Source organism: Emergencia sp., from assembly GCF_048465375.1.
In the GTDB taxonomy this organism is placed as follows: Bacteria; Bacillota; Clostridia; order Peptostreptococcales; family Anaerovoracaceae; genus Senimuribacter.
Genome location: NZ_DBFWLQ010000001.1, coordinates 1 through 56,712 on the forward strand (window position 1 = coordinate 1; position 56,712 = coordinate 56,712).

59 protein-coding genes, 1 tRNA gene, 1 other RNA gene and 2 pseudogenes (1 of these 63 only partly in view) are annotated in these 56,712 nt (G+C 43.1%); 43 read left to right on the plus strand and 20 right to left on the minus strand.

What is annotated here, in order from left to right; genetic code table 11:
- Both ACMQ5W_RS00005 and ACMQ5W_RS00010 read left to right on the plus strand, forming a co-directional pair.
- Positions 1-1,221: Na+/H+ antiporter NhaC family protein (locus ACMQ5W_RS00005; RefSeq protein ID WP_419022338.1), on the plus strand; the 1,221-nt coding region annotated here is incomplete at its 5' end.
- A gap of 128 nt (positions 1,222-1,349) precedes the next feature.
- Positions 1,350-2,273, plus strand: a complete 924-nt coding sequence (locus tag ACMQ5W_RS00010; RefSeq protein ID WP_419022340.1) for a response regulator transcription factor — start codon at positions 1,350-1,352, stop codon at positions 2,271-2,273.
- 105 nt (positions 2,274-2,378) lie between these two features.
- Here ACMQ5W_RS00010 and fba read toward each other — a convergent pair whose 3' ends face one another.
- Positions 2,379-3,308, minus strand: coding sequence for a class II fructose-1,6-bisphosphate aldolase (gene fba, locus ACMQ5W_RS00015; RefSeq protein ID WP_419022342.1), 930 nt, complete (start codon positions 3,306-3,308; stop codon positions 2,379-2,381).
- A gap of 43 nt (positions 3,309-3,351) precedes the next feature.
- The gene (locus ACMQ5W_RS00020) at positions 3,352-3,573 is read right to left on the minus strand and encodes a hypothetical protein (protein WP_067532666.1); all 222 of its coding nucleotides are present in this window, start codon (positions 3,571-3,573) and stop codon (positions 3,352-3,354) included.
- Between the two features lie 179 nt (positions 3,574-3,752).
- Between ACMQ5W_RS00020 and ACMQ5W_RS00025 the strand changes: the two genes are divergently transcribed.
- A complete protein-coding gene (locus tag ACMQ5W_RS00025; RefSeq protein WP_067532663.1) occupies positions 3,753-4,016 on the plus strand; it encodes a hypothetical protein in 264 nt (87 codons plus the stop codon).
- Between the two features lie 54 nt (positions 4,017-4,070).
- On the opposite strand, the gene ACMQ5W_RS00030 is transcribed toward ACMQ5W_RS00025, so the two are convergent.
- Positions 4,071-4,505 (minus strand): hypothetical protein, encoded by a 435-nt coding sequence (locus tag ACMQ5W_RS00030; RefSeq protein ID WP_148494661.1) that lies wholly within the window; start codon positions 4,503-4,505, stop codon positions 4,071-4,073.
- Between the two features lie 109 nt (positions 4,506-4,614).
- On the opposite strand from ACMQ5W_RS00030, the gene ACMQ5W_RS00035 reads away from it, so the two are divergent.
- From ACMQ5W_RS00035 to ssrA, 7 genes are all read left to right on the plus strand, one after another.
- Positions 4,615-5,586: an RluA family pseudouridine synthase gene (locus ACMQ5W_RS00035; protein ID WP_419022344.1), complete on the plus strand. Its 972-nt coding sequence runs from the start codon at positions 4,615-4,617 to the stop codon at positions 5,584-5,586.
- 18 nt (positions 5,587-5,604) lie between these two features.
- Entirely contained in the window at positions 5,605-6,132 is a 528-nt protein-coding gene (gene lepB, locus ACMQ5W_RS00040; protein ID WP_148494657.1) for a signal peptidase I, read from the plus strand.
- 21 nt (positions 6,133-6,153) lie between these two features.
- The gene (gene lepB / locus ACMQ5W_RS00045; protein WP_148494655.1) at positions 6,154-6,690 is read left to right on the plus strand and encodes a signal peptidase I; all 537 of its coding nucleotides are present in this window, start codon (positions 6,154-6,156) and stop codon (positions 6,688-6,690) included.
- A complete protein-coding gene (gene lepB / locus ACMQ5W_RS00050) occupies positions 6,691-7,182 on the plus strand; it encodes a signal peptidase I (protein ID WP_148494653.1) in 492 nt (163 codons plus the stop codon).
- Complete coding sequence (gene smpB, locus ACMQ5W_RS00055) at positions 7,176-7,640, plus strand: SsrA-binding protein SmpB (RefSeq protein WP_148494651.1); 465 nt, start codon at positions 7,176-7,178, stop codon at positions 7,638-7,640. Before lepB (ACMQ5W_RS00050) ends, smpB begins: the two co-directional genes overlap by 7 nt.
- A 20-nt stretch (positions 7,641-7,660) precedes the next feature.
- Positions 7,661-7,891 (plus strand): hypothetical protein, encoded by a 231-nt coding sequence (locus tag ACMQ5W_RS00060; protein ID WP_419022346.1) that lies wholly within the window; start codon positions 7,661-7,663, stop codon positions 7,889-7,891.
- Positions 7,892-8,428: 537 nt separating this feature from the next.
- Positions 8,429-8,800, plus strand: a transfer-messenger RNA (tmRNA) gene (ssrA, locus tag ACMQ5W_RS00065).
- A 39-nt stretch (positions 8,801-8,839) separates the two neighbouring features.
- Here the strand turns inward: ssrA and ACMQ5W_RS00070 are convergent.
- Entirely contained in the window at positions 8,840-9,667 is an 828-nt protein-coding gene (locus tag ACMQ5W_RS00070) for a site-specific integrase (protein ID WP_419022348.1), read from the minus strand.
- Between the two features lie 34 nt (positions 9,668-9,701).
- Between ACMQ5W_RS00070 and ACMQ5W_RS00075 the strand changes: the two are divergent.
- From ACMQ5W_RS00075 to ACMQ5W_RS00120, 10 genes and pseudogenes are all read left to right on the plus strand, one after another.
- A pseudogene (locus tag ACMQ5W_RS00075) lies at positions 9,702-11,243 on the plus strand (VirB4-like conjugal transfer ATPase, CD1110 family); the annotation flags it as partial.
- A 715-nt stretch (positions 11,244-11,958) separates the two neighbouring features.
- Positions 11,959-12,372 (plus strand): annotated as a pseudogene (locus ACMQ5W_RS00080) (CHAP domain-containing protein); the annotation flags it as partial.
- 69 nt (positions 12,373-12,441) lie between these two features.
- Positions 12,442-12,795 carry a helix-turn-helix domain-containing protein gene (locus ACMQ5W_RS00085; RefSeq protein WP_419022350.1) on the plus strand — a complete coding sequence of 118 codons (354 nt, stop codon included), beginning with the start codon at positions 12,442-12,444 and terminating at the stop codon, positions 12,793-12,795.
- A 213-nt stretch (positions 12,796-13,008) separates the two neighbouring features.
- Positions 13,009-13,530: a sigma-70 family RNA polymerase sigma factor gene (locus ACMQ5W_RS00090; RefSeq protein ID WP_148493597.1), complete on the plus strand. Its 522-nt coding sequence runs from the start codon at positions 13,009-13,011 to the stop codon at positions 13,528-13,530.
- The gene (locus tag ACMQ5W_RS00095; RefSeq protein ID WP_419022352.1) at positions 13,527-14,258 is read left to right on the plus strand and encodes a DUF4367 domain-containing protein; all 732 of its coding nucleotides are present in this window, start codon (positions 13,527-13,529) and stop codon (positions 14,256-14,258) included. The genes ACMQ5W_RS00090 and ACMQ5W_RS00095 overlap by 4 nt, the downstream gene beginning before the upstream one ends.
- A gap of 156 nt (positions 14,259-14,414) precedes the next feature.
- Positions 14,415-14,852, plus strand: coding sequence for a hypothetical protein (locus ACMQ5W_RS00100; RefSeq protein ID WP_148493599.1), 438 nt, complete (start codon positions 14,415-14,417; stop codon positions 14,850-14,852).
- A gap of 935 nt (positions 14,853-15,787) precedes the next feature.
- On the plus strand, positions 15,788-16,177 hold the full coding sequence (locus ACMQ5W_RS00105; protein ID WP_419022354.1) for a hypothetical protein: 390 nt from the start codon (positions 15,788-15,790) through the stop codon (positions 16,175-16,177).
- Between the two features lie 110 nt (positions 16,178-16,287).
- Positions 16,288-17,523, plus strand: a complete 1,236-nt coding sequence (locus ACMQ5W_RS00110) for a hypothetical protein (protein ID WP_148493601.1) — start codon at positions 16,288-16,290, stop codon at positions 17,521-17,523.
- Positions 17,516-18,115, plus strand: a complete 600-nt coding sequence (locus ACMQ5W_RS00115) for a VanZ family protein (protein WP_148493602.1) — start codon at positions 17,516-17,518, stop codon at positions 18,113-18,115. Before ACMQ5W_RS00110 ends, ACMQ5W_RS00115 begins: the two co-directional genes overlap by 8 nt.
- Positions 18,116-18,355: 240 nt before the next feature.
- Positions 18,356-19,558 carry a hypothetical protein gene (locus ACMQ5W_RS00120; protein WP_419022356.1) on the plus strand — a complete coding sequence of 401 codons (1,203 nt, stop codon included), beginning with the start codon at positions 18,356-18,358 and terminating at the stop codon, positions 19,556-19,558.
- Between the two features lie 222 nt (positions 19,559-19,780).
- Here ACMQ5W_RS00120 and ACMQ5W_RS00125 read toward each other — a convergent pair whose 3' ends face one another.
- From ACMQ5W_RS00125 to ACMQ5W_RS00140, 4 genes are all read right to left on the minus strand, one after another.
- Positions 19,781-20,212 (minus strand): transposase, encoded by a 432-nt coding sequence (locus ACMQ5W_RS00125; RefSeq protein ID WP_419022358.1) that lies wholly within the window; start codon positions 20,210-20,212, stop codon positions 19,781-19,783.
- Positions 20,209-20,958 (minus strand): transposase, encoded by a 750-nt coding sequence (locus ACMQ5W_RS00130; RefSeq protein ID WP_148493605.1) that lies wholly within the window; start codon positions 20,956-20,958, stop codon positions 20,209-20,211. Before ACMQ5W_RS00130 ends, ACMQ5W_RS00125 begins: the two co-directional genes overlap by 4 nt.
- Positions 20,959-21,563: 605 nt before the next feature.
- Positions 21,564-21,698 carry a hypothetical protein gene (locus tag ACMQ5W_RS00135; RefSeq protein ID WP_419022360.1) on the minus strand — a complete coding sequence of 45 codons (135 nt, stop codon included), beginning with the start codon at positions 21,696-21,698 and terminating at the stop codon, positions 21,564-21,566.
- Between the two features lie 259 nt (positions 21,699-21,957).
- The gene (locus ACMQ5W_RS00140; protein WP_419022362.1) at positions 21,958-22,089 is read right to left on the minus strand and encodes a hypothetical protein; all 132 of its coding nucleotides are present in this window, start codon (positions 22,087-22,089) and stop codon (positions 21,958-21,960) included.
- Between the two features lie 292 nt (positions 22,090-22,381).
- Between ACMQ5W_RS00140 and ACMQ5W_RS00145 the strand changes: the two genes are divergently transcribed.
- From ACMQ5W_RS00145 to ACMQ5W_RS00155, 3 genes are all read left to right on the plus strand, one after another.
- Positions 22,382-22,561, plus strand: a complete 180-nt coding sequence (locus ACMQ5W_RS00145) for a hypothetical protein (protein WP_148493606.1) — start codon at positions 22,382-22,384, stop codon at positions 22,559-22,561.
- A gap of 54 nt (positions 22,562-22,615) precedes the next feature.
- On the plus strand, positions 22,616-23,560 hold the full coding sequence (locus tag ACMQ5W_RS00150; protein WP_419022364.1) for a site-specific integrase: 945 nt from the start codon (positions 22,616-22,618) through the stop codon (positions 23,558-23,560).
- 381 nt (positions 23,561-23,941) lie between these two features.
- A complete protein-coding gene (locus ACMQ5W_RS00155; protein ID WP_148493608.1) occupies positions 23,942-24,502 on the plus strand; it encodes a GrpB family protein in 561 nt (186 codons plus the stop codon).
- Positions 24,503-24,613: 111 nt separating this feature from the next.
- Here ACMQ5W_RS00155 and ACMQ5W_RS00160 read toward each other — a convergent pair whose 3' ends face one another.
- Both ACMQ5W_RS00160 and ACMQ5W_RS00165 read right to left on the minus strand, forming a co-directional pair.
- A complete protein-coding gene (locus ACMQ5W_RS00160) occupies positions 24,614-25,849 on the minus strand; it encodes a hypothetical protein (RefSeq protein WP_419022366.1) in 1,236 nt (411 codons plus the stop codon).
- Between the two features lie 53 nt (positions 25,850-25,902).
- Positions 25,903-27,090, minus strand: coding sequence for a M20 metallopeptidase family protein (locus ACMQ5W_RS00165; protein WP_419022368.1), 1,188 nt, complete (start codon positions 27,088-27,090; stop codon positions 25,903-25,905).
- 173 nt (positions 27,091-27,263) lie between these two features.
- Between ACMQ5W_RS00165 and ACMQ5W_RS00170 the strand changes: the two genes are divergently transcribed.
- From ACMQ5W_RS00170 to ACMQ5W_RS00215, 10 genes are all read left to right on the plus strand, one after another.
- A complete protein-coding gene (locus tag ACMQ5W_RS00170; RefSeq protein ID WP_148493611.1) occupies positions 27,264-28,202 on the plus strand; it encodes a LysR family transcriptional regulator in 939 nt (312 codons plus the stop codon).
- Positions 28,203-28,296: 94 nt separating this feature from the next.
- Positions 28,297-28,860, plus strand: a complete 564-nt coding sequence (locus ACMQ5W_RS00175) for a CHAP domain-containing protein (RefSeq protein ID WP_419022370.1) — start codon at positions 28,297-28,299, stop codon at positions 28,858-28,860.
- Positions 28,861-29,004: 144 nt separating this feature from the next.
- Entirely contained in the window at positions 29,005-29,388 is a 384-nt protein-coding gene (locus ACMQ5W_RS00180; RefSeq protein ID WP_419022372.1) for a nucleotidyltransferase domain-containing protein, read from the plus strand.
- A gap of 255 nt (positions 29,389-29,643) precedes the next feature.
- Positions 29,644-30,024, plus strand: coding sequence for a hypothetical protein (locus ACMQ5W_RS00185; protein ID WP_419022374.1), 381 nt, complete (start codon positions 29,644-29,646; stop codon positions 30,022-30,024).
- Entirely contained in the window at positions 29,943-30,359 is a 417-nt protein-coding gene (locus tag ACMQ5W_RS00190) for an amidohydrolase family protein (protein WP_419022502.1), read from the plus strand. The genes ACMQ5W_RS00185 and ACMQ5W_RS00190 overlap by 82 nt, the downstream gene beginning before the upstream one ends.
- Before the next feature lie 263 nt (positions 30,360-30,622).
- Positions 30,623-32,149, plus strand: a complete 1,527-nt coding sequence (locus ACMQ5W_RS00195; RefSeq protein WP_419022376.1) for a diguanylate cyclase domain-containing protein — start codon at positions 30,623-30,625, stop codon at positions 32,147-32,149.
- Between the two features lie 247 nt (positions 32,150-32,396).
- Positions 32,397-33,665 carry a M18 family aminopeptidase gene (locus ACMQ5W_RS00200; RefSeq protein WP_419022378.1) on the plus strand — a complete coding sequence of 423 codons (1,269 nt, stop codon included), beginning with the start codon at positions 32,397-32,399 and terminating at the stop codon, positions 33,663-33,665.
- Between the two features lie 78 nt (positions 33,666-33,743).
- Positions 33,744-34,268, plus strand: a complete 525-nt coding sequence (locus ACMQ5W_RS00205) for a hypothetical protein (RefSeq protein WP_419022380.1) — start codon at positions 33,744-33,746, stop codon at positions 34,266-34,268.
- A 142-nt stretch (positions 34,269-34,410) separates the two neighbouring features.
- Positions 34,411-34,486: transfer RNA gene (locus ACMQ5W_RS00210), tRNA-Ala, on the plus strand.
- 326 nt (positions 34,487-34,812) lie between these two features.
- The gene (locus ACMQ5W_RS00215) at positions 34,813-36,774 is read left to right on the plus strand and encodes a leucine-rich repeat domain-containing protein (protein ID WP_419022382.1); all 1,962 of its coding nucleotides are present in this window, start codon (positions 34,813-34,815) and stop codon (positions 36,772-36,774) included.
- A 147-nt stretch (positions 36,775-36,921) separates the two neighbouring features.
- On the opposite strand, the gene ACMQ5W_RS00220 is transcribed toward ACMQ5W_RS00215, so the two are convergent.
- The 4 genes from ACMQ5W_RS00220 to ACMQ5W_RS00235 form a co-directional block, all read right to left on the minus strand.
- Positions 36,922-38,256 carry an oligosaccharide flippase family protein gene (locus tag ACMQ5W_RS00220; RefSeq protein ID WP_419022384.1) on the minus strand — a complete coding sequence of 445 codons (1,335 nt, stop codon included), beginning with the start codon at positions 38,254-38,256 and terminating at the stop codon, positions 36,922-36,924.
- A gap of 71 nt (positions 38,257-38,327) precedes the next feature.
- On the minus strand, positions 38,328-39,263 hold the full coding sequence (gene cysK, locus ACMQ5W_RS00225; protein WP_419022386.1) for a cysteine synthase A: 936 nt from the start codon (positions 39,261-39,263) through the stop codon (positions 38,328-38,330).
- A gap of 18 nt (positions 39,264-39,281) precedes the next feature.
- Positions 39,282-40,571, minus strand: a complete 1,290-nt coding sequence (locus ACMQ5W_RS00230) for an O-acetylhomoserine aminocarboxypropyltransferase/cysteine synthase family protein (protein WP_419022388.1) — start codon at positions 40,569-40,571, stop codon at positions 39,282-39,284.
- Between the two features lie 142 nt (positions 40,572-40,713).
- The gene (locus ACMQ5W_RS00235; protein ID WP_419022390.1) at positions 40,714-41,148 is read right to left on the minus strand and encodes an RrF2 family transcriptional regulator; all 435 of its coding nucleotides are present in this window, start codon (positions 41,146-41,148) and stop codon (positions 40,714-40,716) included.
- Positions 41,149-42,155: 1,007 nt separating this feature from the next.
- Here ACMQ5W_RS00235 and ACMQ5W_RS00240 point away from each other — a divergent pair.
- The 6 genes from ACMQ5W_RS00240 (at position 42,156) to ACMQ5W_RS00265 (ending at position 46,962) form a co-directional block, all read left to right on the plus strand.
- Positions 42,156-43,388 (plus strand): dynamin family protein, encoded by a 1,233-nt coding sequence (locus ACMQ5W_RS00240; RefSeq protein ID WP_419022392.1) that lies wholly within the window; start codon positions 42,156-42,158, stop codon positions 43,386-43,388.
- A 637-nt stretch (positions 43,389-44,025) separates the two neighbouring features.
- Complete coding sequence (locus ACMQ5W_RS00245) at positions 44,026-44,661, plus strand: hypothetical protein (RefSeq protein ID WP_419022394.1); 636 nt, start codon at positions 44,026-44,028, stop codon at positions 44,659-44,661.
- A gap of 269 nt (positions 44,662-44,930) precedes the next feature.
- Positions 44,931-45,119, plus strand: a complete 189-nt coding sequence (locus ACMQ5W_RS00250) for a hypothetical protein (protein ID WP_419022396.1) — start codon at positions 44,931-44,933, stop codon at positions 45,117-45,119.
- Positions 45,120-45,261: 142 nt separating this feature from the next.
- Positions 45,262-45,786 carry an RNA polymerase sigma factor gene (locus ACMQ5W_RS00255; protein ID WP_419022398.1) on the plus strand — a complete coding sequence of 175 codons (525 nt, stop codon included), beginning with the start codon at positions 45,262-45,264 and terminating at the stop codon, positions 45,784-45,786.
- Between the two features lies 1 nt (position 45,787).
- Positions 45,788-46,456, plus strand: coding sequence for a DUF4367 domain-containing protein (locus ACMQ5W_RS00260; RefSeq protein ID WP_419022400.1), 669 nt, complete (start codon positions 45,788-45,790; stop codon positions 46,454-46,456).
- A gap of 101 nt (positions 46,457-46,557) precedes the next feature.
- Positions 46,558-46,962, plus strand: coding sequence for a hypothetical protein (locus ACMQ5W_RS00265; protein ID WP_419022402.1), 405 nt, complete (start codon positions 46,558-46,560; stop codon positions 46,960-46,962).
- A 478-nt stretch (positions 46,963-47,440) separates the two neighbouring features.
- Here the strand turns inward: ACMQ5W_RS00265 and ACMQ5W_RS00270 are convergent, their stop codons facing one another.
- The 4 genes from ACMQ5W_RS00270 to ACMQ5W_RS00285 all read right to left on the minus strand — a co-directional run bounded on the left by ACMQ5W_RS00270 (position 47,441) and on the right by ACMQ5W_RS00285 (position 52,279).
- Entirely contained in the window at positions 47,441-48,820 is a 1,380-nt protein-coding gene (locus ACMQ5W_RS00270; RefSeq protein ID WP_419022404.1) for a branched-chain amino acid transport system II carrier protein, read from the minus strand.
- A gap of 6 nt (positions 48,821-48,826) precedes the next feature.
- A complete protein-coding gene (locus ACMQ5W_RS00275; RefSeq protein ID WP_419022406.1) occupies positions 48,827-50,434 on the minus strand; it encodes an amidohydrolase in 1,608 nt (535 codons plus the stop codon).
- 222 nt (positions 50,435-50,656) lie between these two features.
- Positions 50,657-51,553: a PfkB family carbohydrate kinase gene (locus ACMQ5W_RS00280; RefSeq protein WP_419022408.1), complete on the minus strand. Its 897-nt coding sequence runs from the start codon at positions 51,551-51,553 to the stop codon at positions 50,657-50,659.
- Between the two features lie 33 nt (positions 51,554-51,586).
- On the minus strand, positions 51,587-52,279 hold the full coding sequence (locus tag ACMQ5W_RS00285; protein WP_419022409.1) for an ATP-binding protein: 693 nt from the start codon (positions 52,277-52,279) through the stop codon (positions 51,587-51,589).
- A 93-nt stretch (positions 52,280-52,372) separates the two neighbouring features.
- On the opposite strand from ACMQ5W_RS00285, the gene ACMQ5W_RS00290 reads away from it, so the two are divergent.
- The 3 genes from ACMQ5W_RS00290 (at position 52,373) to ACMQ5W_RS00300 (ending at position 54,813) form a co-directional block, all read left to right on the plus strand.
- Complete coding sequence (locus ACMQ5W_RS00290; RefSeq protein ID WP_148493631.1) at positions 52,373-53,035, plus strand: Crp/Fnr family transcriptional regulator; 663 nt, start codon at positions 52,373-52,375, stop codon at positions 53,033-53,035.
- Positions 53,036-53,060: 25 nt separating this feature from the next.
- A complete protein-coding gene (locus ACMQ5W_RS00295) occupies positions 53,061-53,615 on the plus strand; it encodes a TetR-like C-terminal domain-containing protein (protein ID WP_148493632.1) in 555 nt (184 codons plus the stop codon).
- Between the two features lie 142 nt (positions 53,616-53,757).
- Complete coding sequence (locus ACMQ5W_RS00300) at positions 53,758-54,813, plus strand: radical SAM protein (RefSeq protein WP_419022411.1); 1,056 nt, start codon at positions 53,758-53,760, stop codon at positions 54,811-54,813.
- A gap of 103 nt (positions 54,814-54,916) precedes the next feature.
- On the opposite strand, the gene ACMQ5W_RS00305 is transcribed toward ACMQ5W_RS00300, so the two are convergent.
- On the minus strand, positions 54,917-55,330 hold the full coding sequence (locus ACMQ5W_RS00305; RefSeq protein ID WP_419022413.1) for a C-GCAxxG-C-C family protein: 414 nt from the start codon (positions 55,328-55,330) through the stop codon (positions 54,917-54,919).
- 11 nt (positions 55,331-55,341) lie between these two features.
- Positions 55,342-56,220: a hypothetical protein gene (locus tag ACMQ5W_RS00310; protein ID WP_419022415.1), complete on the minus strand. Its 879-nt coding sequence runs from the start codon at positions 56,218-56,220 to the stop codon at positions 55,342-55,344.
- 118 nt (positions 56,221-56,338) lie between these two features.
- Between ACMQ5W_RS00310 and ACMQ5W_RS00315 the strand changes: the two genes are divergently transcribed.
- Positions 56,339-56,712: the beginning of a HutD family protein gene (locus ACMQ5W_RS00315; RefSeq protein ID WP_419022416.1), read on the plus strand. The gene runs 727 nt beyond the window's last position; 374 of the gene's 1,101 nt are visible here — the first part of the coding sequence; the start codon lies at positions 56,339-56,341; the stop codon falls past the right edge of the window.

Sequence of the window (56,712 nt, forward strand, 5' to 3'; positions counted from 1 at the left end):
ATGATGTATTTCGGCATCAAGGTCATCAGCCCGAAGGTATTCCTGGTTACAGCTTGTATCCTGTGCTCCATCGTATCCCTGGCGACAGGTTCTTCCTGGTCCACGGCAGGATCCATGGGCGTGGCCCTGATCGGCGTAGGAACGGCTCTGGGGTTCCCGGTCTACATGACGGCGGGTGCAGTCGTATCCGGTGCATACTTCGGAGACAAGATGTCACCGTTATCCGATACCACCAACCTGGCACCTGCCATGGCGGGCTCCCAGTTATTTGATCACATCAAGCACATGGTCTACACGACTGGGGTATCCCTGATCATCGCTTTGGTTGCATACACCGTCATGGGCTTCATGCATTCCTCATCCAACGAGGTGGACCTGACGACGCTCAATGACATCACGGCATTCATCGAAAGCGCATCCAAGATCAGCGTCCTGGCCCTGCTGCCGCCGGTATTCGTCATCGTGGCAGTTGTCTTGAAATTCCCGGCACTGCCTGCATTGCTGGGCGGCGTGTTCATCGGCGTGCCGTTCATGTTCTGGAACAAACCTTATATCGAAGCTGTTCTCAATGATGGCAATGGGGATCACCTGATCAACAACATCTTCAACATCATGAACAACGGCATCACCATGGGCAAGATCCCTGAGGGTGCATCCGAAGTGATCCAGGAGCTGGGCAGCCTGCTCAGCAATGAAGGTATGCAGCACATGTTCTGGACCATCTCCATCATCCTCTGTGCGATGTGCTTCGGCGGCATCGTGGACTGCACGGGCATCATGGGCACCTTCGCAAGCCTGCTGCTGAAGATAGCAAAGGGCAGGGGCGGCCTGGTGCTGGCGACAGAATTCAGCTGCATCTTCGTAAATGCCATCTGCTGCGACCAGTACTTAGCAATCGTACTGCCGGGCAGAATGTTCAAGGAGGCATTCGAGGATATGAGGCTGGAGCCGAAGAACCTGTCCAGATGTCTGGAGGACTCAGGTACGCTGACCTCCAATTTCTTCCCATGGAACACCTGCGGCGCGACCATGAGGCAGTTCCTAGGTGTAAACAGCGCCTACATACCGTATGCAATCCTCAACTGGGTCAACCCAGTCGTCTCCATCATCTTCGGTTATACGGGGATCACCATGACCAAGATGAGCGACGAGGACTACGAGAAGATTCTGGAAGAGAGAGAAAAAGAAAAAGCGGAAGCCCTTGCGGCGTTGGAGGCTTAATCAAATTTTGTGTTCATCCATCCGTTCTTCAAAATAAAGTCGAAAGGCCAGGTAAATTTACCTGGTCTTTCGATTTGATTCGTAGTAAAATGAATAGGGAATAAATTATTGAAAGGACGAATGGGTGGATGAAGCATGTAATTGTGTTTTGTTATATTTTCACAATTCTCATTGGTGTGTCGGCGCTGACGATTCAATGGCTGGCTAGCAAAGGCGATAAGGGGAAAGAATACAGTGTTATGAAACCTTTTATTTTGATGCTTGTCATGATGAACTTGTACGATTTTTTTATCTACTACAGCGACAATATCATAAATCATTCCAGCGGCAATATCCTTCTCAGCATCGGCGATTGCCTGATTGCGGTTTTGGTGCTGCTGTGGCTGCGCGTAGAGACGCATATCTGTCAAAGTGATGATTGTAACTGGGTTGCTAATATAGCGAAAAGATACATCATATTCTATTTCTGCGTCTGGATGGTTTCCGTCATCTTTTTTGTCGAACTCAAGTGGATCAGACTGATTATCGACATACCACTCTTGTGCTTGCTGATTATCGGCAGCATCGCCTGCATCATCAGTGGCCTGAAAAATGGGGACTCACGCAAGCTGATTGCATATAAGAGTGTGATAACTCTATTTATGATGGTAAACTATGTGACCTACTTTGTCAGTGAATCAGGCGTAGTGAAAGAGTCCAATGAAGAGATTATGGATTTGACCATATTCTACTGGCTGGTCATCAATGTTGCCAATATGGTTCTTCTATATAAGCGGGATTTTTCCGAATCTTATTTAGAAGATGCACCAGTTGTCATGGATCTCAGCGAAGCTTTAGATTTGGTGAAGCAGAAATACGATTTGACAAAACGAGAAATAGAAATATTGAAGGAAATATACGAAGGAAAGACGAACACGCAGATTGCCGAGGAACTATTTATTTCGGAAAGCACCGTGAAAGCGCACATTTATAATACTTTCCGAAAAATGAACGTCAAGAATCGAGTTGAAGCAGTCTGTATCGTCAGAGAAGAAAAAGAGAGAGAACAGTAAAAAGTGATATGTTCTAGGTTGTAAAAACAAAAATCCGATTTCACAGGGGGTTCCCCAGGCAAATCGGATTTTTTGATGTAAGTTTTTTGTTATGATACGCCGTGATTATTTTGTACCTGAAGCGTTAAGCATATCTCTGATTTTATGTTGTACCATTCTGGTGATGGCATCTCTGCCAGGTCCCAGATATTTTCTTGGATCGAATTCTTCTGGATGTTCAGCCAGAACTCTTCTGATTTCTGCAGTCATGGCAAGTCTCAGATCAGTATCTACGTTTACTTTGCAGATTCCATATTTTACGGCCTCATGGATCATGTCTTCCGGTACGCCTTGAGCACCTGGGATTTCACCGCCGAATTCGTTGCATCTGTCAACAAATTCTTTGAGTACAGAGGATGCACCGTGAAGTACAAGCGGTGTGTCAGGAATCAACTCATGGATTTTTTTCAGTCTTTCAAAATCGAGATAAGGCTCGCCCTTGAACTTATACGCACCATGGCTTGTGCCGATGGCAATGGCCAAAGAATCGACACCCGTTCTCTCTACAAATTCTGCCGCTTCATCAGGATCCGTAAAGGTGGCAGATCTGGCATCGACCTTGACATTGTCCTCCACACCGGCCAATTTTCCAAGTTCAGCCTCAACAGAGACCCCGTGGGCATGAGCATATTCCACTACTTGTTTTGTCAGGGCGATATTTTCCTCAAACGGATGTTTGGAGCCGTCAATCATGACAGAGGTGAATCCATCATCCACGCATTTCTTGCAGATATCAAAATCTTCACCGTGATCCAGGTGCAGTGCGACGTCTACCCCGGTATCCTCGATTGCTGCCTCGACCAGCTTAAGTAAATAGATCGGTTTTGCGTATTTCCTCGCACCAGCAGAAACCTGCAGAATTAAAGGTGCATTTTCTATCTGAGCTGCTTCAACGATACCCTGGATGATTTCCATGTTATTGACGTTGAATGCACCGATTGCATAATCACTCTTGATTGCTTTCGCGAACATTTCTTTCGTTGTAACTAGAGCCATATCATACCTCCTATAGTTAAAAATTATCTACATTCATTATACACTAAAGAGGTAAATTATCAACGATTTCCATCATTTTTTTCATATCAGGAAGATTTGAAAGTCCGCCTCCCTGGGTAAATCCGTTTATTTTATCTATGGTGTTCAGAACAGTCCGGGCGTTATCAAGGAAAGACTCTAATTCCAAGGTGTTAATCACCGGCGGCTGAATATTGCTCTTGTTTTTCAGAACGAATAAAACAAGAATAATCGGGATTGGATTCATAACGATATGTCACCTCCATAATTTCTATATATATATTATGAAATACTGGACAATTTCGTGCATATATTATTATAGTTCCAGAATCTTACGGCTTCGTCGCAAGGCAGGAACTATTGAATCATGAATTTCAATTCTATTTTCAGAAGAATATTCATGATATAGTGAAAAGGAGTGATGTAATGAGTTTAGATGATAAGACAATCATGGATCTGGCCAGCCAGCTAGGTATTTCTGCAGATAAGAAATCGACTATGGCTAAGGCCAAATCTTTCGAAAAGAAAAGTGATGCTGAATTGGTATCCGAGATTATGAAACTGAAAGAAAAGCTCAACCAGAGCAATATACCTTACGAAAAACAGATGGCAGCAGTGAAGAGCTTGATGCCGATGATGAATGCAGAACAAAGAGCGCGACTGGAAAAAATAATCGCGCTCCTGAGATAAAAACCTTTTCTATAACATAGGAAATATCGTCCAAAGGACGTATTTCCACATTCTTTATTTGGTAACTTGTTTTGCAATGTCTGTCTGGGTACATCCTGCCTCAAAGGTAAATGTTGTAGCTTTGATATCCTCCGGGGCGTACCCTGCAGCTTTGCAGACCTTGGTGAATTCGTCATAGGATGCGAACAGCCCAGCATCGACCAGGCTCTGTACTGCTGCAGTTGCGGAACCGCCAGCCACCTTTACGGTCATCTCTTTAGATAAGAGGCCGTCTGACCAAAGTCCTGCGTTTTTGCCTTTACTGTCGTCCTCACTTGGAACTGCAGTCTCATCGGTCGTATCTGTCGTGCCTGTCTCCTGGGCCAGCGTCTGAGGATATTCCATGATGACGTCCATACGCCAGACTATGAGCAGCGCCGCTAAAATCAAAATCACCAAAGCGATGATAATATCGTTTTTATCGTAAATAAAATCTTTTAGACCTTTCATTTTTTCTCCCCTTTTCCTTTTGTTTGCTATATATAATAATTTAACATACTTTTGCCTGCCTCGCAAATAAATTTTGCTTTGCGTCCTCTGATGATGTATAATAGAAGCTATGATTAGAGTAGAAATTGGGAAGAATGAACAGAATCAGCGATTGGACAAGTTCCTTAGGAAGTATTTGGAAAATGCGCCTCTCAGCTATATATATAAAGCGATTCGCAAAGATGTGAAGGTTAATGGAAAGCGGTGCAAGGAAGACACAGTGCTAACCTTAGGCGATGAGGTAACTTTATATATGCAGGACGAGGATCTCCGCAAATTTCAACGCAAACAGAGAACTTCCAGAGCAAAACGCCAGTTCAAGGTGGCCTACGAGGATGATAATATCATCGCCGTGGAGAAACCTTTTGGTCTGCTGACCCACGGTGACAGTACAGAGAAAAAAAATCATCTTGCGAACCAGGTGACAGACTATTTAATCGAAAAAGGAGATTACAATCCGCGCCTTGAGAAGACGTTTACCCCGGCGCCGGTCAATCGCCTGGATCGGAATACCACGGGGCTCGTTCTCTTTGGTAAAACCAATGGGGCCTTGCAGAACCTGAATCAGATGATTCGTGATAAAGATAAAATCAGCAAGTATTATATGACCATCGTCAGCGGTCAGTTAAAAAAGGAACTGCACTTAAGAGACAAAATGGTAAAAGATAGAAGCCTGAACAAAGTAACCGTGCTGCCTATGGACCAAGAAGGGCGGGATATGGAGACTGTCGTGCGCCCACTTGCCCACAGTGCAAAATATACTTTGGTCGAGGTGGAGATTATAACCGGCAGAACCCATCAGATCAGAGCACATCTGGCCCAGGCTGGTCATCCCGTAATTGGAGATGTAAAGTACGGTGACAGAAAAGTGAATCATATCGTCAGAGAGCGGTTCAACCTGAACACGCAGCTTCTTCACGCATATAAGCTGAGTTTCAGCAACTGCAGCGGTGAACTGGCCTATCTCAATGAACTTGTTATTACAGCGGAACTTCCGGAAGACTTTATGAGAATAAAAAAGCAAATTTTTGAACAGTATTAATAGGGGGACAAAAGGATCATGAAAGAGTGGATTAAGGATATCATTATTGCAGTTGTCATCGCATTGGTAGTAGTGCAGTTTATCAAGCCGACCATTGTCAAGCAGAGTTCCATGGAGCCGAACTTCTATGAAAATGACTATCTGTTTGTCAGCAAGCAGTCATATACCTTCAGCGAGCCGAAGCGCGGAGATGTGGTAGTTGTACATTCTTCACTGCTTCGAGAGAATGGCGACGAGAAGCTTTTGATTAAAAGGATCATTGGACTACCTGGCGATAAGATTGATATTTCCGACGGCAAAGTTTACATAAATGGGGAAGAGCTGGTTGAGGACTATACGAAAGAAGGCTATACCACGGGGGATGTAGACGGTCTCGTCGTACCTGAAGATGAGGTCTTTTGCATGGGTGACAATCGCAGAGTGAGCATCGACAGCCGCGCACCTGAGGTGGGCTGCATTGATATGGACGAGGTCGTAGGGAAGGTATTCTTAAGACTGTATCCATTCAACAAGATTGGATTCATTAAGAATCCATATGCTGAATAAAATATTGGGGTGTTAATAGAGATGAAAGAGAATACAAAAGAGTGGCTGAAAGCGATTGTAACTGGAATTGTGGTAGCAATCATCGTCATTCAGTTCATCATGCCGACCATGGTCGAAGGGATATCTATGGAACCAAACTTTGAAAGCGGAGACTATCTTTTGGTCAGCAAGCAAGCCTATGCCAACGGAAAGGTTCCAAAGAGAGGGGATGTTGTCGTATTTGTATCCCATCAAAAAGATGAGGACGGAAAGTACAAGAAGTTAATCAAACGGGTTATCGCGATACCCGGTGATATGGTCTGCGTCGAAGGCGGCAGAGTTTACATAAACGGGAAAGAAATAAGTGACGAATATACGAAAGACGGCATTACCAATGGAGAAGTAGCTCCAGTGACAGTGCCGGAGGGAAGTGTATTCTGCCTGGGAGATAATCGATTACACAGTACAGACAGCCGCTTTTTAGAAATCGGTTTTGTAAGAGAAGAAACAATAGAAGGAAAGGCTTTTTTCAGAGTATACCCGTTTAGTAAATTTGGAAAAATCGGGAGATTACAGTAGATGAAAAAATTCATTGCTTTTCTGATCGCCGCGTGTTTAGGCGTGGGTGCAGGAGTAGCCGTATCCGTTTCCTTTCAGGTTACCAGCGTGACAGACAATTCCATGCTGCCATCGTATTCTGAGGGAGAAACTGTTTTAGTGAATAGAATTGCCTTTCGGGACAGTGAGCCGAAGGGGGGCGACGTGATATTGCTTCCCAATGAAGTTTATGCCGTCACCGGTGAAGGGAAAGTGATGATGAAGAGGGTGATTGCCGTGCCTGGAGACACGGTTTTGATCACTGCCGGAAGAGTCTATGTGAATAATAAGCCTTTGACAGAAGAATATATTTTTACAGAAGGAACCAGCGGAGAGATGGACCAGGTCAAAGTGGACGAGGGACATGTCTTTGTTTTAGGTGATAATCGCGCCGCCAGCACCGACAGCAGAGATGAGTCGGTCGGACTGGTCAGCACAGATGATATATTAGGTAAGGTGATTTATAAATGGTAAAAAGAGAAAAGAAGATGGTCGCCAACAACAAAAAGGCACGCCATGATTATTTTATAGAGGAGATTTATGAAGCGGGAATCGTGCTCACAGGCACGGAGATTAAATCAGTCCGTGCAGGAAAGGTCAGTATCAAAGAGAGCTACGCGAAAATTGAAAATGGCGAGATGATTGTCTACGGAATGAACATCAGCCCTTATGAGCAGGGAAATCGCTTCAATGTGGATCCTTTGCGGCCGCGGAAGCTTTTGCTACATAAGCAGGAAATCAGAAAGCTGATCGGCTATACGACGATCAAAGGCTTGACTTTGATCCCGCTGAACATGTATATCAATGAGGACGGACGCGCCAAAATGCAGCTTGCTGTAGCACGCGGCAAAAAGAATTATGACAAACGTGACGATATGGCGAAGAAAGACGCAGCCAGGAAGATAGACCAGGCCATGAAACAGAGATGGTAATTTTCATCTCGGAGGTATAAATGATGAAGGAAGATTTGAAAAAAATACTCAGACAGACCACGATTACCATGACCATTTCAATCTGCGCTTTGGTTATGGGCGTGATCTTGATCTTCGTCAGTTGGCAGCAGGAAAAGAAGATATCTATTGTTGGAATCATCATTGTGATCGCCATGGTAATCAACATCATCCCAGCAGTCAAGCGGCGCCGAGAGGTCAAAGAGGAAATTGCCCGGAATCCAAGGCTATAGCACAAAATGGATTGATGGCATCTGGATCGCGCCTTAAGTTTGAATTGCGCCTTGCGCTTGGATCACAAGACAAATCTGCCTTAAAAGGCCAAAAAAGAGGATATTATGGCAGATTTTATAGAGTTAGATGGCAGTTGATGAAAAAATACAGTATAATTTGGGAAAAATTAGACGAAAAATAGAGCGCTTTGTTATGTAATGAAAATGTTATACATTGTCATGGCTTACACTCTTGTTAATTTTTGTAAAATAATAGGATATTATGTCATGAAAATCGTAAAAATGAGTTGATTGCACCTGGATTGCAAGACAAATCTGCCTTAAATGACCAAAAAAGAGGATATTATGGCATTTTTACAGATTCGTAACGCCCTAATACCCTACCGGGGTATTAGATGGAAATATTTATATTAAGAAATGTAGTTGACAAATCTCAAAAAGTGAATAATATAATATATAGAGGTTGTTGGCTCCGCCGATGAGCATCGGATGACTGAGCAGCAACGCAGTAATTTCACAAATTAACTAGCATGATATGGGGGTGTAAAGGTTTCGACGGGGGTGTAGAAGCAAGGTAAGCGAGCCGTAGTCGCCAAGTCTACGTTAAAAGTGGCCGTTTAAATATAAACGCTAAAGAAAAAACAAACTTCGCACCAATGGCAATCGCTGCGTAAGCAGCATTAGCTGTGCGTGTCAGCTCCGGTTCACCTGTAGGCCGGAAATCTGGCATCGATTATACAGGAAAACTTTGCGCGAGTTCTCGGTAGCGTAAGGGAACAACGAGATAGCTGATCTGATAGCCTGCTGATGGGCGATCGGAGAAGCGAAATAACAAATCATTAGCTGCGCTCGGAGAAAGTCTTGTGGAAATGCTTTCGGACGCGAGTTCGACTCTCGCCATCTCCACCAAAATAACATTGAAAAACCAACGTTTCTAGACGTTGGTTTTTATTTGGCTACATTTTGACTACAATTTTTGATTTTTGAGTAATAATTATTTAGTTCGTTTGAAATTTGATCATCGACATTGTTGAACAGATATTCATAGGTTTCTGCCGTAATCCGTGTGTTGGCGTGTCCTAATCGCTTGGATATGTCTATAATTTTTGTCCCCCTATCTGATAACATGGCAGCATGGGTATGACGAAGGTCATGTATCGTGGCTTTTTTAAGTCCATGTTTAGCCTGAAAATAAGTGAACCATTTATACAGATTACGTGGGTGTTGCGGACTGCCAGTGACCGTTACAGCGATATAACCACTTTCTTGATATTCCTGCCCCATCTTTTCTTTCAAATCGTCTTGAAAGTCTCGTAAATCATTTAGCATTTCCATAACAAACACAGGCACAGAAATCTTCCTGATGGAGTTCTCGCTTTTTGGTGTATCTGTTACAATCCCAACGGTGGATACGTACAACCGTTCTCGCTGAATGCTGATTGTATTATTGACGAAATCAACATCACTCCATTTAAGCCCCATTATTTCCCCATTGCGCATCCCTGTAAAAAGAACAAGATGTAGAAGTGTGGCGTGTGTAATTGACCTAGGTTTTTTTAATTCGGCTAACAAAAGTGACAGCAGATGCTTCACTTCCTCACGGTTATAGTATTTATCTGCTGTTGTGGTATTTAGCGCAACAGCCTCTAAATTTCCATCATCTCCGATTTCGTATTCGTTGGGTTTCACAGCAATTCTTGTGCATGGATTTTTGTTGGTAATTTCCAAATCGTAAATGGCATATGTGTATACAGTGCTTAACAACGATACTGCCATTGATTTTGTCACAAAGATCATGGACCGCAAGCAGAACAGGATGCTTTCTATTGATATCATCCCCGTTTCCATGGGAGAGGCTCTTCGTGATGTGGAAAAACGCCTGCTTGGCGTGGATACCAATATCACGCAGTGGCAGAGACGGCAGAACGCCAATAACAATTTTACGGCAGAGGTTCCATATGATATGGAATTACAGAGAAAGCAGCTCCGCGAGTTTCTGGATGACCTGCAGACCCGCGACCAGAGGATGATGCTCGCGACACTTACGATTGTGCATACAGCGGATACGTTGGAAGAACTAAATCGGAACACGAAAGCGATACAGGCGGTAGGGCAGGAAAGCCTGTGCCAGATTGGAATTTTAAAAATCCAGCAGGTGGACGGGCTTAATACGGTTTTACCGGTCGGAGATAAAAAGCTGTGCTTGTCCCGAACTCTGACAACAGAAGCCTTGTCAGCATTCGTACCTTTTCGAGTGCAGGATGTAAAGCATACGCACGGTATCTATTATGGACAGAATGTGGAGTGCCGAAATATGATCATTGCAGACAGGAGAAACCTACTCAATGGGAATTCCTTTGTTCTGGGTGTATCTGGTTCTGGAAAGTCTTTTGCAGCGAAGAGTGAAATTACAAATTTAATGCTGTCAAGTGATGCGGACATCATCATTCTTGACCCGGAGCGGGAGTATACGCCATTAGTACGGTGGTGGAGATTTCAGCGGCGAGCGATGCCCATATCAATGCCATGGACATGCACAGGGACTATGGGGAAGTCAATCCCGTTATAGAAAAATCCCAGTTCCTGCAATCCTTATGCGAGCGATTATTGCAGGGCATCATTTTGGCAAGGGGCAGCAGTCCATCATTGACCGTGCACGGAAAATGTGTACCGGTACTATCTGCAGGGAAATTACCAGGGAGTGCCGCCGACGTTACAGGATTTTCGTGATGAGCTTCTGCAGCAGCCTGAACCTGAGGCGCAGTCCCTTGCTCTGGAACTGGAACTGTTTACTACAGGCAGTTTGAACACCTTTGCAAAACAGACGAATGTAGATACGCAGAACCGTCTTTTGTGCTATGACATATTGGAGCTCGGAGATCAGCTGAAAGCGGTGGGGATGCTTGTCATCCTGGATAATATATTAAACCGCATCACGAAAAACCGCATGGCGGGAAAGCAGACATTCATCTATATTGATGAAATTTATCTTCTCTTCCTGTATGAGTATGCTGCCCAGTTTCTGTTCAAACTTTGGAAGCGCGTCCGCAAATACGGTGCATTTTGTACAGGCATCACCCAGGACGTGGAAGATCTGCTGCAGTCTCACACAGCGAGGGCAATGCTGTCAAATTCGGAATTCGTCATCATGCTGAATCAGGCTGCCATCAATCGGGCAGAACTGGCGAAGCTGCTCAATATTTCGGACAACCAGCTATCCTATATTACCAACGTGGAGGCAGGCAGGGGATTGATCAAAGTGGGGAATACACTGGTTCCATTTGAAAACAGTTTCCCTAAAAATACAGAATTGCACAGGCTGATGACGACCAAAATGGGCGAAGGGGTATAACCATGGCAGAGATCAAGACCAGGGAAAAAAGCTGGAAAACGCTAAACCTTTGAAATCAAAGCGTGTTCAAATAAAGACGAGAAAGCAGATGAAGCTTCGATGGATACAGACGAGAAAGACTGCGCAGAGAAATTTGAAGGATATGACGAAAGTTACAGGAAGTGATGAGCGCTGCAATTATGCCGGGCCGGAGTCTTACGCAGAAAATACGGTGCAGTCCGCATCGAAAAGAGTTATAAATCAAGGCAGAGGCCTTTTGATGGAGCAGGGCAGAAAGAGGAAACAGGAGAAACACAAGGTAACGAAAGAAAACCTTGTACATGCCAATGAGGCAGGAACATATTCTGATAAGGCAGGGGCGGATTTGACGTCCCCGCCTTACCAGAGGGAACGCCAGCTGAAAGCAAAAAAATCTTTTTTTCGCAGACGAGCGATGAGGAATCGATATGTCCAAAAGCTGAAGCGTGAGAGTGGCTTTCAGGAGGGGGCTACATACGGGCCATTCGGCACGCCTGAAAGTCATGCGCCCTCTTTCCTTAACCCCCCATCGACATCTTCGCCTAAAAGGCATCATTTGAAAGTAAAAGTCCCTCCTGCAGCTTATGGGTGGATACTGTCTGCCGGCGGGTTGTTCGCCCTGGTCCTTATCGTCATCATCATGCTCGCTTCGGTCATGGCTCTGCATGGCGATGAAGAAGGCGGAAACATTCCTGAGAATGAAACCATTGTGGAAGTGGCAGAATCGCAGATCGGCAATCAAGGCGGCAGGCCTTACTGGAGCTGGTACGGTTTTACGGAGCATGTAGACTGGTGCGCCTGTTTTGTCAGCTGGTGCGCCGATCAGTGCGGGTATATTGACGAGGGGAAAGCACCGAAGTTTTCGTACTGCCAGGATGGCGTCAGTTGGTTCATATCGAAAAAAAGCTGGTATCGCAGCAGCATATCCCCGCGGCCTGGCATGATTATATTCTTTGACTGGGACGGCAATGGGACAAGCGACCATGTAGGCATTGTGAAGGACTGCAGGGATGGAATCGTATATACCATAGAGGGGAACAGCGGAGACCAGTGTAGAGAGATGTGGTATACAGTCGGGAGTAGTGCGATATACGGGTATGGAGGGATATAAAGAGTACTATAGTAGTTATATAAAGATTGATTGGTGGATAATTTTGCTATTTTCAGATAAAATATTATCATGAAGAATAGCGAAGAAATGACGGATTTTTACAAAGAAGTTGGCACCAGGATACGACAATTAAGGGATCAAAGAAAGATAACGCAAGAAGAATTAGCAGCTGCAATGGAATTGACTCCGATGACGATTCATAGCATTGAGGCGGGTAAAACCAAAACAAGTGCTTATAACTTCATCCAAATAGCAGGATCCTTAGATGTATCAGTGCTAGATTTGTTGTATGATGATTTTGGAGAGACGGATGAACATTTACGTGAATGCTTCCTAAAGGCAGCGTCTCTAGACAATGCAAAGAAAAGGGCGATTTCTGCAACAATTGAAACCTTGATTAACACGTTGGAAGATATGGAATAAAAATTGAGGAGACTTAAAAAAGTCTCTTTTTTTGTGTAACGAATTGCAAAATCTGCTGTATTAGTATTATGTAAAAAGTCATTTCTTCTTATAGAGTAAAATGAAGGTTTTGAGATTATTGTAATTATGTTATGATAATATAGTAACAATTACAGGTAATCTTAAAATCAATTTTGAAGTGCGAAAATCGAAAATTAAGGAGATAGAGTAAATATGAAAAAATACTCAACGCTAGAAGAAATGTATTTGGATATGTATAAATTGATTTATACATATATCAGTGACTTTACAAAGGATACGATAGCGGCACAAGATATTGCATCTATCATATGGGGAAAGGTTGCAGAAAATCCGTCAAAATTTTTGGATATGGAGATCAACCATTTACGGAATTATATGCGCAAGATGGTAAAAACAGCTGTCTCTGACTATTTTAAGATAGAAAAGAAGCAGGAAAGCATTTTAAAATCAGAAGAACTATTGGAGGCTGAAAAATCAGTAGAGGAAGAATGCTTAGGAAAGGAAGACATGATTTACTTAGAAAGAGCAAAGAAAATATTAAATGAAGATGAGCTGCAGCTTCTTTATTTGCGCTTTGAAGCAGGGTTGAGTGCGCGTAAAGTAGGAGATGCCTTTGGGATCAGCGAGGGCGCAGCCAGAGTGAAGCAGTACAGGATTCTTAAAAAGCTTAAAGATGAAATAATTCGATTACAACAACAGGGGGGAATATTATGAGGAAGTTATGGAAAAAAAAGTATTCTTCAGATGAGGTACTTAAAAAAGTTGCAGAACTATCAAAACAGGAAATTCATGATAAGGATAATGAATATGTTAAGAAAATGGAATCCATCGATGAGATCTTTCCTATTGAACCTGATCAAAATTTTTTGGAATTTGCACGAGACTTTGACGCAAAGAAGAAAAAAAGAGATAGAGCACGAAGAATGAAAAGGTTCTCTCAAGTTGCAGCAGTTTTTCTTGTCTGTGTTGTGGTAACGTGTTCAGTTGCCTTAGAAGCATCTGATGCATTTCGTGTTTATTTTTATAGCCTGTTCTCGAACGATTCAAATGGCTCAGTAGTGCTGTCGGAACATGAATTAGACTTGATTGGGGATTGGGAAGATTATTGGTATCCTGGATTCATGCCAGAAGGATTCAACCTGGTAGATGCAGGAGATGATGGCGGACAAAAAATTTTGTTGTTTGAGTCAAGTGATGGAAAGAAAGAATTACGCATCATAGAAATACCACTTGATGCATCGATTGGTGTCGATACAGGTACGAATTCTATAGAAGAAATCAAGATTGGGTACTATAAAGGATATTTGTTTGATAATAAAAAACAAGATTGTATAAACGTATTTTGGCAAACTGATGACCGGCAAATTGCGATAATGGCATCAAGAAGTATTGGTATGGAAACAGTAATGCAGATATCGGAACGTCTCAAATATTATGAGTGAGAAATAGCCAAGGTGAATTCCATTGCCAGGTTTGCCACCCAATTTCCAGCGGAAGGTGGGATTTCGGATGGCAAATGAAGAAATTTTAAAATAGGTGTAACGGAACCTCTATATTTACGTATACGTTATATGTAAAAAAATATGGAGGTTTTTCTTATGAAAAAAGTTATTGGAATTTTCACAATTGTTCTTATGGTAATGATATCTACCTTGAATTGTTTTGCTGCAACCGTTTCAACGAATCAAATAAGTGACCAAAGGTCAACTGACTATGTTGTGACTCAGAATCACATAACTACGTTTACTATTAAGAGTGATGGCACAGCAAACATGCGAGGGGCATTGACGCCTCAGAATAAGAGTTTAATTGATAATGTTAAGGTCTCTTTTGTAATCAAAGATATAAGCGGGAACGTAGTATATAATAAGACCCACACCGCCGTGTGGAGCAGTTTATATGGACAGTATATAGCAGATAAGAATCACAATCTGAGTAAAAAGGGAACGTATACGCTCAGAGCAAAATATATGTGCTATAAAAATGGGTCTTTAATTGAGACTATTTATAGCACAGGAATTGTAAAAACATATTGATTGGTACTTTGCAAACTGGTAATTTACGTAAAGCTAGAACCGTTTTGTGACATTGATGACAGGAAAGAAACTCTTCATGAAGTTTAGGAAGAAGTTGTACTACCGTGAACTTTCAATAGACTCTGCTTGTCACCTTTGATTTCTCTCTTTTTCACACGGTCTTAAAGTGAGTGGAGATAGGGGAAAGATAGTTATCATTATTAGTACAGAATGTGGAAAGTTAAAAATTGTAAATGGTAAAATCTGGAGGGATGTGTATGCGGATGTTATAAACTGCTTAAGGCAGGAACAAATGAATTCAATTTTAAGTGAAAGGAGTTACAAATGAAGAAAACAATTTAAAGAACAACTGCGTAATAAATCGTCTCAATACGCGAACTCAACAAATCAAACACGTGCATCAATTACCCTAAAAACACCATTTGGAAAAGTTGTACAGATATCGATGTATCAAGTTGACAGATCAGAATATCCTGCAGAGGTAGTAACAGAGTTTACACCAGATTATAAAAGACGGTTTCCGAATGCGACAGTTTTACGAAACGCAACAAATGTGTATAATTGTCATTCCTGGGCATGGTATAAACAAAGTTTACCTAACATAGTGTGGCTAAAATACTGTGATACCTATCACCTTGATGTGAATTCCTATGAAATTGTAATTATATCGTAGATCGGTAAAATTTATTATATATCACCAAATGGTCATGCAGGAATAGTGACCGTGGCAGACTCTACTGCGTCTTCCTCTACAATTAAGTCCAAATGGGGACAGGGTTCTTTGATGAAGCATAAAACACTATATGGTTCCGCTGAGTAGTCAGCGGGAACAACGCTTTATCGACTAAAAATAAGAAGATAAGGATGTAAAACTAAACTGAAATTTTAATGCACAAGTTTAGACTTGACTATTAAAAGTTGAAAGGAACGAAAAGATGAAAGATTTAAAAAGAAAGCTCGCTATTTTTTCAATTTGCCTATCCATGATTTTAGGAGGATGCATGACGGTAAATGCTAATTCGTCATTAGACGGGCATGCATCTACAGTTGCAGTTGCCAAAGGAACAATAACTGCGTCTGATCATTGGATCTTACCTATTATAGATGATCGCCCAGGAAATCAATACTTTTATTCTGGTGCAGCAGGCTATACGACCAGTTCAACATACCATAGAACTTCAGTTGAATATTTGGTATGTTGGAATACCGAAAAAGTTGTTAGAAAATGGGGAACGGGTAAGGTTCAAACAACCACCGGGTATGTTAAGCCTCCATATGCTAATTTGTTAAATGCATTTAGATCTGCAGTATATTATGAATTTTAAAAGGTGAAATTATGAAAAGTTGTCTGAGAAAAAGCATTCGTCCGCTTCTGTTAATGGTAGGTATGATACTTATTGTTATCAGTTCATCCTTCCTTTATTATGGGAATCTGATGATAACAGGTTTATCTGATAAACCGGAAATTGAAGAAGAACTTTCTTTACCAAAATATGGTGTACCGTTATCGGATACCTATGGCATGGGTAATAAAAGTTTAGATCAATTCTTGACTAGGAAGCACGTTCTAGATGAGTTGGTTGAAATCAATGAGAAATTAAACCAATCAGAGAATTTCACATATTACCAGTTGACGGAACCTTCTATCTACTATATTGGTGAGTATAAGGGCAGAGCAACTACCATTGTAGGAGGAGAAGAATATAGAAATCAGAAAGATATAGAAACTGGCGAATGGATTACATCTATAAATTCTTTGGAAATACCTGAAAATATGGTAGATCAGATTCGAAATCAATTGGAAGAAGGACAATCATTTTCAAAAGGCGACTTTTCATTAACATATAGAGATCAGATGCCGGTAGTCTTAGGATATGAATTTAAAAAACACTTTGCTATCGGTGATACGCTAAAACTTAGATACTATTTGCAATTCATTGACATCAAAGTAATTGGATTTTTAGAAAAAGGGGCAACAATAAATTTACCAAACATATCGTGGGATATAAGTAGCTATATTATTTTACCGGATATAAAGATACCAAAAGAACAAACTTCCGTTAGAACACAGAAAAATAACATTATTATGATGTTGGAAAAAAGTGAGGGCTATCTTGGCGTAAACCAGATTGAACAATTTCCCTCTGTGATTGAAGAGTTGGAGGAGATTAATCAACACTATGATTTTGCATTTAATATTGATGCAATACAAAAGTCCTTTACAAACTTTGAAGAAAAAGCTAGAAGGCAGTATGAAAAGCCAAGTGAGCCCTTGAGTCAGGAAGAGAATACTATTAATATTCATAATAAACTATCGCAAAGAGAAAACACTCTGTTAAGAAGTTTAACTGTTGGAGGGATTATCCTCATTTTATTATACTTATGGCTATGGATAAAGAATATGAAGACTTGTTCAACTAACGAACGTAGCGTAGTTTATAAAACGAGGAATGTCGTTAAGCTTTCTCTAAATGTAGTAATCTGTTACTCCATTGCTTATATTCTTTGCAAAGAGGTACTTTTGCAGGTGGACAATAACTTTAATAGTGAGTTTATTATGTATCCTCAGAGTTTGATTCGACTCGGAATACTTGCAGTTATTATTGTTGGTGGCATATTAACTTGTAAAAAAATAGATACTGCACAAGGAGGGAGCAAAACTAATGATTGATATGATTATGATGACAGTCCTTCAGGCGTATCCAATGTATATCTGTGCGATACCAGTCATACTGGGTGGTGTAATGATTAGAACTAGAAGAAGAAAAAAAACTGGAGAGAAGAAAATATACCTTGAAACTTTGGCATTTGTTTTACTCTGCTTGTCAATTTTATTGATACTTGCAGCTACTTGCTATTCCAATGAGTTTTTTGAACTTTTTAATTTATCCAATTTATCCAATTTAAAGGAGGTACATTTTGACCCTTCGGGGTTTCTTCAAAATATTTTGTTAATTAGCCTTGCAGGAAGTTTTCATGCAACAATAAATTGGGTGGGCAATATGGTATTGTTTGTACCTATCGGTTTTTTTTCGATGTGGATCAGCAGAATAAATACGCATATAAAAATGAAGATTGTAATAAGTTGTATGATTTTCTCTATAGTGATTGAACTAACTCAGCTTTGCTACGGTCGACTGGCTGATGTAATGGATGTTGTGCTGAACACAACAGGGGGCTTCATTGGATGTGAGTTATTTACATATATTATGAGTTTAACAGAGAATTTGAAAGGCCGTTATAAGCAAGTAAACAAAGTATGAAATAATCGCAAAAGAGAACAGAAAGGGAGATGAATTATAGTAAATTTAGAGTTTTAAAAAATTGTAACGATACATTGGTAGTCAAGTATTAGTAATATGAGTAGGCAGAGAAGATTTTAAAGAAGGTGATGCATTATATAGGCGTAGTTTTTTACAGCTATATTATAATCAGAGATGAAAATGGTATTTTATATTAAATAATTTTAACTCAAGTAGTTTATAAAAAGAAAGGAGTTACAAATGAAAAAAGTAATCTTAACAGTTGGTGTGATTTTTGCCCTTTTGACAAGTGTAGTATTTTCTTATGGGGCAGACTCTGTTACTAGCGGAGGAAGTGAATTCCCTAAAATCGAAGCAATGACACAGTCGGAAGACTGGTTTGATCCAAGCAACGGGAAATACATGTTTCCAATCACTCCAGATTCTCCAGAGTGGAAAAATTTCCAAACACATAATGAGATGGTGGAGGCCTGTACGATTCCGGAAGATCTTTTAAAATCTATCTCAACGAAAGATCTGATTCAGTTAGTGCTGGACTATCCCTTATTAAATGAGTTTAGATGTTTTAATTCGTATGAAGAAGGTTTGGAGGTGTTAAAAACTAACTTTAATGGACTCCAAGAATTGTTACGTCGAAAAGACGGTGCAACAGGGTTAGTTAATGCATATTGTTCAATTCCAGTTACAAAAGCCAGTACTATACCCCAAGAAGTTGCAAATGAAGTAAATGCAGCTGAATTCTCTGATAAAAAGTTCACTTTAATATTAAATCAATTGAAAGAAACAAATCGCGCAGAATATAATTCCTTTTATAAAGGGATTGCAGATGTGAATAAAACACAGTTTATTGAGTTATTATTGTCGAGTGAAGCAATATCCCTATCTTCTAGTGAGCTCAAAACGTATGAGAATAATTTCAACTTAAAAGAGAAACTGCGCAGCAAAACATCTTTGTACAAGAACTCGGCAAATCAAACACGTGCAACAATTACCCTAAAAACTCCATCTGGAAAAGTTGTACCAACATCATTATATGCAGTTGACAACCCGGAATTTTCTTCAGCTCAAATAGCACAAATTACAGCAGATTATAAAAGAACTTATCCTAATGCAACAGTTTTGAGAAATGCATCAAATGTATATAATTGCCATTCTTATGCATGGTATAAACAAAGTTTACCTAACAGAGTATGGTTGAATGACTGTGGTACCTATCGCTTTGATACAAATTCCTATAAAGTCGTAACTGTTCCCAAGGGTGGCGATAAAATTTTTTATGCGGCATCATTAGGCGGTCATTCAGGAATAGTGGCTACCGCAGGTTCGACTGCAGCGACCTCTACAATTAAGTCTAAATGGGGTCAAGGTCCTTTGATGCAGCATAAAACGTTATATGTACCATCTAATTACACAGCAGGAACAACACTTTTTCGACTGAGATAATAGCGATAATCCAGCCTATCATGTGAGCAGTAAATCTGAAATTGGAGCATCTCAAGCTGAAATGACAGCATGAGATGCTCTTTACTTGGGTATTCTAAACGGTACTCTAAATTATCGTGTGGGTTAAAGAAAACGACCTCTAAACTATCGTGTGGGTGCTGAATAAAAAAAGGGAGCATTTTCAGCTGTCATTTCAGCCTCAAATGCTCCCTTTTGGTTGGGTTAATCTCTTGATTTGTTGTAAGGTCCACGCTTTTTTCTGTCTCTCTTTTCGCTTGCCAGCATCGGAGTCAGCGCATAGTAGATGTCCGGGGACAAAGCGAAGATAACACGCTTCCTGAATCTTTGAAAGTTGCTAATGCCGTTGGATACTGCCAGATAAGTTTTTATTCTGCCGTTGATGTTTTTAGTGAATGAATTAGAAAGCTTTCTATCGCCGTAAGGGCGTATGAAGGAGTTAAGGATTTCATTGCGCCAGGTGCAGGGAATGGCTGTGAATTCATCAAACTGTCTGATTTCTGCCTTTTTAAACTTATCGATAAGGGCATTTATCCTGACAGCAGCTTCATCATAAGTGCTGTCTCTGTTGAATTTGCGGTATTCTTCCTTCAATCCGTATGCCAGTTCAAGAACCGGGAAGGTTTCCATAATCATATTGAAAATATCCCTGCGGTTAAGGGCCATGCCAAATCTGTGGTTGTATACCTTGGCGTTACGTCATCCTTCATCAGAAGCCAGTGCCATCTCTTCAGCAGATAGCATGCGTTGGAACCGTATTCGCACTGATTCATCAAATCAATTCTGAGCTGTGAGAAATCCTGTGTCAGATGCTTTACAACGTGGAACGGGTCAACGGCAACGATAGCATTAGGCAGATAGGTCCTGGTAACATCTTTGTAGGGCTGCCACATGTCAATGGTGACATATTTGACACGACACCGTTCCTCTCTGGGAACCTTTGAAAAATACAGGGATAAATCATGTTTGGCCCTGGAATTAAGGATATCGTAAATATGCCTTTCTTCATTATCGACAAGTACACAGAGATAACTGGAATTCCTCTTGGAAAGATATTCGTTGTGGATTTCATCGATACCGAGGCATTCCGGAAGGCGCCTTGGAGGGATGGTGACATAGGAGTCCAGGTATCTGCAGAGCTGTGTCGGTGATATGCTGAGTTCTCCAGAAATCATTTGAAGTGTGTAATTCAGGTTTCCAAGGAGTCTCATTGCACTTTGCAGCAGAAAGAATGATGAATTGAAGCCGTTAAAAGCAAAAGGGTTCTTTTCAAAAGCTGTCTTCTTACAGTCTTTACAGATATACTGGTTGGCGTTGTAATGAATGATGCCATTTTGATTCCTAAGGGCGGGGTGATTGATGACCCTTGGCTTATTGTCCATGACCTATCATCGGGCCTCTGCATACAGGACAGGACATCGGTTTTCTTACCAGAGTAATTTCATAACGGACAGCATCTTCTTCCATTCTGATATCGCATTTTGCGATATCAGAGGTAGTGACATTTAGCAGCGTTGTGATAAAATCAATATTAGGAATAACTCATTCCTCCCTTCATGTGACATTGAATTATTGACAAGATAATCATAATACATGGAGGGTATCTTTTTCTACCCACACGATAATTTAGAGCGCCATTTTCTCCAGTGGTGTTTTTATGCGGCAGGCAGATACTGCTGATGTTTTTCCATAGGTGTCAGAACCCCACCTTTCTCTGGCATCGCTTGTTGATTGAATAGTATATATACTATTCAATCATTGTAATGACTGTTTCTCTGTTCTGAAATTTATGTTTATAGTAGTGTTCCCTTTTCAGGATTGCCCAAACCCTTCTATAGGACTGCTGTCGATGCATTTACCTATCATGCATGGACATGCTTTGTGTCATCTGTTGTTTCAGAAGCTTCTCCTGAAATTGATTGCCCGTGTACTGGCATCCCCTGTCCGAATGAAAGACAGGATGGGCGTCCGATTCCAGCTCCACCGCTTAGTCAAAAGTATCGAATACGAGTTCACCGATCACATAAGCGACAATCCTCCTGTCATACAAATCCAGTAGCGCACCCAGGTATATCTTTTTCTTCGCTAATCCTATGTAGTATTTGAACCCGGTCACATCCATTCGCCATTTTTCATTGGGCTTTTCAGACTTGAAATCCCGGTTAAGTATATTTGCTGCAACATGCTGAGGGTTCCTGTCGCTGACTGTGCAGCCTTCATTCCTGTATTTGACTGCTGATTTGATTCAGCAACCTGCAGAGATGAAGGATCTGGTTTTCACTGAGGCCAATATCATAGTCCCTGTATATATCATTCCTTGATTCTGCGACAGCCTTTATCCGGGCAGTTTCATGGATGGCTTTTACTATCAGCACCAGCTTTTAGTTGAGCTTTTCATCATCAGGAATCAGTCTGTGACATAATTTGTAATAAGATGATCCTGAAATTCCTGCAACTGTATAGAACTCCGCAATGCTTGCAGCTTCCGATTCGTTAAGTTCTTTTATTGCCATATATGTGTATCCATGCCTTACACGTCCTAGTACCGTCCCCTCTCTATCCCGTCCCATTTTTTCAAGTAGAGATTCTCCAATTCCTTTCGTTTCAGCTGAGCTTTTAAGATCCTGTTTTCAGCTCAAAGCCTTTCAATATCACTCATTTCCGCAATGGGTTTACTCCGGTTCTGTTTATCGATAAGGTCAGCGGATTATGGGCGTTTAAAAATTGTTGAAGCACATGCATTGATAGATTTTTTCTCCCAGAAACATACAAAAGAGAATGAACGTTATTGGAGGTAAGGAGTAAATGGCGAAAAAAATGAGAAGGAGAGAAAGGGGAACGGGTTCATTTAGAGTTAAGGATAACGGAAAACTAGAATATCGATTTCCTTATCGTAATGAATATGGGGAAATTAAAATAAAATCTGTAACTGGTGGCAATGAAGAAATGTGTATGGAAAAGGCTGCTGCGTTTTTAGAAATTTAGGAAAAAAAGAATAGAGGAATTGACATAGATTCGACAATCCCTGACATTATCAAAATGAAATACAAATCTGATTTAGAAAAAAATTATGTAAATGAACAGGGATATTCTAGAAATATGGCGAATTTAGGAATTATAGAACGCAGTCTGATTGGAGATATCCCAATTATAGAAGTAACTGAAAGGCAACTTGAGTTTTTTCTATGCAGTATAACAAATTATTCAAACAGCGTAATTGGAAAGGTATACCAACAACTTCGAGTTGCCTTTATGATTGCAGCAGATAAGCGAATTGTTTCAAACAATTTAATGCTGTCAAGAAATTTACGTTGTCCAAAATCAGATAAAAAAGTAAGTGCATTTACAGAGGAAGAACAAAATAAACTAATAAGAGGCTTGAAGGAATATAAGGTTCCAAAGAATAGGAATAATTACAAACTACAACTTCTTATTGAATTGTACAGTGGGATGCGTATGGGAGAAATCAATGCGCTCAAACCAGAAAACATAGATTTAAAACACAAAATAATTCATGTTAAGTCAACTGTTTCCAGAGGTATAGAGTATAGAGAATTTATTAAAGACGGAACTAAGACTTATGCAGGAATTAGAGACATTCCGATTAGTAAGCAACTTGAACCTGTTTTGATTGAGGCCCTTAATCAAAGAAAAGATAATCCAGAGGGATTGTTGTTTTATGATTATAATAAGAAAGGCATTATTGCGACCTACCAAGTGAATTGCTTTTTTAGAAGATTATGCGAAAAATGCGGATTAGAATATTATGGACAACATTGTTTGCGCCATACTTTTGCAACAAGATGCATTGAGGCAGGCATACCACCTGTTGTTTTAAAAAACTGGATGGGACATAAGAATATCCATATTACATTAGACACATATGCAAATGTGTTTAATCGTATGAATTTTGATGCGGTAGAAAAGTTCGAAAAGCACATTGACAAACTGGAAAAGAAAATAGGAAAAGCGAATGAGAGGTAATTGAAAAGTCCATAAGGGATTGATAAGGGGATGACAATAAAAGGAGAATAAAGAAAGCTATAAATTTCAACAAGTATAGACTGTATTGCACTTGGGCATCTCCACCAAGAACAAAAAAGTCCTGCCCAGGAAGGGTAGGGCTTTTCTGTTCCTATGCGGTGCATAGCCCAGTCAACTGGAAGGGGAGGCGTTGGACGGCAGACTGAGAAGCGGGATGCGGACTGAGCCCTCTCCATCATTGACAGCAGATGGGCAGGGCATTTCACTTCACCTATGAAACAGAAATAACGGTGTTGACATTAAATGTAAAAAATGGTATCTTGAATTGCAATGAACAATTACTTTCATTGCAATTGAATTTTACGTTACAAGAGGTGTGCTGTGAGCAAAAAACTATCAGAAATGAGTTTGGAAGAATTGTGGCAGTTGTTTCCTATCTTTTTGACAGAACATCAAGATTACTGGAAAGATTGGTACGCTGAGGAAAAAACTTTATTAAAGCCACTATTACCTCAAACAGCGAAGTTGAACCATATAGGGAGTACAGCCATAAAGACTATTTGGGCAAAGCCCATTATTGATATTCTTGTCGAAGTGCAAAGAGAATGTAATTTATCTGATTTCAAAGATATATTAGTGAATAATGGCTACATTTGTATGACGGAGAGTACCGAAAGGATTTCTTTTAATAAAGGATATACTGAATGTGGATTCGCTGAAAGAGTATTTCACTTACATTTGAGATATATTGGAGACAATGATGAGTTGTATTTCAGAGATTATCTCAATGAATTTCCTGATGTAGCCAGACAATATGAGAAAATGAAACGAAAGCTTTGGAGAGAGTATGAGCATGACCGAGACGGTTACACAAATGCTAAATCCGATTTTATCAAGAAAAAAACGGATGATGCTAAATTAATATATAAAAATAGATATTAACAAATCCAGTTTCTCTATGTTTGCAAAGACTACAAAACCCGCCCAAAGGCGGGTTTTGTACGTTATTCTCTTAACGGCCAGCAAGTCATCAGCAAAATGCTGCCCATAATTCTAAAATATAACGCCTCCTGCTCCGCCTAATAATTTAGCAAAGTAACCGGCGAAAATGACGGATGTGATTGTTACGGTGACGAATCCGCCTACTACCATGGACGGGAACATTTTGCTCATCAAGTATCCCCGCTCGTCAGCATCACTTGTAAGAGAATTGCAGGTGCTTTCGGTGATAATCGCATCACAAGGGAAACCATATAAAGCGGTAAGCCCATTGGCAAAGGCTAATTGGAAATCCATATGGAATATTTTTGCGATGACGAAGGCGGCTAAACCCATACCGGCAACGCCGATGATGATCATGATCAGCATTGGGACAATCAAAGTTTTAAGCATACTCGGCGTACAATCTGCAAGTCCAGAGAATACGCTTAACATAGCGGCGAACATGAAGACCGTATAGGTGTTTGCTCTCGAAAGGGAGCTTGTATCGAGAATGCCGATCCGTGTCAGGATTACAGAAACGATAAGGCACCAAACGATGGTCGGGATTTGAGGGAACAGCTGACCCAGTATGGAAGAAATCCAGACGCTGCCGGCAACTTTCACGATGATAAAGACAGGGGTATTGAACTGTTCTGGGACTGGAGGAAGCAATTTTTTCAATCCGCTGTCATCTGCGATTGTCGAGAGGCCGATAGTCTTCATTTCATCAATTTCAGACTGGGTAAGATTTAACTCACCAGAACGCCATTCTTTTAAGAGTTTTTTGCCCTCCGAGTGCAGACACAGTGCCGTAATAGGATACCCGGCAAGCCCCTGCACGCTGTACATTGCAATGGCAAACACGGCGGCTTCCTTTAAGCCAGCGGCTTCAGCAGCGCCTTGCATTGTAAGTGCTGCGACAATACCGCCTGTAAGCGGCGGCAGTCCAGAGATTACCAAGGCTTTGTCCATAATGAGTGGACAGATGAACCAGCAAAGGGCGACCATGCCGACCAGGCCTACCAGACAGACGACGACGGTTTTCCATTGTTCGATCAACTGTTTGAGGCTGATTACGGTTCCGATATGGGTGATGAACATCAAAACGCCAATGGTACTGGCGAAAGGAGCGAGTCCCGAGTCAGCCGCCACTGTCTTTGGTATCACTGTCCAGAAACCGATGAGGAAGATAATTGCTGTCACTAACACAGAAGGCACCCATGCATGGGTCAGTGTTGATACCCATTCACCGATTACATAGGCGATACCGACGATGATTACAGCTAAAAATGCATTATAAAGTATCATAATAATTCCTTTCTCATATTCATTGAATATATAAATAACAATAACGAATTACATCATTTTTTCAGTAGAGCAAGAACGCTGTGTGTCATCGCAGCAACTCCATTTTTCATCGCATCTTCGTCAAAGGTGCAGTCAGGGCTATGTAATGTAGAAACTTCCATTCCCAAAGCATGGCCCGCATTGAGAAACATCAGTACAGATGGCTTTTCCGTGATTGTTCCAAAAAAGCTATAATCTTCGCTGAAGCCCAAAGGCTCCTTCATGATATAATAGCTTTCTGGGCCGAGAGTCTCTTCAAAAGCAGCTGTCAGCAAATCAACAATTTTGTCATCATTGATGCAGGCATCGTAGCCTTTTATTACTTTTGCATCGATGGTGCACCCAGATACTTTTTCGACACCGGCACAGATATCATAAATCTTTTCTGTAGCAATCCTGCGAGTCTCTTCTGTATAAGCACGCATCGCGCCTGCCATTTTACATTCTCCGGCTATGATATTCGTCGCTACGCCGCCGTGAAAAGAGTTAATGGAGAAAATACAGGTATCCAGTGGATTGACATTCCTCGCCTGAATTTGCTGTAAGAGAATATTGATTTGTGATGCAGCTAGTATGGCATCCTTTGCCTCCTGCGGCTGTGAACCGTGCCCGCTTTTGCCATAAATGGTGATGTAAACCTCATCTGCTGAAGTAGTTACGGAGCCTTTTTTAAACCCGATTTTGCCCAGCGCATCTTCGCTTGGGAGAACGTGCATTGACAGGAACACATCGACGTCGTCTACTGTGCCAGAATCGATGATTGCGCGAGCACCGCCAGGCTGTTTTTCCTCGCTTGCCTCGAAAATCAACTTAACCGTTCCAGCAAATTCGTCTCTCATGTCACAAAGAATCTTTGCGTTGCCAAGCATCATCGCAGTGTGCAGATCGTGGCCGCATGCGTGCATGACTCCGTTATTTTCACTGGAAAAGGGAAGACCTGTAGCCTCTAAGACAGGAAGCGCATCCATATCGCACCTGATGCCGATACAGCTGCCTGCACCCCTTCGTCCTTTCACAACGCCGATGACAGATGTACCGCCTGGAGCAAGTATTTCGTCAACTCCATATTTTACTAGTTGTTCTTTGATTAGCGCAGATGTGCGGGTCTCTTCTTGCCCCAGCTCAGGGTGGCGATGGATTTCGCGTCTGATTTCGACAATCTCTTCAAAGAGCGTTTCAGCCTTTGCTAAAATGGTATCCAAATTGTTCTGCCTCCTTTTAAAGTTTACAGACAACTTTGAGTTATCTATATTTTTTGATAATTGGATTATAGCATTCGAGTTGATTAAATGGAAATTAAAGGTTATAATTGTAAGCATTAGTGACAGTAATCATACGTTTTTAGTTTGAAGACAGGAATGGGAAGGGAGAGATCATGGAGATAAGACAAATATATTATGTGCTTGAGGTGGCAAAGTATAAAAACTTCACGAAAGCAGCACAGTCTTTGTACATAACACAATCCAATATATCCCAGCAAATCAGTTCTCTGGAGGCAGAACTGAAAACGACGCTTTTTATCAGAAACCATCATAATGTCAGTTTGACCAAAGATGGAGAGAGATTCTGTCAATGTGCAAAAGGAGTCGTTGAGGCAATCGACGTCCTCATGAAAGAATTTAACGAGAATACAGAAGCTGAAAAGGCAATCATCAATGTAGGTGCCTTTCCATTTTCCTGGACAGTTGGCGTTTCATCAATCCTCAAAAACTTCTACAAAACGAATACCAATGTTTTGGGAACGATTCGAATAACCGATAATTATGGGGCCTACGAGGGGCTGAAGAGCGGAAATTTAGATTTTGCCATTGTGAAGCTGAGGCCGGAGGATCGATTAGAGCAGCTGGAGTATATCCCGCTGATTGAAGAGGATTTGCTGGTGATAATTAATCGAAATAATCCGATTGCGTCTCACCAAGCGATTACGGCGGAAGATTTGACTGCTTTGCCCGTATTGGTAGGAGAGAAAACTACGAACTTATGGACTGACTTTCAAAAGATATACAAAGACAGAAATGCTGACTTTCACGTGGTGCTGGAAAACTCATTTGACAGAGACCTGATCGTGGAGATGATTGCAAATGACGATGGAATTACCTTTGCGACAGAGTCTACAGCAGCAGGCATCATCTGCGATAAAATCACGGCGCTGCCTCTGGAAGAACCAGTTGAATACAATACCTATCTGACCTATCCGCGGGCGAAAGAGCCAGAGGGGATATACAAAGCCTTCGTCGAGTACGTGATAAGCGGAATCAATGATTTGAAGGAAACGAGGGAGTTGAAAGTAGAAAATAATAAAATTTTATATTAGACAGGTCTGTAGGAGCATATTCTGATAGGAGGCAAGTACGCAATGGCATGATTTTATCAGAAAGGGAAAAATGCGAGCAAAGGGGATCTATAGATTGCACAAAATACATAGGAGAAGGCCGCATAGGCAGCGCCGTAGTAGGAGAAGGACTTGGCCTATCCTCTTTGCCTGCGGTGTGGCAGCCTTCAGCCTGTTATTTCTGTTACTCATCTTATATGGCGGCGATGAGACGTACATCCCGGAAAACGGTACGATTGTTGAAGTCGCTGAATCTCAGATTGGAAACGACGGAGGCACTTACTGGAGCTGGTATGGTTTTGATGCGCCTGTGGACTGGTGCGCTTGTTTTGTCAGTTGGTGCGCGGATCGGTGCGGATACATCAAAGGCGGAAAAGCGCCCAAATTCTCTGATTGCAGGGAAGGTGCAAGGTGGTTTATTGAAAATAGACGATGGATAAAAGAGTCTGTGGCACCAAAGGCAGGCATGATCGTCTTCTTTGACTGGGACGCTAACGGCGACGCTGACCATGCAGGCATCGTCAAAGGGTGCAAAGACGGTGTGATTTACACCATCGAAGGGAACAGCGGGGGAAGATGCCGCGAGAGGAAGTATCCAGCCGGAAGCGACGAGATTTATGGGTATGGGGTCCTCAAATGAAGATAAATTGAAATGGTCAAATAACCGAAAAAAGTACGCTTATTGACATGCGGTAAAACAGGCTGAAAGTTAAGTATTCGTGGTGCGATTTGTATATTGTTATTTTATCTGCTTTAACATATAATAAGGATAAGAGCGGGATATATGGACGAATCAATCGTTACAGTCATTGATTGTGAAGGGGCACGGTGTATGATGGAGAAAAGGATAAAGAAGATTGCCACTATTTTTGCAGAAGAAGCAAAACAAATTTATGGAGAAAAACTCAGTGAAGTGATTCTCTACGGCTCTTGTGCAAGAGGGGATAATGCTTCCGACAGCGATATAGATATTTTACTGTTGCTTGCTGTTGACCCACAAGAGATAGGTGCAGAAAGAAATAAAATTTTTGATGTTTCGAATAGGCTGGATTTGGAGTACGATGTTGTTCTTGCCCCTGTGTTGCAAAGTACAGAGGTATACGAGAAATATCTTTCTGTATCAGCATTTTATCAAAATGTACTGAGAGAAGGTGTGAAGATTGCGTGAATACAAACAAACACAGCTAGATTATTCTAAATATCGATATTAAGAATACCGTTAGAACGAGGAAATTCCTGGTTTTAACGGTTTTTTATTGTCATTCATATTTTCTTTCACTTTCTCACGGCTTCATATCATTAACATTCTAATGACAGGTGAAAACGGTTTATTAACGAGGACGGAGACTGTAATGAGGTAAAATACAGAAAATACAAGAGTTTGCGAAATAGATGATGACGTTCAACTGAAAGGAGAATTCAAATGAAATACGATTTTGAGACGATGTTTAAGGAAATCACCCCACCCCTATACGATCTTGAAAGCATGTTCTGGATTGTTGTCGCCAAAAACCTCGTTGAGAAGTATGGCGTGCAAGGGGAAAAGGCTTCCCGAGCATGGATTCGGCGGCATGCAAACTGGAGAGGCATGCAGATCAGAAAGGGAAACCAGGCACTGGACGTACCAATTAATGTTGAGAATTTGTTCGCATATACGGACAATCCTGTGAACAATGCGTTCATACATCTATGGAAAAAAGACTTTAACTGGACCCCTTGGAAGTGGAAAGCTATTTCGACAATCTGGGGCAAGAAAGAACAAAAAAGTGCTATCCAATCAAAGAGTGGATTGAAGCAGGCGTGAGATTTTGCTTCTCTACAGATGCGCCTGCAACTTCGTGGGCGAGTCCATTTGCACCTTTTATCAACCTTAAAGCTGCGGTTCTTCGGAAGGCATGGAATGGTGTAGATACTGGCCAGCAGCACCAAGTGAATATAGAGACCGCTATCAAACTCTACACAAAAGAGTCTGCAGAAATGTTGGGATTAACCGATGTTGGAATGATAAAGAAGGGCTATGCAGCGGATTTTTTAGTTTTGGATAGGGACATTTTGAAGGTTCCACCTGATGAAATGGAGCAGGTCAAGGTTTTGGCAACGTTTATAAAGGGAGAAAAAGTATATGATGCGGAATTTTAACTGCCTTGTCAAGTTGTGGCTGAGAGGAACAGGTGGATATAGATGGAGAAGCGCTCGTCATACCTCCTGATGGATAATCTGAAAGAATAAATCTTCCCTTACCGATGGAATTTAGTACAGTTCTGTGATATTATAGTAATTAACTAAAGATTCGGATATTTGCATTCGTAGGGAAGGGAGTACATAATATGTATCTCGGCAATTTAAAAATTAAGATATTCAGCCAAAACCTTGATTTAGAGACACTTTTAAGAAGGGCAGATTTGCCAGAGCATTTGAACTGTCAGATTGAGACCTATACTGACGCCAGAGAAGGAATCCATTCCGCCGGGGACATCGTCTTTTTGGACAATCCTTCAGCGGGGCAGATTTCTGCTTTCAAAGATGGAAGTTACATACAATTTATATTGGTGGCGTGTGCAGATCTCGATCAGATTGAGACACTGGGGAACGAGCTGCTGGGGGCAGATGAGGTATGGGAGAAACCCTATAACGACAGGTTACTCACACTGCGCTTTCTCAAGCTCCTGGAAATGGCACAATCCCGTAAGAACAGCCGAATCCAGGAAATTTGTCTGGACACTTTACTTGAATGCATGCCGGATATGGTCTGGTTTAAAGACGTAAAGGGCAGCCATGTAAAGGTAAACAGTGTATTTTGTCAGACAGTGGGAAAACCAAAAGAAGTCGTCACGGGCAAGGATCACTGTTTCATTTGGGATATATCAAAAGAGGAATTCGAAAAGGGACAGTTTGTCTGCAAAGAAACAGATGAATTTGTGATGACAAAACGGCAAAAATGTTTTTCTACTGAAAAGGTCAGCAGTCAGCACGGAATGCGCCAATTTAACACCTACAAGGCGCCGGTTATCGATGACCAGGGGAACCTGCTTGGTACTGTCGGGATTGGCCACGATATTACGGCATTGGAAAATATGAGTGCCGAATTGGAACTGATATTGCGAAGCATGCCTTTTGCTATTTTGGTGTGGAACGAAGAGGGTACGATTATCAACAGCAACGAGAAGTTCGAGGAATACTTTGGTATCAGCAAAAGTGAAATCATCGGACAAAAATCCACGGCATGGAGCAAAGAGATATTAAAAGATTTCAAAGAGATGAATGATGTCGGATATACAGAGGCCAAAGTCTATTACGACGCGCCGGATATGGGACCGCGCATTCTGGAAATCAACGAAGTGCCAATACATGACGTCTTTCACAATGAGGCGGGCAGACTGTGCATTTATAGAGATATCACCAAGGAGAGAGAACTGGAAGAAAAGATTATCAAAAGTTCAAACTCTGATTTTCTAACGGGCTTAAACAATCGCCGGAGCTTTTATCAGTATATCCGTGAAAACAGACGCTATCAGGAACTAGGACTGTTATACGTCGATTTGGATCGATTTAAATATATAAATGATACCTATGGACATAAAGTAGGAGATGAAGCGCTGGTAATAACGGCCGAACTGCTCAAAGAATGCTTTCCAAAGGACTTCATCGCCCGCATTGGAGGCGACGAGTTTTTGATTACAAAGCTTGGCGCATTTACAGAAACAAAACTGGCGGAAGAGGCCTCTCATTTTCTTGAAAGAATGGGACAAACCTTTTCTAATTCAGTTTGTTTTCAGATGCTCTCGGCTAGTATTGGGATTTCCAGTACCAAGGGGGCAGATCTGGATATTGACGAGCTGATCCGGCAGAGTGATGCTGCGCTTTATGAAGCAAAGCAAGCCGGACGAGCAAGATACTGCTTCTACTCGAAGCATTCGTGCGATAAATAAGGGAACGATGCATAAGAAAATTGCTGGATAAGGCACAGACTGGGAGATCTGTACTTTATCCGGTTTTTTGATGTAAAAAGAAAATACACAAAGAATTTGACTGGGGAGAGGTACAGACTTGGGTGAATGCCCACTCACAGACAATACGCGTTGCATGAAACTTTCATTTCCGTGTAGAATATTACATGACAGAACTTGCATTTTCAGATTAAGAATGATAACCTTGGTTTAGTAAAAAGGAGGCAATATGAGACATACGGAAGAACTGCTTGATTTTTTATATAAGAGTCCGTCCTGCTTTCACGCAGTGGACGAAATAAGAAGCTGCCTAGCAGAGGCTGGATATAAACAGTTAGAAGAAAATGAAAAATGGGAGATCAAAGCTGGCGGCAGATATTTTGTCATGCGGAATCACTCCTCTATCATTGCACTGGATTTGCCAGTGAAACCAGAAAAGGGCTATCGCATCATGGCCAGTCACAGCGATTCACCTTGTTTTAAGATTAAAGAAAACCCGGAGATCGTAGTGGAAGACAAGTATGTGAAACTAAATGTAGAAAACTATGGCGGCATGATTTACAGTTCCTGGTATGACAGACCACTGTCTGTTGCAGGCCGAATTGTCTGCCAAGATGACTGCGGCAGCCTTACGGAGCGACTGGTCAACATTGATAGAGATCTTTTAATCATACCAAACCTGGCCATTCATATGGATCGGGAAGTCAACACAGGATATAAGTATAATCCGCAAAAGGATTTGCAGCCTCTCTATGGTACGATTGGGTCAAAAGGCCGATTTATGGAAGAAGTGGCAGCGGCAGCAGGAACAAAGGCCGATGCCATTTTGGGTCATGACTTATTCCTCTACCAAAGAGGACGGGGAACGGTATTAGGCGGAAACGAGGAATTTTTGTCTGCGCCGAAGCTGGACGATTTGCAGTGTGCTTTTTCCTCATTAAAAGGCTTTACGGCAGCAAAGGAGAAAAAGCATGTATCAATCCTTTGTGTCTTTGATAATGAGGAGACCGGCAGTGGAACGAAACAGGGAGCCGCATCCAGCTTTCTTTACGACACTCTGCAGAGGGTCAATGGCGCGATGGGGAAATCTTACGAAGATTATCTCGTCGATTTGGCAGAAGGCTTTATGATCTCCGCAGATAATGCCCATGGTCTGCATCCTAATCATCAGGATAAGGCTGATCCAGTCAACAGACCTGTCGTGGGCGGCGGTATTGTCATCAAATTTAATGCTGCACAGAAATACTGCACTGATGGCGTCTCTGCCGGATTCTTTCGCCAGATTTGCAAGAAAGCGGGGTTGCGGACGCAGACCTTTACCAACAGATCAGACATTGCTGGCGGTTCTACCCTGGGGAATCTTTCAAATATGATGGTTCCAATAAAAAGTGTAGACATCGGCTTGCCCCAGCTTGCCATGCATTCGGCTTGGGAAACGGCAGGTGTCAAAGATACTGAGGATATGATTGTGATGGCGGAAGAATTTTTTAGGGAATAAAATAGGATGAAATACGCACAGGACTTGTAGTAAAGGCATATACTGTTATTGCTTTTAAAGCAAATAGGAGGTTTTGCCATGGACCCTATTTCTCCATGTGTTTGCAACACCAATACTGGTGCTATGGGCGTTTTCAGCGGGATGCACACGATTACCGGTTACCCGGTTCTTACAACCGAAGCCGGACAGATTGTGCCTGTTCTATTTGATCAGCAATCACCGACTCAGGGGAATTTCTCTTTTGAGGCAGGAAGCATTGATCTCGATCCCTATAAGGTTACACCAGGAACATTGACAGTTTATGAAGCAGGTTACTACGAAATCTATTATGATTTCAGTGGGGCGTCTACGTCAGTTGCCGGTCAGTATGATACGGCTGTAACCGTCAATGGAACTCCGGTTCTGAATTCCATCGCGCATATTACCATGGCACCTGATAATTTATACGAGATATCCCGCAGAGCAGTGGTGCTGCTGAATGTTGGCGATAATTTACAGGTGACAGTGCAGGCGTTTTCGCCAGGTCAGTTTATTATTGGCGGTAACACGTCGCAATTGATCGTGCATAAGATTGGTATCGCGAGCACAGTAAAACTAATTTAAGTCTGAGATTACAAACACCGGTACTGTTTTTAGTACCGGTGTTTTTGAAAGAAACCGCGGTTTTTTGAAAAAATAAAAGAAAGGACTTGCATTATGAAAATGAATATCATATAATCAGATTTGTAAGTGTTTTATTTGATACGGGGCATTAGCGCAGCTGGGAGCGCACCACACTGGCAGTGTGGGGGTCAGGGGTTCGAGCCCCCTATGCTCCACCACTAAAAATGACACCCATTAGGGTGTCATTTTTGCGTGAAGAAAACAAAAAAGGGGGCTCGAACCCGAAAGGGCGCGAGCGTTAGTGAACCCTTCCAGTGGAAGGGTGAACAGCGAGCGGTCCGAGCCGACCGGAAAAAGTAAAATCGATCCTTGCGGGCGACATGAGTGCACAGTAGTAATGCGGCCGCATGGAATCGTTTTTTAATGTTAAATCAGAAACGGCTTGCGTCGTATATCGACGGCTTGTGCTAATCATCTTGTATTTCTCTGACAGGTTTGTACAATGTAATTAAATTAGAAAAATTATATAAAAAGAGAAAGGAAGATGAAAAATGAAAAAGAAGAATCGATTTCTGATCCTTGGATTGTGCTTTTGTTTAACCATTTGCATGCTTTCAATATCGGGAATGACCTTTGCCGCCGAACAGCCAGGCTCCCAGACCATGCGTGCGGCAGCTGTGCCGAATATAAGTATCAGTGGCGCTACAGAAGGAAACCTGCAAAGTCTTGTAGATCAAGAACTCAAAAATCCCGGGGGGTGCCCGATTATAGTGGGATTCATTCACTGACAGTAACTTCTAGCAAATTAAATGAAACAGACTTTAACTTCATCTGTGAAAAGATGCCGAATCTGCAGAATCTTGATCTGAGTTCGACAGGTGTATCCGGGAATCTGTCCCAGCTGAGCGGCTTAACAGATTTGATGATACTTGACTTATGGAGTACAAAGGTATCGGGTGACTTGAGCAGTCTCAGCAACTTGACGAAAATGAAAAAACTCAACTTGTCCGCTAATGATAATCTAACAGGAGATTTAGTCGACTTGGAGAATATGAAGGTCTTGGAGGAGTTGAATATAGGAAGTAAGCAGATAACTGGGAAGCTGTCAGATATAAAAAACCATCAAAATTTAAAGAAACTGACTATGGATCACACACAGCTGACCGGAGCGTTGTCGGATCTCAGTGATTTGGATTCGGATAATCCAAAATTGGATTATCTCAATCTGGGTGGTACGCAGGTAAGTGGAACGCTGAACGGTTTAAACTGGACGAAGGTGAAAGACCTCTATCTGACTCGTACAAAGGTATCGGGTGAGCTGAAAAATTTGGAAGGGCTTAAAGCATTAGAACGGCTGGAGATAGCAGCAACGGGGTTCGGCGGCGATTTACAGGCGTTTAGCGCATTGAAAAATCTGAAAATCCTTAACATAGGATTGTGTACAGGTCTGAATGCAAGCTTTGATAATCTGAGCCAATTGCAGAGCTTAGAAAATCTCCAATTGAGCTTGACAGGGGTATCCGGGAGTCTGGATGCTTTAGGCGCCTTGCCGAAATTAAGTCACATTACCATAGATTCGATTGAAACATCTGGTGAGTTAAATGAATTAGAAGCCTTTAAAAATTTAAGTGGTGATTTTCCTAAACTATCATCCCTTTCTCTTACGATCAACTTGCCGCCAATTACTTTTGATGGTGGGACGATTGCCGTAAAAGCACCGACAATGGGAGGCACGGCTTTAGCACCTAGTGATCCATTCAGCAGCGGCACCTATAATCCAACAAGCGGCGAGGTGATATGGAATATTCCGCAAACGTCCAGCGGGAAGGTGTTTTATTCCCTTAACCAAATCATGACCGTAGGAAAGAAAGACAACGTGAGTCTTATGGGGGGATCAGTTCAGCAGCCGTATACCGTTACTCCAAAACCATCACCATCACCATCACCTTCAGGGCGCATCATCACAGCCTCAGCAGGGGAACATGGCACGATTACTCCAGATGGCATGGTATGGGTATCTTATGGAAGTGACAAGACTTTTCAGTTTGTGCCAGAAGACGGATATAAAGTGAAAGACGTAGTCATCGATGGAGAAAGTGTAGGACCTATTTCCTCCTATACCTTCAAAACGATAACAAAATCCCATACAATCGATGTGACCTTTGAACTGGAAGAAACTCCAGCGGATAGGCTGATCGCAGGGGTTGAGGCAACGACGATCAAAGCCTCATCTCAAGCCAAAAAAGGCAAAATGATAATCAGATGGAAAAAATCATGGGGATATAAGGTCGATTGCTTCCAGATATTCAGATCGACGAAAAAGAACAGCGGATTTGGGAAAAAACCTTTCTTTACGACGAAGAGCGGAACAAAGAACATGTATACCAACACGAAACAATTGAAGAAGGGCACCAGATATTATTATAAGATCAGAGGTGTCAGAGTGATAGATGGTCAGACGATTTATACCAAATGGTCTAACAAGGCTTATAGAATAGCAAAATAAATATTGATATAAACAGCAAAATCCCCGCCACTTGGACGGGGATTTTGCCTGCGATATTTAGTATTTAATTAAGAAAGAACGTTCAAAAGTTTGTGCGTAACCTATCTCCTTTTGACAATATCAGTATAGCGCCTAAGTGTGATGATTTTAAGAAGAAATTTGGGCGCTTCGGTGTAGATTAAGCGAATGCATATTTCTTATTAGGAGTACTATATTGGAAATCGCAATTGCTACTATGTAGCCATATATATTAAGGGATGGAATACCCGTAAAAATGATGAGACAGATCAAAAGCAGCAGCTGCTGGAACAGAGAATTGCGGAAGGACTGCGCTTCCTGGCCGATGCTGATCATCAAGCTTGTGGTCGTGCCGGTGACGTACAGTAAAGGCGCGCAGAGACCGGCCAGCCTGATCATCCAGGTCAGGTCATTTCTCTTGTAAAAAAACATGCCCATCTCGTCGGCCAAAAACCAGAAGACGACTCCTGTGACAAGACCAATGGTGAAGGCTGTCAGCAATGCTCTGTGAATCAGCCGGTTCCCTTGATAGGATTTGCCTGTGGCCATCATGGTGGATATCTTTGGCACGACGATGGAACAGGTAGACGCAACTAGAATCATGGGATAGTTCATCAGCGGAAACACCATGCCTTTGTACTTGCCCATCAGAGTCAGTGACTCTGCAGCCGTGTAACCGATGGAGCAAAGCCTCGATTTCACAATAACAGAAGAAAAGGCGTTGACAAATTCCATCAGGCACTGCGTCAGACAAATTGGCGTAGCGCCTTTGATCAAAGGCTTTAATGTGCTGCCGACTAAATCAAACTTCATCTTTAGCGGAGGAACTTTCGGTTTTGTTTTCTTATAGTAAATCATCAGGAACAAGACGCTCTGCATCTCGCCGATGGCATAGCAGAGGTAAATCAGCGTAACCGGAGGAAAAGACGTTTTATTGAGACAGAATTTGATCAGACAGTACAGGATGGGAAATCTGAGTATCTTTTCGCTGATATTGATGGCAGAGGGGACTTTGATTTTGGCCAGGCCGAGGAAATGCCCTTTGACGATGTTGGATATGGACATGAGAATCATCAGCGGACAAGTCGCCAGAATTGTATAGGTCAGCTGTGCATCTCCCAGGAACCAGGTCGCAATGGGTTTTGCCGTCAGAAAAACGACGCCCACCAGGAACAGGGACCACAAAAAACTGAATGCGGTGGAGATTTTGATGCTGATGTCCATCTCTGCATAGTTTCGGAAATGCTGGTGTTTTGCCGATATCTTTGATATGGTGACCACCAGTCCTTCGGTCATGAAGGAGAGGAACAGACAGTTGATCGGTGAGACCAGACTGAGCAGTCCCAAACCTTCTGCACCGAAAATTCGAGACAGATACATATTAAATATGAACTCGATCAAGCCGATAATCAAATTGGATATGGCCAGAACGATGATATTTTGCTTTACTTTTCCTAAGAACATATAAACACCATGCTTCTTCAATATGTTAATATGTATTAGGAAAGAGCTTGGTCTATTCTCTAATCTTTAAATTATTTGTCAGAAAAGAGAGGCGTGGAAAGATACCTGTCCCCACTGTCTGGTAACAGAACGACGATGTTTTTGCCTGCGTTTTCCGGGCGGCGGGCCAGCTGCAATGCGGCAAAGAGGGCGGCGCCAGAAGAAATTCCAGCCAGCAATCCCTCCACTTCACCCAGCATTTTGCCCGTCTCAAAGGCCTCTTCGTTTTCAACCAAAATCACTTCGTCGTAAATTTCCGTATTGAGAACAGATGGAACAAAACCTGCGCCGATGCCTTGGATTTTGTGAGCGCCGGCAGTACCCTTTGACAGCAGGGGAGAAGCAGCGGGTTCGACGGCGATGACTTTTATCTGCGGGTTCTTTGCTTTGAGGTATTCACCGACACCTGTAATGGTGCCGCCGGTTCCGATTCCAGCGACAAAGATGTCGATCTCTCCATCAGTATCCTGCCAGATTTCCGGGCCAGTGCTCTCTCTGTGCACCTTTGGATTAGCGGCGTTATCAAATTGGCCGGGAATGAAAGAGTCTGCAATTTCTGCAGCCAGTTCCTCTGCCTTGGCGATAGCGCCTTTCATGCCCTTGGTTCCGTCGGTCAAAACCAGTTCTGCACCATAAGCTTTCATCAAAGCCCGCCGCTCGGCGGACATGGTTTCTGGCATCACGATGATAGTCTTGTAGCCTTTGGCCGCGGCCATGGCGGAAAGTCCGATACCGGTATTGCCGCTGGTTGGCTCGATGATTGTGGAGCCAGGCTTCAATATTCCTTTGTTTTCCGCATCCTCAATCATGGCCTTGGCGATTCTGTCTTTGACGGAACCGGCCGGATTGAACATTTCCAGTTTTGCGATGATGGAAGCCTTTAACGCATAGTTCTCTTCTATTTTGGAAAGCTGCAGTAACGGTGTGCCGCCTGTCAGCTGATCTGTTGACTGATAAATTCTTTTCATTTTATATAATCTCCTTTGTTACTTGACAGCATCAAAAGCCTGTGCCAGGTCAGTGATGATGTCCTCGATGTGTTCTGTACCGACAGAGAGCCGGACGGTCTGCGGCTTGATTCCCGCTGCCAGCAGTTCTTCGCTGGAAAGCTGTGAATGTGTCGTAGAAGCTGGGTGAATCACCAGGGACTTCATGTCGGCTACATTGGCGAGAAGAGAAAATAGCTTCAGAGATTCTGTAAACTTTTTCGCCCTCTCCTCACTGCCTGCCAGTTCGAAGGTAAAGATAGAGCCGCCGCCCTTTGGATAGTAGGCATCGTAAAGTTCCTTCTCCTGGCCTGTTGCCAGGGAAGGATGGTTTACCTTTTCTACCAAGGGATGTTTTGATAGAAACTTCACGACCTGCAGGGCGTTGCTGACGTGGCGTTCCACTCGCAGGGACAAAGTCTCCAGTCCCTGCAGCAGCAGGAAGGAGTTAAACGGTGACAGGCAGGCTCCGGTATCTCTCAGCAGAGTGGTGCGGATTTTCATGATATATGCCAGATTTCCACAGGCCTCGGTAAATTTGACGCCATGGTAAGACGGGTTTGGCTGGGAAAGACCTGGGAATTTGTCTGTGGCTGTCCAATCAAAGGTTCCGCCATCGATAATGACACCGCCTAATACGGTACCGTGGCCGCCGATGAACTTTGTGGCTGAGTGAACGACGATATCGGCTCCGTGTTCTAAGGGACGGAACAGATATGGCGTGGCGAAGGTATTGTCTACGATGACGGGAATGCCGTTTCTGTGTGCAATCTCTGAAACAGCCCCCAGGTCGACGATATCGGAATTGGGATTGCCCAGGGATTCCAGGTAAATGACTTTGGTGTTTTCTTTGATGGCGCGGGCAAAGTTCTCCGGGTCGCTGCCGTCTACAAAGGTGGTCGTGATGCCGCAGTCTGTCAGTGTATTGGCAAACAGATTGTAAGTGCCGCCGTATAGGCTGCCGGAAGACACGATATGGTCGCCGGCCTTTGTGACGTTCTGTACAGCATAGGTAATGGCTGCCGCACCGGAACTGACGGCTAAGGCCGCCGTACCACCTTCGAGGGCGGCAATCCTCTGTTCAAAGACATCCGATGTTGGGTTCATCAGTCTGGAGTAGATGTTGCCTCCTTCTGTCAGGTTAAACCTGCCGGCTGCCTGGGCAGAATCTTTAAAGACATAAGACGTAGTCGCGTAGATTGGCACTGCTCTTGCGTCAGTTGCAGGATCAGGATTTTCCTGGCCTGCGTGAAGTTGTAGTGTTTCGAATTGATAGGTGGTATTTGTCATCGCTCTGTCTTCCTTTCGTTGCTGTATTGTATTTGTTATAACTGTCATAGATTCCTATATTCCTACTAGATTAATAGGAATTATACTTCTAAAAACCTATTATGTCAATAGGGAAATGGAAATCGTGCAAAATTTTTGATGGTTAGATCACATAGTTATTGCCAGGTGTTCCTGACTGCAGCAAATCCTCCAGGGTGATGCCGTCAAAGTAATCCTCTATCATCTTGTAGAAATTTTCCCACATGGATAGGGTCTTGCAGGATGCGATCCGAGAGCATTTATTAGGATTGTCCTCAAGACAGGCGACCGGCGCGAGGCTGCCTTCGGTCAGACGGAGGATGCTGCCGATGGTATACTGATCAGGCTCACGAGTCAGCTTATAGCCGCCGCCTTTGCCTCGAAGCCCTTCTAGAAAATGAGCTTTAGTCAACGCGGAGATAATATTCTCTAAATATTTTTCTGAGATATCCTGTCTGGCGGCGATGTCTTTTAGGGGAATATATTTGCCAGTATTATTTTCGGCAAGGTCGATCATAACTCGAATGGCGTAACGACCTTTTGTTGATATTTTCATCATATTGTTTACCTCTTCTGACTTTTTTATGACATAGGAAATATCGTCTGAAGGACGAACTTTCGCATGATGCAATGGTTGTACCTTCTTACGGCGACATCGTTAAAGGGTAGAACCATTATACCATGACGATACCTTTGAAATTAGAATTGAACGTCATGATTCAATGGTTCTTTCCTTACGGCAACGCCGTTAAAAGGTAGAACCATTATACTACTAGTTTAGTAGGGAAACAATGGGCATAATGCTTGTTACGGAAATTTGTTAGAGCCCAATGATGTGTTTGCAATAGTCCGCAGACGATATGCTGCTCAGAAAATGTTCTGAACTTTTTTTTGGACGAACTCGGCTGCGGACTGTTTAGATCGTGCAAGCAGGTAATGCAGTCCGCAAATGGTAGAGCTTTTCAAAAAAGTACAGTACATTTATTTTAGCCGGGCTGATTGTGGACTACATAGACCCATTTCAGGGACAGAATAGTCCGCAGATGGGATAGGATGTAGAAAATGTTGCAGACATTTATTTGGCGAAAGGCAGTTGCGGACTAATTAGGAGCAAAATTAACGTTATTAGTCCGCAGTCAGAATCTTTGTAGAAAATGTTGCAGACATTTTTTTTAGGTGCGTCAGTTGCGGACTGAAGAGGCCGCAAACCTCATGACAATTGAAAGTCTATTACTAATTAAGAACGATTTGCTCCAAGATATAGATTGTGTTATAATGATTCCGCAATCTTGCGGCGTTGCCGAAGGGAAGGAATCATTGAAACATGACGCTCGATTCTATTTTTAAAGGAAGCGTTGTGTTATAATGAACGCGACTATTTTACAGCGTTGCTGCAAGGAAGCGTTCACTGCATTGCAGACTACGATAATTTTCAAAAGGATGTCTGCAACATAATAATTCCGCAATCTTGCGATTTCGTCGCAAGGAGGATTCTAAAGAATAGTTATACCGCTCAGGGGATCTGGGCAGTGGGCATATGACATCATCCAGAGCAGGAGAGAATAAATGAACAACAATGTATTAGAACAAGCAAAGAAAACATACCAGCTTCTTTCGGGGGATGAAGCTTGCTGCGGGCAGGCGGATCATGTGAAGACGCTGATTGATAAATTGGAAAATAGAGATATCACGGTATCTATTATCGGGCAATTTAAGCGGGGCAAGAGCACCTTGGCCAATGCGATCTTGGAGGATTGTGTCCTACCCGTGGGCATTGTGCCGATTACATCGGCCGTGACGAAGGTGGTTTATGGTAAGAGAGCTGCCGAGGTTCACTACCAGAATGGCGTAGTGGAACCAGTTGAATTTGCGCGGCTGTCAGAATTCATCAGTGAGCAGGAGAATATGGGAAACAAGCTGGGTGTGGAATCCGTCATCCTCCACACACCGTCAAAATTTCTGAAGAACGGACTGACTTTTGTCGATACGCCAGGTGTCGGTTCGTTCCATAAGAACAATACAGAAACGGCATATCACTACATGAAGGAAAGTGATGCAGTGATTTTTCTGCTGTCCGTGGACAGCCCGATTAACCAGATTGAAATTGACTTTTTACATAATACCAAGGAGTTTGCCGGAAAGTTTTATTTTGCTGTCAACAAGGCAGATATCGTAGATGACAATGATCTGTCTGCTTACATGGACTATTGCGAAAAACTGCTGTGCCAGATGATGGATATGAATGAGATTGCGATGTTTCCCGTCAGCGCCAAAACCGGCCGCGGCGTAGAGGAATTGAAAAAGGCCATCGTTCACGACTGCAAGAAATCTGCCAGAGAAATTTTGGAGGAGTCCACAGAAAAGAAATTGAAAGATGTCATCACCAGCGCTTTGACGCAGCTGGACTTTTATTGGAAAGCGATGAACATGGAATACAAGGAGCTTGATGAGCGCTTTGCTGCTATAGCAAAGACTATAGAGGACATCAAAACAAAGGCCGCTGGCTGCGAGGCCGGGTTTGAGATCCACCTCAACGAGATGAAACTGCAGCTGTCAGAGAAAGTCCTGGAACTCTTCGGTATGGAATACCATTATGAGATTACCCAGCTTCCGGCAGGGTTGATCTCCATGGACAAAGAAGAATTCCTGAGACAAGTGGAACTTCTTTGCCAGAACCTCACCGATACACTGAATCGCATTCTGCTTTATCGGGAGGAAAACGCCTATACTGTGGTGAGAAGAATCAACAACATCAATAAGTTGTCCAGACAGCTGAGAAAAATCAGAAACGAATTATAAGAGAATACGAAGTGTCGGTCAGCAGAACGCCTCATTCAGAGTGCTTGCTGACGGGCACTTTTTGCTTGCATCAATTCTTAAGAATTCTTAAATTTCAGAGTATTTGTTGACGAGGAACTATGGTAAAAGTATACTAAAGATATAGATAACTGATATAATGGTTATATTGCTATCCACTGGATTTGATGCGGATTAAAGAGATGGACAGAGAATCGCGAAAAATTTGGGAAATATTAAAAGGATGTCACAAAACCCCTTTTAGATATGTTTTATATAGTGAGAGACATGCTGGCCAAGGCGAGACATATAGGAGGTAACTGCTATGAGTCAAAAATACAAAAAAGTATTGATTATGATTTTGGCAATGATAATGGTAATCGCTGTATAGGGATGTTGGGTTTACAGCTTTGATGAAAACAAGATATTCAGGGCGGAAAAAGAGGGAAATAAGCTGCATGCTCATGAGGATGGCAAAGTGATCAGCACCTTTGAATATTCTTTCAACAAAATCCTTTGGATCCACTATGATGAGAAATACACAGCGAATTGGAGAGGAAAGGAATTAGATTTGACGAGGGCTATGCAGGGGTTTGTCTTTCCTTAGCTAGACCGGAGTTTGACTTAGAGGCAGTATGATATGACGGATAAAAAAAGTAAAACAACAGGCGTAATAATTTTTGTTCTTGTCCTAGCAATAGGTTTGATGTCGCTGCTGATACATATCAGGGATGATAATGCAGAATCCTTTGACCAGCAGATTAAAAACCCGGAAGGGCTATTTAATGGCACCTTTACTGATGTCCGTGACTGGAAGAATGAATTGAAGCTGATAAAGGGAGACGACATATGCATATCTGTCAGCAATCAGAACCTGAATTATGATGAAAAAAATTTGATTTTTACAAATACAGAAAAGCATATATACGAAAACTTCAACTGCTATTTTATCAGGCACCCGGAAGATACCATGTATGATGAGAAGACCGGAAAACTGGAAACTACGTGGTACTTGTGTAAATATGACGGCGTGGGCAGCATTTTGCTATTGAATGAAAACAATGAAGAGCTGGGGCGGATTACGTTTGTGCCAGGCAAGGAGAATTGGCTGGGGAAAAGGGAAGTGAACTACTACCTGATTACAAAAGACAAAAAGACGCGGATTTATAAGCGTGCGGATTTGGCTTACAACGCAGGCACGGCCTATTTGAAAAGCAAGTATTATACAGGGGTGTATCCTTCTGATACAGCTGATCCTGATTTTGATGGTTTTTGATGAGGGGAGATTAGAATGAAAAAGATTTTTGGTATATTGTCAATTTAATGATCGCTGCTGCTCTGCTATTTTTTATTTTTGTTCATGAAAGTGTTCTCGGCATTTACATTTCATTAGGTGCTTCTTTGGCAATTACGCCTTTCCAGCTGAGAGCCTATAAGGATGGGAGAAAAGGGTAAGATCCCTTTTACTATTTTCATAATTGTTAAAGTCATTATGTCCTTGGTATAAGCGCATTTTGGGCGAGCATTTGTAGGGAGGAAGTTGAAATGGATAAAACAAGTATTACAATACTTATTTGTATGGCAGGGGAAGTGATGCTTCTCAGCACAGCAGTTACAGGATATCGAAGAAAAGGTTGGGAAAATTCTATACAGAAATTTTCTGATTACTTCGGGGTTTTTATTGGGACACCACTTTTTATTTTCACTATCTATGCATTTTTCAAAACGCTATAATTTATGCTTTATGTCACAAGTGGGGTATCAGAACTGTTTTATATATAGAAGGGCTGATATCTCATTTTAATTATTCCAACTAACTTATATCTGTGATATAATCGGATTACTAATTATAATAAAACTTGAGGTATAGAATCTGATGAGTAATGATGTAAGAGATGCAATTATTGAGCAGCTAGAGGGCCAATATGGGAAATTGACGCGAAAATTGGCCTATGAGATTTTGCATGATGAGCACGAGGTGGAGGATGTGATTCAGACAGCCTTATGGGAAATTATCTATAAGCATACAGACAAGCTGAATCTACCCAAAGGAGAATTTCGAAATTATCTCTGCACTGCAGTGAAGAATACGGCGATAAACCTGTACAACCAAAAGAAGAAAGCGGATGTGCAGGACCCCTTTGTCATCAATGAACTGACGATGGACCAGGTTGACACAGGTTCTTTTCATGATGAATATGGATTTGGCCCGGAGCTGCAGGAACTGCTCGGTGAACTGAACAATATTGACAAGGATATCATCCTTCTGCGGTTCGGCTGTGGATACAGCCATGCCGAGATTGCCAAGGCAGTGGGCAAAAGCGAAGCAGCCGTCAGGAAAAGGCTGGAGCGGGCAACTATAAAATTGCGCGCAATACTGATTGACAGGGAGGTGGAATAAGATGATTGATAAGAATCAGGATATCGACAAGCTGGCTGAGGACATCCTTTCTGCATATGGAAAAGAACTGTGCAAGAGCAGAAAAGCATATTTTGACGCTTTGGAAGATGACTCCGTGCCAGATCCGCCGTTCTTTGCAGAACCAGTGAGAAAGAAGATGAGGACCAGAAGACCCTTCCGCCGCGCGTTGATTCTCGTTGCCGTGCTCGTGCTGATCATGGGACTGGTGGTCATATCCTCCGAAGGCGTGAAGGAGAAGATGTTCAACTACTTCGCTGACGAGAAAGAGGGGCATACGGATTTGTCCTACCTTGATGGTGAGGATGATGAGAGCAAAATCCCTGAGTTCGAACTGGGATATGTGCCAAAAGGGTATGAACACCTGGAGCACAGTTCTGATATTTTCGGCTGGAAGACTGTCTATGGCAATGATAAGGAGCAGTATATTCATTTTACTGTGAACAGGAGCGAAGACTACAATATGTCAGTGGACAATGACACCTTTAAGCAAAGAGAAATCATGGTCAACAGTTATCAGGCATTGCTGTTCTATGATGATAAGAATAGCGTAATCATTTGGCAGGTCGGCGATTATACCCTGGATTTGTTCACAGGACTAAGCCAAAAAGAAGCAGTCAAAGTAGCGAAGAATGTTAAGTTAAAGGATTAATTTAAAAAATCTAAAAATGATGTCACAAACCCCCTTTTTGATTTGTTGTATATAGTGAAAGAACAAATTAGAAAGGGGTTTTTAAACGAAAGTGAGGAACCATGAAAAAAAGAAATTTGTATCTGCTAGGCAGCGTGCTGATAGTGGTAGTGGCCATTGCGATAGTACTATTCGCTTACAGCAGAAACAACTACGCTGGCGATAACGTTGACAGGTATACGGGTAAATGGGAATTGACAGAGCAATGGCAGAATGGTGAACAGGTGGGGGAAGGGTTTGGCGACACGTTTTTGGAGATTGCAGGGAAGAGTACTGTAAAGTATACGGACTCGCATGAAAGCTATGAGGCGGAAATACGGGCTGAAGTAGGAAAATTGACGTTTACTAATGAAGAGGGGTACAAATATATATTATCCATTAAAAAAGGCTATTTGATGTTGAATGCACAGAATACAAGAGATCAAAAAGACCCTGGCGGACTGCTTATCTATAAAAAAATATCGTAGAAAAATGGCTTGCGTATTAAAGCAACTTGATTTAACTCTTGCTTCACGGTCGGTTTGTTCTTTTTGAGGAATTTGGCTGTGGCCTGCACAAACGCCCCCCCTTTTTGTATCTACGTTAGAAAGGTGTTTTAGGGCTATTTTTCTTTGGGTTATTTTTAGAGAGCTTTTCTGCTACAGGTTTGCCCTAGGTCTGACCTATATTTGTGCAGAGAAATCTAAACCACAGCAAAAAGTACAAAACAAGCGTGAATGACTTTTATGTCTTTGTGCAAGCAAAAGGTAGCTCGTGCGTTCTTACAAAAACTGGCGGAAGGGCTGGTGGAATTTCTCCACCGGCCCTTCCGCCTTTAATTCGTTATTATAATTTCTAGGAGTTTATTAGATTACTTAGTTAGCTTAACCAGCTTCGCAGCGCGCATCAATGGAGCTCAGAGCGCAACTTTGCAGCTTCGCAGCGCGCAACCAAGGCGATCTCCGATTACGCACTAACGCTTCCCGCGTTTTCTTCTGCGATAATCTTGTCGATTTCATCTACGATGCTCTCTTTGCCGAGCACTTTCCAGATGATGGCGCCGACGATGCCGCCGACTAGACAAGGCACCAGCCAAGTGAGGCCGTACTGAGACAGCGGGATGGCGTTGAAGAGATTGTCGATGAAAGCAGGTCCTGCCGGAATCAGTCCGTTGGCGATGGCTACGCTGTATGCCTGGTAGAAACCGACGATGATAGCCATCAGGACTGCGCCCTTCCATGCGCCGTCGTTAGGGATGAATTTTTTGAAGACACCCAAAACAGTCAAGGCGATGCACATCGGGAACAATAGCATAAACAGCGGTCCAGATAACTTGATGACGAAGCTGACACCTGTGGATGCGACCAGCATGATGGCGATAGCTAGAATCAGAGCCGCCAACTTATATGGAACCTTCTCTTTTGACAGCATAACCACCCAGTCTGCAGCAGTGGCAATCATGCCGGCTGCCGTGGTGAAGCAGGCAAAGATGATGGCAAGAGACAGTACGACGATACCGGTGTAGCCGGCCAGTTTTCTGATCAGACCTACCAGCAGTACGGTGTTGTCTGTGTCAGGAGCAAAGAGGTCTGTTCCTGTAGAACCCAGGTAACAGAGACCTGCATATACAACAAACAGGATGATAAATGCTACCACGATGACATTGAATAAAATCTTCTTCTGCTCTTTACCAGGTTTGTAGCCTTTGGCGTTGAGCGTCGCGATGAAGATCCCGCCGCATAGGATACCCGTTCCCACGTCTCCGGTGTTGATGGCCGTCAGGAAGGCATTGCTAAAGGAATTTTCAACGATGCCGCCTTTTGGGCTGCCAATCGGATTGACGATGGTCAGTACGACGATGATTAACAGGCAGATTAAAAGAATAGGCGTAATGAATTTTCCGATATTGTCCATGACGCTGGATTTACTGCTGGCGAGCAGGAAAGAGATTCCAAAGAACACCAGGAGGAACACCCACTTTACTGCGGTGGACTGAATTGACGGGAAGATGCCGCAGAGACCGATTTCGTAGGCCACGCCGCCGCACCTTGGAATGGTTCCAAAGACGACGCCTAAGATTGCGACAGCCATGAAAGCCAAATGCAGTTTTGCATGAGCATGACGGCAGATATCTTCCAGATTGGTACCCACGTTGCCCACTGCAGCTACCGCTAACATCGGGAATAAAATACCGGAAAGGGTCAGACCGATGATGGCTGGAAAGATGGCCGAACCGGATACCAGTCCGATTTGAGGCGGGAATACTAAGTTGCCTGCGCCGAAGAAAACGGCAAACATGGCGAACCCTATGACTAAACTGTCTTTTAAGACATTCTTATTATTCATAAACAATTAGTTCCTTTCATAAATCATTTCGCCTGAGATATAGGTTTTGTCTACGCACACTTTGTCGATGTCGTCTGCCGGTACGGACAGGATGTCATCGCTGAGCACGATAAAGTCTGCACGATATCCTGGTTTCAATTCGCCGACACCCTTGAGGCCGGAGACTTTGGCGCTGCTCTTCGTGTAAAGCTTGATAGCTGTTTCAATATCTACCTTCTGACCCTGACCGCAGTCTGTGCCGTCGTAAGCCTTTCTGGTGACAGCCGCTTTGATGCAAGGGAACGGATCGGACGGCACTGCCCAGGAAGTAGCAGGGGCGTCTGTGGAAAAGCAGAGATTGACCCCGGCATCCAGCATTTTCTTTACTGGGTAGGTGGTTTTGGTTCTTTCAGGTCCCAGGTTCGTCAGGTAACTTTCAATTTCGCAGTAGAGGAAAATTGGCTGCGTAGCAAAGCCGAACCCTTTTTCTACTGTTTTGGCAATAGCCGCATCTGATGGTTCCGTTACATGCTCAAGGCGCAGATGGGGTGTATCGTCATCTGTCCATTTATCTTCTATGTAAGCTCTGTCTACAATTCTATCGATGGTCTTGCCGCCCATGGCGTGCATGGAAAGCTGACAGCGGTTTTCTTTACAGAAAGCAATGGCTGTTTCCATGACTTCATCGGAGCAGACAGAGATACCGTAGTCGTCGGTGGTTCCCAGATAAGGATGATTCATCCAGGCGGTTCTGCCGGAAACACTTCCGTCACCGATGATTTTCAGACCGGAAGCCTGGATCTGCTGATCCTTGTTGAACTGTTCTTTGGTGATTTTGAAACTGTCGTCGTTCATGAAATTGTCCCACATGTAATAGATGCTGACTTTCTGTTTAAAACCTTTTGCAGCAGCTCTTGTGTAGTAGTCATAAGGATCGTTGTTATCCAGGAGTCCCATATCGCTGATGGATGTGACGCCCTGGGAGGATAACAGGTTACCCAGATCCAGCAGCTGATCAATGGTCTGGTCAAAGGTCAGATCAGGCATATAAGGCGTTACGAGATTTCTGGCGTTCTCACGCAGCACGCCGGTAGGTTCGCCATTTTCATCGCGGTCGATTTTGCCGCCCTGTGGATCTGGCGTATCTTTGGTGATGCCGGCTAGTTCCAGCGCTTTGCTGTTGACACATCTGATGTGACCGCAGGTACGGATGATGGAAACCGGTGCATCGCTGCAGCCTTTGTCCAGGTCGTATCTGTTTGGAGAACGTTTCTCGGCCAGCTTGCCTTCGTCGTAACCCCAGCCTTCAATCCACTGGTCTGCACTCTGCGTCTCTCTGACTGTGCGGATTCTGTCCGCCAGATCGGTGAGAGAATTTACGTTTGGAGGCAGGGCCGAAATCTTTTTACTGTAATCGGCAAGCATAATTGGATGCATGTGTGCATCGACAAATCCAGGTAAGACGCGTTTACCCTTTAAATCAATTTTTTCAGAATAATCAGCAGGCATTTCGGATTCTTTGCCCACCCATGTAATAATACCGTTTTCTACTGCCATCGCGTCGGCATATAAATTGTGATCGTCAGATGTAAATAGTCTGCCATTTACATAGACCGTTTTTTTGTTTGCGCTCATGTTAGTTTTTCACGCTCCTTTCACACGGTAAAGTATTGCAAGAGTTGTGCCATTTTCAGAAAATTAGAAATGAGCCATTTTTGGCACTTTGCCTTCCGACATTGTATGAAAAAAATTTGATAATATTATTTTTTTTTGAGATTACTTGGAAATTTTTATCCGAGTATGATGCCACGAAAAAGGGGTTCCAACTAGTAGATCTAGTTGAAACCCCAGGCAATCTTATATTGTAATGGCCAATTCTTCGCGGCTGAGGGTGGCGCCTTTCTTGCCCACCACCAGGGAAGAAACCGCATTGGCTGTTTTGATGGCCTCATAGATTGACCTGCCCTTGGCTAGGCAGGCCATAACGGTGCCGATATGGGAGTCGCCGGCGCCGATGGTGTCGACTACTTTTTCTGCTCTGACAGGTGGAACGTGAATAAACTCGTCTCCATCATAATAATAGGCGCCTTCTGCACCGTGAGTGACAATGACTGTATTGCCGGTCAGAGCGTAGAGGGCTCTGGTTCCCTCCTCCAGGGATGCTGCACCGGTAAATCCGCAGAGTTCATCCTCGTTGAGGTGAACGATGGGATGCAGGGCAAAGATTCTATCCATCAAAGACCGGTCGATGAAACAGATGCGCGGTCCAGGCGCGAAGAATACCGGAATGGTGCTGTTGGCTTCCAGAAAGTCCACGATGGTGCCGCCGGTCTTGTCCTCTATTTCTAGACCGCAGATATAGATGCTGCTGACCTTTTCCATCTTGAGGGTGTCGAACCATTCTTTATAAAAAAGATATTCCGCTCCGTGATCACAGACGAAAGTCCGTTCGCCGCCTTCTTCGACAAAACAGTAGCAGCAGCCGTTGGCTTGATCGGGGGTAGGCATAGGTGATGCCAGTCCCTTTACTGCCAGCTGATTTCTGACAAAGTCTCCGTAAAGCCCTGTACCTACAGGTGAGAAGAGCCTGTAAGGGACGTCAAAGAGGTGGATCATATTGGAAACGTTGTATGCGCAGCCTCCCAGAGACATCTCCTGTGAGATGACGTTGACGTCGCCGGAAGTTGTTGGCAGATGATCCAGATTGATGATGATGTCGGCTACGGTAGAGCCGATGAGCAAAATTTTCTTCATTGACAAGTACGACCTTTTCTTAGAATGATTGTCTTAAATTTTACCACCATCTGTGGAAATAGTCACTACCTGAAGGGCAAGTTTTTTTCCGCTTGCATCAACGGCGCGTCTGACGGCCATTTCCAGACCGCCGCAGCAAGGCACCTCCATGCGCGTTACCGTGACTGAGCGGATGTCATTCTGCCGGAAGATCTCTGCTAACTTCTCGGTGTAGTCCACATCGTCTAGTTTTGGACAGCCGATCAAAGTGATTCGCCCTGCGATAAAATCTTGGTGAAAGGCGGCGTAAGCGTAAGCCGTGCAGTCTGCTGCGATGAGAAGGTCTGCTCCGTCAAAATATCCGGCTCTGACTGGTGCCAATTTGATCTGTACCGGCCAGTTGGCCAGCTGTGACGGTATTTCCTGACTGGCGGCTTGAGCAGCCTGCGGATGCAGAACTTTGGCTGCTGCGCCGGGACAGCTGCAGGCGCTCTCCTCTGCCAATGCCCTCGCTGCCATGTTGGCTTTGACGGCAGCTTCGTCGTAGGCGGCAGCTTCTCTTTCTACAAAAGTGATGGCATCGGTGGGGCAGGTTGGCAGACAGTCACCGAGGCCGTCGCAATAGTCGTCCCGCAGCAGCGTTGCTTTACCGTTCGACATGCCGATGGCACCCTCGTGACAGGCCGCGGCACATGCGCCGCAGCCATTGCATTTCTCTTCGTCTATGTGTATTATTCTTCTAATCATTTTACTTACCTCTGTTTTTCTTGACTTTTATAGTCTGATTATAATACAATGAAAAATATATTTCCGTTGCTTCTGCAACGTAAAGGAGAAAAAATGAAAAAAATATGTGATGCCATGAAAAAATCAGTTCTTTTTTTGGGTATCAAAGAAGAAGATCTCGAACGTGTTATCAGTTGTTTTGACGTAAAGCTGTCTCATTACGACAGGGATCAATTCGTCGTTCACCAGGGAGAGCGGGCAAAGGGAGTCGGTCTGGTGATCAGTGGACAGCTTCACATCATTAGAGAAGACTTTCTCGGAAATCGAGAGATTTTGACGGAAGTAGGACCAGGCGATATCTTTGACGAAGTCTATGCAGTATTGGCTGAGGAGTATCAGAGCATCGCTGTCGTGGCGGTACAGCAGGCCGAAGTTGCATTTTTTTCTATGGAGAAGATGCTGACGACTTGCTCATCAAATTGTGATTTTCATAATATAATTATCAAGAATATGCTGCGTGCCATGGCACAGAAAAATCTGATGCTGACTAGAAAGATGGCGCATTTGTCCCGAAAGTCTATCAGAGAGAAACTGGTTTCTTACCTTTCAGATGAGAGCAGCCGACAAGGGAAACGGGAACTCATCATTCCTTTTAATCGGCAGCAGCTGGCAGATTATCTGTCGGTGGAGCGAAGCGCTTTGTCGAGAGAACTTTCCAAGATGAAAGACGAAGGGCTGATCGAATTTTACAAGAATCAATTTATACTGTATAATTAGATGTAAGAGATGGGAGGAAGCGATTATGTCTCTTTTGACAGAAAAAGCATTGGCAGCATCCCTTAAGAAGCTGCTGGAAAAGAAAACTTTGGATAAGATTACAGTAAAGGATATCACCGACGACTGCGGGGTCAACAGGCAGACCTTTTATTATCACTTTCACGATGTCTACGACCTGGTGGAGTGGATCTTTACAGAAGAAGCAAAGAAGTTCATGAACGATTGCGTGGAAGGCAGGGATTGGAAAGAGAGCATAGAAGCTCTGATGAACCGTCTGCTCAGTGATAAAGCCTTTATTATGAATACTTTTTATTCGGTGAACCGCAGGCAGCTTGAGAAATTCATGCAGAATCTTGCCAGACCGGCTATTGCAGACATTGCCCAGACCTTTGCAGAGGGAAAGTGCATCGAAAAGGAAGATTTGGATTTCGTGGTCAACGTATTTACCTTTGGCCTGGTAGGCATTATCACAGAGTGGGTTTCTGACGGTATGAGCGAGGAATATAAAGGCAGCATTAATAAGTTCTTTTTGGTGATTGACGGAACGATGGAAGGAACGCTGGAGAAGTTCGCTAAATAGGATTTATGCATCTGTAAGAATTTTATACAATCAACTAGGCGTGTCACAAAATGTTGCACGTCTTTTTCTTTGTCTATTGAGGAAAGATTTACTTGCTAATATGATGAGGTAATAATAGGAGAAGAATGAGGAGTAGGATGATATGAGTGTGGGACGTGAATTAAAAAAATTAGGGATGAAAGCTGCCTACCATTACCTTGATAGGGATCCTGAGACGAATATGCCGAAGCTGATGGAATGGGTGGACAAATTTGTCAGAGATGACGTTTTGACCGTGCAGAGAGACGTGTTTAGAAAGATCATTGCGGAAAAAGACAGCAACTGGTATCGTCTGCTAGCTAGTTTGTGGCAGGACATAGACGACGATGTTCGAAAGGCTTTATTCGAAAATCTTGTCATCAACGCCAATGCTCTGGCCGCGATACAGGCAAAGGAGTCGGCAGTAAAATACCAGTGCAACATTCCCTGGGTCATTGCCCTGGATATGGGACAGGAAGGGGATGAAGAAATTCTTTCTTTCGACGATCTGGACGGCATCATAGAGCAGGCGAAGGATTTAGGGACGTTCATGTTCTTACTGAGCGGCAGAGAACCGCTTGCACGCAAGGAAGAGGTTGTCGCTCTCTGCAACAAGCATACAGACTGCCAGTTCATGGCCTTTACAGACGGCCTGCAAATTGACGAAGATTTTGCAGAGCAGGCGCTGCGGGTGAAGAACTTCATTCCGGCTATCCGCGTATATGCTGCGGCAGACGACAAAAAGCTGGACGACGTCTTTGCTATTCTCAGGACAAAAAAACTGCCTTATGGTGAATACTGCATGTATGACAAATCGAATGCGGAACGGTTTGCCCGGGAGGCGTTTTTTGACGATGCCATTGAGCGGGGAGCAAAATTCTGCTGGTTTTTCTCGTCTCTGGCGGAGTCTGAGGACCAAGTCTACCAACTGACAAAAAAATATCGCGAATCGAAACCTCTGCTCACTATCAACTTCTGCAAAGACGAGGCGATGACTGGTGGCTGCATTGCCGGTAAGTATTATTGCAGCGTCAGCACGGACGGCAGAATCAAGCCGTGCAGTTTTTTGCCGTGCAGCGGGATGAATCTAAAAGAAAACTCCCTGCTGGCCGCGTATCGGTCGGACTGCTTCATGGAATACTACCACTGTGATTTGAAGTGCAGGGGAGTTTTTGAATGATAATTATAACCTTGGCGATTACAGCAGGTACCAGTTCCTAAATCGTTAAAAACGCTGAGATGGCACGATTGCCGTTCTCAGCGTTTGATTTTCTAGTATCGGTCTAGTCTTCTTTTTTATCGAAAAGCAGTTCTTCTACGATGGCGACAGCATCTTCGATGCAGCCGTTGCAGCTTCTGAGGACTTCGCCGCCGTCCATGCCTTTGATTTCACGGCAGATGGTGGATTTGTTCATGGCAAGAAATCTGTTGGTGGCTTCCTTCATCAGCTTATAACACTGGCTTTTGGACTTCGGTTTGTCCAGACTGCCGTCAGACTGTTTCATGCCGATGACCATGGCCATGCCGGATACTGCTCCGCAGGTACTGAACGTACCCATGCCGCCGCCGAAGGCTTCTGAGAGTCTGAATGCTGTCTCAAGGTCGGTGCCCAGTTCTTCGCAGAAAGGGCAGACTACAGACTGGGCACAGTTGTAGCCTTTTCCGTGGAGTTCGATTGCTTGTTCTTTTCTGTTCATTTATTTCACCTCTATTTCACTATGAATTTTGGATTTTTTACATATACATTGGGGTCCTTTATGATGGTCTCTGGTTTGATTTCAAGGACGTCAGGATTGCTCAGATATCTCTTGAACTCTTTGAAGCAGCGCCCAAAGTAATAACCGCTTTCAATCCTCTCATCGGTAGTCACCTTGACAGGAATGACTTTTCGCTCTTCTACGACCTCACCGATTTTGAACAGTTTTTTCTGAGGCTGCCCCATGGCAATGAAGATGCCGGTTGTCCCAAAATCGTATATGTGATGGTACACGGCGTTGAGCCGGATCGAAGCCAGGTTGGTGATGAAGAGGGATGTGTGGAAAGGACTGCCGTCGATGACTGGGAAGGGCAGTGAAAAATGTCTGTCCCACCACTTCAGGAAACTGACCGTTGTGCGGATCAGAAAGGGTACCTTCATCACTTTGCGAAGAAGGCGGTCCATGGAACTGGTGTTTCCGTCAGCGCGGTTGATCTGTATCGCTTCTGTCACTTTCCTGTTTACTTCGAAGATGTCGTCATCCAAATTAAAATACACTTTTGCTATGGTTTCTTCTCCGCCGCTTCCGTTGGACTTCAGGGTTACAAAGGAAACACAGAAATGGTTTCGGGCAAAGAGCCTCTTGTTTACCACAAAGCGATTCAGGTTCGGGTTCTGGGATACCAGCCTGAGATAGGCTGCCACCATCACGCTCATATGATTCATTTTGATCCCCCTGCTGCGACACTTGTTTATATAGCTCTGTATTGCGTCTAAATCGAGATCCAAATCGATGTAGTTAGTCGCGTCATACCGTTTTGTCATGATATGCGGTATGATTTCGTACATCGGATCGCAATTCTTCAGTCTATATCCGTCTGTTCTATTCATTACTATCTCCAATCGCTAATCTGCCTGCAATTATACTATAAAAAGGTTGTTTAATCAAGAAATGGACGTTATAATTAAGAATATATTAATTATTACGCAGCGATATAGGATGATGAGTATGGAATACAAAATTTATAAACAGGACGATTTTCGCATTTCCAATTGGACGGGCGGAAAGACAACTCAATTGGCAATTTTCCCGGAGACGGCAGCGTACATAGAGAGAAACTTTCTCTGGCGTTTAAGTACAGCCACTTGTGAAAAAGAGGAGTCTGCTTTTACGAAGCTGGCAGATTTTGATCGTGTTTTGATGGTACTGGAAGGCGACGTGGTGCTGGCACATCAGGACGTGAGAGTGGCCAGACTTGGAGAATTGGAGCAGGACAGCTTTGACGGAGGATATGACACGAAGAGCTTCGGCAAAATCACAGATTACAATTTGATGGTCGCAAAGGGGAATAAAGGCTTTCTGGATGTGATTATACCAGATCA

Bases quoted from the DNA above. Each gene is read 5' to 3' on its own strand.
- ACMQ5W_RS00010 (WP_419022340.1), top strand. From the start codon at position 1,350: ATGAAGCATGTAATTGTGTTTTGTTATATTTTCACAATTCTCATTGGT.
- fba (WP_419022342.1), bottom strand. From the start codon at position 3,308: ATGGCTCTAGTTACAACGAAAGAAATGTTCGCGAAAGCAATCAAGAGT.
- ACMQ5W_RS00020 (WP_067532666.1), bottom strand. From the start codon at position 3,573: ATGAATCCAATCCCGATTATTCTTGTTTTATTCGTTCTGAAAAACAAG.
- ACMQ5W_RS00025 (WP_067532663.1), top strand. From the start codon at position 3,753: ATGAGTTTAGATGATAAGACAATCATGGATCTGGCCAGCCAGCTAGGT.
- ACMQ5W_RS00030 (WP_148494661.1), bottom strand. From the start codon at position 4,505: ATGAAAGGTCTAAAAGATTTTATTTACGATAAAAACGATATTATCATC.
- ACMQ5W_RS00035 (WP_419022344.1), top strand. From the start codon at position 4,615: ATGATTAGAGTAGAAATTGGGAAGAATGAACAGAATCAGCGATTGGAC.
- lepB (WP_148494657.1), top strand. From the start codon at position 5,605: ATGAAAGAGTGGATTAAGGATATCATTATTGCAGTTGTCATCGCATTG.
- lepB (WP_148494655.1), top strand. From the start codon at position 6,154: ATGAAAGAGAATACAAAAGAGTGGCTGAAAGCGATTGTAACTGGAATT.
- lepB (WP_148494653.1), top strand. From the start codon at position 6,691: ATGAAAAAATTCATTGCTTTTCTGATCGCCGCGTGTTTAGGCGTGGGT.
- smpB (WP_148494651.1), top strand. From the start codon at position 7,176: ATGGTAAAAAGAGAAAAGAAGATGGTCGCCAACAACAAAAAGGCACGC.
- ACMQ5W_RS00060 (WP_419022346.1), top strand. From the start codon at position 7,661: ATGATGAAGGAAGATTTGAAAAAAATACTCAGACAGACCACGATTACC.
- ACMQ5W_RS00070 (WP_419022348.1), bottom strand. From the start codon at position 9,667: ATGGCAGTATCGTTGTTAAGCACTGTATACACATATGCCATTTACGAT.
- ACMQ5W_RS00085 (WP_419022350.1), top strand. From the start codon at position 12,442: ATGAAGAATAGCGAAGAAATGACGGATTTTTACAAAGAAGTTGGCACC.
- ACMQ5W_RS00090 (WP_148493597.1), top strand. From the start codon at position 13,009: ATGAAAAAATACTCAACGCTAGAAGAAATGTATTTGGATATGTATAAA.
- ACMQ5W_RS00095 (WP_419022352.1), top strand. From the start codon at position 13,527: ATGAGGAAGTTATGGAAAAAAAAGTATTCTTCAGATGAGGTACTTAAA.
- ACMQ5W_RS00100 (WP_148493599.1), top strand. From the start codon at position 14,415: ATGAAAAAAGTTATTGGAATTTTCACAATTGTTCTTATGGTAATGATA.
- ACMQ5W_RS00105 (WP_419022354.1), top strand. From the start codon at position 15,788: ATGAAAGATTTAAAAAGAAAGCTCGCTATTTTTTCAATTTGCCTATCC.
- ACMQ5W_RS00110 (WP_148493601.1), top strand. From the start codon at position 16,288: ATGATAACAGGTTTATCTGATAAACCGGAAATTGAAGAAGAACTTTCT.
- ACMQ5W_RS00115 (WP_148493602.1), top strand. From the start codon at position 17,516: ATGATTGATATGATTATGATGACAGTCCTTCAGGCGTATCCAATGTAT.
- ACMQ5W_RS00120 (WP_419022356.1), top strand. From the start codon at position 18,356: ATGAAAAAAGTAATCTTAACAGTTGGTGTGATTTTTGCCCTTTTGACA.
- ACMQ5W_RS00125 (WP_419022358.1), bottom strand. From the start codon at position 20,212: ATGATTATGGAAACCTTCCCGGTTCTTGAACTGGCATACGGATTGAAG.
- ACMQ5W_RS00130 (WP_148493605.1), bottom strand. From the start codon at position 20,958: ATGGACAATAAGCCAAGGGTCATCAATCACCCCGCCCTTAGGAATCAA.
- ACMQ5W_RS00135 (WP_419022360.1), bottom strand. From the start codon at position 21,698: ATGGATGTGACCGGGTTCAAATACTACATAGGATTAGCGAAGAAAAAG.
- ACMQ5W_RS00140 (WP_419022362.1), bottom strand. From the start codon at position 22,089: ATGGCAATAAAAGAACTTAACGAATCGGAAGCTGCAAGCATTGCGGAG.
- ACMQ5W_RS00145 (WP_148493606.1), top strand. From the start codon at position 22,382: ATGGCGAAAAAAATGAGAAGGAGAGAAAGGGGAACGGGTTCATTTAGA.
- ACMQ5W_RS00150 (WP_419022364.1), top strand. From the start codon at position 22,616: ATGAAATACAAATCTGATTTAGAAAAAAATTATGTAAATGAACAGGGA.
- ACMQ5W_RS00160 (WP_419022366.1), bottom strand. From the start codon at position 25,849: ATGATACTTTATAATGCATTTTTAGCTGTAATCATCGTCGGTATCGCC.
- ACMQ5W_RS00170 (WP_148493611.1), top strand. From the start codon at position 27,264: ATGGAGATAAGACAAATATATTATGTGCTTGAGGTGGCAAAGTATAAA.
- ACMQ5W_RS00180 (WP_419022372.1), top strand. From the start codon at position 29,005: ATGGACGAATCAATCGTTACAGTCATTGATTGTGAAGGGGCACGGTGT.
- ACMQ5W_RS00185 (WP_419022374.1), top strand. From the start codon at position 29,644: ATGAAATACGATTTTGAGACGATGTTTAAGGAAATCACCCCACCCCTA.
- ACMQ5W_RS00200 (WP_419022378.1), top strand. From the start codon at position 32,397: ATGAGACATACGGAAGAACTGCTTGATTTTTTATATAAGAGTCCGTCC.
- ACMQ5W_RS00205 (WP_419022380.1), top strand. From the start codon at position 33,744: ATGGACCCTATTTCTCCATGTGTTTGCAACACCAATACTGGTGCTATG.
- ACMQ5W_RS00215 (WP_419022382.1), top strand. From the start codon at position 34,813: ATGAAAAATGAAAAAGAAGAATCGATTTCTGATCCTTGGATTGTGCTT.
- ACMQ5W_RS00220 (WP_419022384.1), bottom strand. From the start codon at position 38,256: ATGTTCTTAGGAAAAGTAAAGCAAAATATCATCGTTCTGGCCATATCC.
- cysK (WP_419022386.1), bottom strand. From the start codon at position 39,263: ATGAAAAGAATTTATCAGTCAACAGATCAGCTGACAGGCGGCACACCG.
- ACMQ5W_RS00230 (WP_419022388.1), bottom strand. From the start codon at position 40,571: ATGACAAATACCACCTATCAATTCGAAACACTACAACTTCACGCAGGC.
- ACMQ5W_RS00235 (WP_419022390.1), bottom strand. From the start codon at position 41,148: ATGATGAAAATATCAACAAAAGGTCGTTACGCCATTCGAGTTATGATC.
- ACMQ5W_RS00240 (WP_419022392.1), top strand. From the start codon at position 42,156: ATGAACAACAATGTATTAGAACAAGCAAAGAAAACATACCAGCTTCTT.
- ACMQ5W_RS00245 (WP_419022394.1), top strand. From the start codon at position 44,026: ATGACGGATAAAAAAAGTAAAACAACAGGCGTAATAATTTTTGTTCTT.
- ACMQ5W_RS00250 (WP_419022396.1), top strand. From the start codon at position 44,931: ATGGATAAAACAAGTATTACAATACTTATTTGTATGGCAGGGGAAGTG.
- ACMQ5W_RS00255 (WP_419022398.1), top strand. From the start codon at position 45,262: ATGAGTAATGATGTAAGAGATGCAATTATTGAGCAGCTAGAGGGCCAA.
- ACMQ5W_RS00260 (WP_419022400.1), top strand. From the start codon at position 45,788: ATGATTGATAAGAATCAGGATATCGACAAGCTGGCTGAGGACATCCTT.
- ACMQ5W_RS00265 (WP_419022402.1), top strand. From the start codon at position 46,558: ATGAAAAAAAGAAATTTGTATCTGCTAGGCAGCGTGCTGATAGTGGTA.
- ACMQ5W_RS00270 (WP_419022404.1), bottom strand. From the start codon at position 48,820: ATGAATAATAAGAATGTCTTAAAAGACAGTTTAGTCATAGGGTTCGCC.
- ACMQ5W_RS00275 (WP_419022406.1), bottom strand. From the start codon at position 50,434: ATGAGCGCAAACAAAAAAACGGTCTATGTAAATGGCAGACTATTTACA.
- ACMQ5W_RS00280 (WP_419022408.1), bottom strand. From the start codon at position 51,553: ATGAAGAAAATTTTGCTCATCGGCTCTACCGTAGCCGACATCATCATC.
- ACMQ5W_RS00285 (WP_419022409.1), bottom strand. From the start codon at position 52,279: ATGATTAGAAGAATAATACACATAGACGAAGAGAAATGCAATGGCTGC.
- ACMQ5W_RS00290 (WP_148493631.1), top strand. From the start codon at position 52,373: ATGAAAAAAATATGTGATGCCATGAAAAAATCAGTTCTTTTTTTGGGT.
- ACMQ5W_RS00295 (WP_148493632.1), top strand. From the start codon at position 53,061: ATGTCTCTTTTGACAGAAAAAGCATTGGCAGCATCCCTTAAGAAGCTG.
- ACMQ5W_RS00300 (WP_419022411.1), top strand. From the start codon at position 53,758: ATGAGTGTGGGACGTGAATTAAAAAAATTAGGGATGAAAGCTGCCTAC.
- ACMQ5W_RS00305 (WP_419022413.1), bottom strand. From the start codon at position 55,330: ATGAACAGAAAAGAACAAGCAATCGAACTCCACGGAAAAGGCTACAAC.
- ACMQ5W_RS00310 (WP_419022415.1), bottom strand. From the start codon at position 56,220: ATGAATAGAACAGACGGATATAGACTGAAGAATTGCGATCCGATGTAC.